The organism is Lederbergia citrea, from assembly GCF_018343525.1.
Classification (GTDB): domain Bacteria; phylum Bacillota; class Bacilli; order Bacillales; family Bacillaceae_C; genus Lederbergia; species Lederbergia citrea.
The window spans coordinates 634385-692055 of record NZ_JAGYPH010000001.1 but is presented as its reverse complement, the minus strand read 5'-3'; the positions used below and the strand labels follow the sequence as shown (position 1 = coordinate 692055).

The window sequence follows — 57671 nt, the reverse complement described above, 5'->3', positions numbered from 1 at the left end:
TTTATCCCAAGTCTCACTATTAATGAATGGCCATGTTTCACTTAAAAATTCGCGATTAAAGCCCGGAGCAATATTTTGACCAATCAACGCTGCTTCAATCGGAATTGTACCGGAGCCGCAAAATGGATCATGCAGTTTGCGCCCAGGCTGCCAGTTCGTCAGTTTAATTAGCGCAGCTGCCAATGTTTCTTTAAGTGGTGCTTCACCTTGGTCAACCCGGTATCCCCGCTTATGTAAGCCAGCTCCGCTTGTATCAATCGTTAATAATGCTTTATCTTTCAGCAAAGACACTTCAATTTTAAATAATGAGCCGCTCTCTTCAAGCCAAGAAGTGCGTTTATAAGCTATTTTCAGTCTTTCAGCTATTGCTTTTTTTACGATTGCCTGGCAATCTGATACGCTAAACAGTTTCGATTTCACCGATTTACCCTGAACAGGGAATTCTGCATCAACGGGTAGAAATTCTTCCCAAGGTAAAGATTTTGTTTTCTCAAAAAGCTCATCAAATGTAAAAGCCGGAAATTCACCGACCACAAGTTTTACTCTGTCAGCTGTTCTTAGCCAAAGATTTGCGCGTGCAATCGCTTGTTCGTCTCCCGTAAATACGACTTTACCGTTTTCAACCTCGCAATCATAGCCAAGTTCTCTAACTTCTTTCGCGGCGATCGCTTCTATTCCCATTGCTGTAGTTGCAATCAGCTTATAAGTTCCCATTTTTCTCACCCTTTTTGAGTTGAGTTTTCCTTAATATTATAGGCATTTTTATGTAAGTTTAAATAATAATAATGCCCTTCTTAAGCAAGAAGGGCATTTCTTTGTAAATCAACCTATAATAACATTCATGTAAGCCATGTTCTGTACTTTTGTACTGCTAACGGTCATAGGCGGACCTCGTACTCCAGCGGTAATCATCTATCTGCAGGCCCATTTTTAAGCCTGCCTCTTTCCTCGTTCATTTTCTCAGAAAGAGTGCCTCTACCAAAATTTGAGTTTCTCGCTCACGGGGTTTACCTCGTTCCACCTTTGTTGTTTCCAACAAAGCTCCGTCACTGTGGCACTTTAAAGGTAGTCACGCCATATCTGCAATAGACTTAGGCGCTTTTCCTGCCGTCAGTCCAGTATGAAACCGGACTGCCCTGGCTTATTGTTTCGCCAGGCGCGATCACTACGGGCATCTCAGCACCGTGCGAGCATGGACTTTCCTCTGCCGCAAACTGCGGCAGCGATTACCCGAATGTTATTTGTCTCATCGACTTATTATTTTATAACTTTTTCCCTTTGTTGGCAAGAGGAAATTGTTGGAAGCACATAATCAATCGTCTAATTTGCTTCCAAAAACGTGTTTTTCCAAATTGGAAAGACGCTTCAAAATATCAAAATTCGTTGTGCCAGCTGGCTGTACAGGTTGACGGCGCGAAGTATCTTCTACCTGTTTTTTTAGACGTAAATTTTCTTGCTGTAACTCATCAATTACTTGATGCATAGCTTCATAATCTTTAATAATTAAGTCCAAAAATTTATCTACATCTTCTTGTTTATATCCTTTTAAGCCTGTTTTAAATTCTTTCTCTAAAATTTCTTTAGCAGTCAATTTTAATTTATCCACCAACATTTGAAACACCACCTCGATATTCACACTACATTTAATTCATTCTTACAAAGTAATATGTTTTTGTCAATTTTACAAGGGGAATTTGGCAAGTTTCGAAAATTTGTTAAAAACTTTCTTCGTCCACTACGGATTGCAAATCATAAAAGTCGATTGTTCTAATTTCATAAGGATGCGACTGCTGATACATTTTTGAAGTTTCATAAAAAAACCTAGGAGATCCTTCTTTTTCTACGTCGTACAATATTAGTGCACAATCTGATTTTTGCACAAAAAATTTATTTTTATTACGAAATTGCCAAGGACCTACATAAGGCTGTTTAGATAATGAATCAACAAAATCTGCTTGCATCAAGACTGATTCATACAATTCCTTGTTCCCTTCCTTCCAGTTTTCCTCTTGGTTTAAAAAAGGAGTTATGACGCCAAGCTTTAATTCAGGGTAAACTGGAATAAGATCAAATACAACTTCTGCAGCCCACAGTTCAACACCTAATTGCCCGGAAATTATCACCCATTCAAGTCCTTCCTCAGCAAGTTGCGATAATGCCTTACTAAGTGCTTTTTTTATGTATTTAATAGCAGGATCGTCATGTTTAAAGATACCAAGTTCAAAGGGCTTGTACCCTGTAACAGTAGCAACTGTAGGCATTTTTTCATCCCCCCATAAATTCCCAAAAAGAAAGACAAGGGTAAAATAATTCTCACCCTTGCTCACATATTTATTAATACGGAAACCCAGGTCCTGGACCAAATCCAGGTCTAGGCCTAGGACCGAATCCTGGTCCAAACCCCGGTCCAACTCCAGGACCAAACCCAGGACCAAACCCCGGTCCAGCCCCAGGACCAAACCCTGGAGCTCCACCAAATCCCGGCCCGGGACCTGGCATTACGACGTTTTGTTCTGTTACTTCATTTACAAATGATTCTGTGTGCGGGAAATAATGTTCGTTTATAATATTTTCGTGATTGACTGTTGTTGTATGCGTTGGATGAATATGCGGCACGATAACATTATTACAAGTATGATTTACACAGCACTTTGTTGGATGAACAACGGCTGGCATAACACAAGTAGGACAACCACAACCATGAGGATGAAACATGCCCATTGCTCCTTTCTAGTCATTAATCTCTTTACACTTACAACCTATGTAAAAAGTCTAATACATGTACTAATGTAAATACCTATATTTGAAAAGAAAGATTAATTAAATGGGTGTGTTATGATTTGCAGAACGCTAATATGCCCTCCAACTTGCAATTCTAAAATTCCGACCTTTTTCTTCGTACAAACTGCAAATGAAGACGGAATTTACTACTTATAGTCGAAATCTGCGCTTCCCCGGGAAATGATATTATTTATTTCCGCTTTAATTTCCCATTTAACCGGTTTAAGCGATGGCTTGCATTTCGAATAAATAAATCATCTTTTCCAGAAGCCGCTTTAGAGGAATTCTGATTTAATGCAAGCGCTTCATTTGTGTGCTGGATTGCTTGTTCAATATCCTTAAATTGGTGTTCCATTAGTTTAGCGAGCTCTATATTCGCTGCTTTTTTCGTTGCCCGGTCTCCCTTTTCAGCAGCTTCTTTCCATAATTGCTTTGCCTCATCATACTTTTTTGCTTTTTTATAATAAAAAGCAAGCTCGTATTTAGCTGAAATATCGTCCTCTTTCGCGGCTACTTCAAATGTGGATGCAGCCACTTCAAATTCGCCAATATAATCAAACCATTTCCCAACAAGCATTTTTTCAGTTGCCGTTTGATGCGGGTCAAGGCATAGTATTTGGAATGTTAAATGCGTATATAAAGTTATTAACGATAATATATCAATTTCATTATGCTTCAGCACTTTTAAAATGGCTTCAGGATTTTTCCGCTCTACAAAATCAAAGTAAATCATCGGAGCCAAATACCCTGGTACATCATCCACTCTTGATACCCCTAATATAGATTCTTCCACTTTAGACAACTTTACCGATTCCAGCCTATTTTTCCACATTCTTCTTGAAGCATGATATAAATCAAAATGGCCAAATGCAGGAAGTTTTGGGACGTGATCACGCACAAGTGTATGCCTAGTCTTAACTTGCGGCCAATCAAAGGCCTTTCCGTTATATGTTACTAGCGTGGTGTAATCTACAGTCTCTAAAAAACTTTTATATAAAGGGACTTCAAAACCGGGCTCCGGCAGGATATGTTGGGTAAGGATGACCTCATCCCCCACAAATCTGGCATGACCGAGTAGAAAAATGGTATTACCTGCCCCACCATATAGACCTGTTGTTTCTGTATCGAAGAAAAATAAATCTGATGCAGTCATACCTTTTGCCGATAAGGGATGACTGCCGGAATAATAGTCCCAAGCGTTCAATGCTGTATAAAAGTCTTTAAACTGATAGCTTCCATGCTGATAATCTAATGGGTAACGCACTTCGCGAATTAAACAATATTCTTCTTCAAGATTGTAGGGAGCGACACCAGCTTCTTTCCAAATTTCTTTAAAAGGCAGTTCAAAATCATCAAATCTCTCAACTGGCTCCTGTTTTTGTAATGTTTCCTGTTCATCACGAATCATATGTGATTTGAAGCGGTTTAGTTTGTTTTTCAGAGACATGTGGATCATCACCTCACTGACTTATTGATGCATCGAACATTTTACGCAGGAGATCTATCGTTATTTCTTTTGCTCTAATTGTAGATGTATCGGTTCCGATGCACGAAGGGCAGCCACTTTCACATGGACAATTTATTATCATTGATTTTGTTTCAGCGATAATTTCTGTCATCATTTCATAAACTTTGTCACTAATACCGATACCACCTGGATACTGATCATATATGAAAATCGTAGGCTTATCATTATGGGCTGCTTTTACTTGAGGAACGGTATGAATATCCCCCGGGTCACACATTGCAAATAATGGAATGATTGCCTTTAAAGCGTGAGCGGCTCCAATCATCCCATACTCAAGGTCTTCCAGCTCATACTCACTCAATTCTTTGTTCATGGACAGCCATGCGGCACTTGTGTGCAGTTCCATTTCAGGCAAATGGATCGGACCTGAGCCGATATTTTCATGTGTTTCGAATTTGATTTTCTTAAAAATAGTTGCCATTGCATTCACAGTTACATCTCCAAATGCAATCTCTGCGGCAAAAGTCTCTTTTCTTTTATCTTCTTCAAGTACGCGAAGCTGAACGGCCAGATTGGCATCAGTAAAGTAATCAACATCCACTTCGGCAACAAATGCCTTCTTCTCATCCCAATCGAGATATTCAACCTGATATTGAATGCCTTGATGTAAGTAAATTGCTTCATCATGTAAAAGCGTTAATGCACTAAAAGTGTCCATCTCCCCAATTACTTTCACATTTGAGCGGTCTGTTTGATCAATAATAACAACATTTTCCTGAGAAGCGGAGCGCAAACTGATGTTATGAGCGGGAAAAGAATCATTCATCCAATACCATTTATCACCATTTTGATGCAGCACTCTTTCTTCGGTTAAAAATTCTAAAATTTCCTGAACATCCATTTCCCCAAATGTTTCATCCGTTCCAAATGGCAACTCATACGCGGCACATTTTATATGATCCACGAGGATAATAAGATTATCGGGATTGATGCGAGCTGTTTCAGGCGACTGGCTAAAGAAATATTGTTGATTTTCAATGACATATTGATCTAGTGGTGCAGAACTTGCCACCATAATGACGAGTGACTCCCCCATCCTTCTTCCGGCACGTCCCGCCTGTTGCCAAGCGCTTGCAATTGTTCCCGGGTAACCTGTCATAATGCAAACTTGCAACTGACCGATGTCTACACCGAGTTCAAGAGCATTTGTACTGACAACCCCGTAAATATCTCCATTTCGAAGTCCTTTTTCAATTTCTCGCCGCTGAGTTGGCAAATAGCCGCCTCTATATCCTCTAATTGATTTTGGCCCAAGTTGACTGCGTACTAATTCACTTAAATACGTCAAAATTATTTCAACTCTAACCCGACTTCTGGCAAATATGATGGTCTGGATTTTATTTTTTAGAAATTCTCCTGCAAGTTTGCGAACTTCCAAAGTAGCGCTTCTCCGAATATTCATTTGCTTATTTACGATCGGCGGATTATAGAAGATAAAATGCTTTTTTCCTCTAGGTGCACCGTTATTATCAATTAACTCCATACGATTTCCTGTAAGCTTTTCTCCCAGTTCTTTTGGGTTGGCGATCGTAGCAGACGTACAGATGAAAACAGGGTCAGAACCATAAAAACGACAAATTCTTTTCAAGCGTCTAATTACATTAGCTACATGGCTTCCAAAAACCCCTCTATAAATATGAAGTTCATCAAGAATAATAAATTTTAAATTTTCAAAGAGCGAAACCCATTTCGTGTGATGAGGCAAAATAGCCGAATGAAGCATATCAGGATTCGTAATAACAATATTGCCCGCTTTTCTTACTTTTTGCCGAATATTAGCAGGAGTATCGCCATCATATGTATAGCTATTAATTGGTAAGCCCGCCGCATCAATGAGTTCGTTCATTTCACTTTTTTGATCCTGTGCTAGAGCTTTTGTCGGAAAAATATATAAAGCACGTGCTGATTGGTCATGGAGAATAGTTTGCAGCACGGGGAGATTATAACATAATGTTTTTCCGGATGCAGTCGGAGTAACTGCTGTGAAGCTCTTTCCGGCCATAGCAGTAGTATAAGCTACTTGCTGATGTGTGTATAATTCCTTAATTCCCCTTGAATTTAAGGAGCTGGATAAATCGGGATGAATATCATCCGGAAAAGGAAGCGTTTTGGCCTTCTGTTCCGAGATGGTGTGCCAGCTGACAATATTATTTTTATATGAAGGGTTAGCTTTTAATTGATTGATCACATCGAGAACATCTTTTTTCCAATTCAAGAAAATCACCTCACTCTCTATTTTAGCGAATAAACGTTCGTTTTCATAGTGTAAAAAGGAAGTGTTTTTTAAGAGTGAACTTTTTAATTTTGACCTACATAAGATACGGTAAGTATGTATAGGAGGTGCTGATAAAATGTCTGATAAACTACCTGAAAGTAATAAGGAAAATTCAGTCCCTGAACCATTCGGCCATTTTTTTAACGCCATGAATCGTTTATTCAGTGAGCAGCGGCCTAATAGAAGTGTTTTGCAAAGCATTGATGATTTTTTCACATCTACTCAACCGTTCGGCGGTTTTTCAGCCGAGCTTAAAGAGAATGAAAAAGAATATATAGTAATTGCAGAGCTCCCTGGGACAAAAAAGGAACATATTGAAATTGAAGTTCTACAACAATACGTTGCTATTTCAGTCAAACAAAGAGAGACCATAACAAAGGAGGACAAAAATAATAAAATATTTCAACAAAAGGATATGTGGAAACAAATGTCCAGAACAGTCCCCCTTTCCAAGCCAATTGAACAAGGAAAAGCAGTGGCTAAATATGAAGACGGTGTTTTGACAATTACCGTGCCTAAGAAAAAAGGAAAAAAAATAAATATTGATTAAGAAAAGCGCAAGCGCCTTGCGATGGAAGAACGGCTAAGGGCGCCACGTCCTGTGGCAACGCCGTTCTGACCCGCATCCTGCGGGCCTCCGACAAGCAAATGTTCTGAGGCAATAAAAGTACGGTTTTGACTTTTAATGCCTCAGAACATTTGACCTCGAGGGGCTTGGCGCTGGAGCTAGACAGTAAAAAAAAGGAATCGACGCATATGCCGATTCCTTTATCCTTTAAATAGCCCGCCGAGACCTTTGAACATTCCTGAAACCTGGTTTACCGCATTGACGAGCTGTCCAGTTGTATTTATCATTTTGTTGAAGTCTAGTGACCCATTTTGTGACTTAAATGAATTTAATACGGAACCAAAATTGTTCCCAACTGTTTTTGGTACATTAGGGGGTTTTGGATATGCATTTGGATACCCCAAGTGATTTCCAAATTTTTCATACATATATCCATCATCTGGCTGTAAAGGATTATGAAATAAATGGCTCCCTTGTTTTTCGCCCCCGTTTTGCATTGGCCCCTGTTCGAGATACGGATGATATTGTTGCATCCCATTAGGGTAAGGAGGCGGGAAATGCGGCATTGGCGGCATAGGATAACTTGGCATTCCTCCGAATTGGTATGGTTGCATCGCATAAGGATAATGGGCCGGAGGCATTTGATGCTGATACTGGGATTGGTATGGCAGCCCAGACGGCAGACGAATATTGCGATATCTGTTTAACATAGTGCCGTCCTCCTAATCCAAATTAGTTAATATACATTATGCCTAGTTTCCTAGGAATGTGAAAAAAATCATGAACATACAAAGGACCCGAATTTATGCTTTATCTTCTAATTCATCTAGAAGATGTCGTAGTACAAAATCGATTGATTGAATATGACTGTTAAATTTCTTCAAGCTTGTTTCAGGAAAAAATGCCCGAACAGAGACCATTTGCATATTTTCCGCGGTATTTTTAATTTGCATCGGATACAAATTTTTCGGTTTATTGGCGATCACCCATGCGGAGGCAGCAGGCTCCCATTCATCGCAGCAATACTTCACATTGTCAGCAAACGGCTTCACTTCGGTATAAAAATCGCCCTTCTCGCCAGTTTCCCGGCATTGTATAAAGCTATTATAAGCCTCTTGATTATAGTTAAGTAGTTTTGACGTCAATTGCCGTAATTCTTCAGTCTCCATTTTTAGCTCCTTTTGAACACGAAAAAGCAGCCTTTTGAAAGCTGCTTGTCAATTTTCCTTCATCTTACTGCCTTCTTCGTTTATTTTCAAGTTCAACACAGACTGATTAAATCTTTTAACGTGCAATCGCCAGAAGTGGTCGCCTAGTTTGTTCTGCTTTTAAAGTTTGCTTTCTCTCCTCTTCTTCATATTTATTTTCCAACCATACTAGCCTTTGCTTCATTTGCTTCTCATTATTTGTCATCGCAGAAAAAATCTTATTCTTTTCCTGATTCGTTTTTTCTTGGAACTTTACTTCTAAATGATCAATTTGAGAGCTAATTGATTCGAGTCTGTTTAACAATTCTGATTTGGTCATGATTTCAGCCTCCATCCTCACCCTTTTGCTATTCTATTCTCTATCTTTCCTTCTCTTCCTTCACGATTGACAAAACTAGAAGTAATTCGCCAAACAAAGTGGTATTATCCGAATTTCCTTTTTTTCTTCGACATGCTTCAAAAGTGAAAATCCATTTCATCTTTTGTATACTAATGATTCCGTTCATCCAGCATTAAGATTGCAGAAACATGATATTTTCCTAAAAAGTGAAACTAAATGCGGCTTAATTTCGTCCAATAATAATAGCAATAACTTTAATCACGGTCTTTTCAGGCATATATTCGATAAACTAAGCTCCTATGGTATAATTTAGCCTGAGGTGGAGATACTATGGAGTTTAATTATCCTAACGGCAGGAAATATAGAGTAGGACCCCCCAAAAAAAACACACATAATGTGAAGAATAGTATTACTTATGGTAAAAGAGGAATGACGCTTGAAGAAGATTTAAATGAAACAAATTTATATTATTTATCACAAGGGATCGCTGTTATCCATAAGAAACCGACTCCTGTCCAAATCGTTCAAGTAGATTATAAATCTAGGAGTACGGCAGTTATTAAGGAAGCTTATTTTCGCCAAGCATCTACGACTGATTATAATGGTGTTTTCAATGGAAAACATATCGACTTTGAAGCAAAGGAAACACAAAACAGCACCTCCTTTCCATTAAAAAACTTTCATGAACACCAAATTAACCATATGAAAAATGTATTAAACCATGGTGGCATTACTTTCGTTATCCTTCGTTTTGCTAAAACAGAAGAAATTTATTTAATGGAAGGCCAAGATTTAATGGTATATTGGGATCGCATGAAAGGCGGAGGAAGAAAATCAATAACAAAAGAAGAAGTTATTGCTTGTGGTCATCGCATAGAATATGGTTTCCACCCACGAATTGATTATTTAAAAACGATTCGCCACTTATATTCTTTATAAAACTTCTTTGACAAGATTTATATTTTGAAAGTGAGGAATACTGCAAATGGCAGAAAACTATAAAACGCGCGAAGAACGGCGCAGAAAACAAGCTCCAGTAAAGAAAAAAACAAAAGGTAAACGAAAGAATATATTTAAAACAATATTATTGACTATATTTTTGCTTGGTATAGCCGGTCTTGCTGTAGGAGCAACCACCTTTGCCATATATGCAAAAGATGCTCCCCCACTAGATGAGGTTTTACTCATCGATCCGATAGCATCTGAAGTATTGGATATGAACGATAATGTATATGCAGTTCTTGGAACTGAAAATCGGGACTATGTTGACTATGATCACATCCCAAAGGAAGTCGAAGATGCTGTCCTTGCAACCGAAGATGTTCGCTTTTATAAGCATGGCGGAATAGACTTAAGAAGGCTAGCCGGCGCAGTCGTCGCAAATGTCTCACGCGGTTTTGGATCAGAGGGTGCTTCAACAATCACCCAGCAAATTGTAAAATTATCGTATTTGTCTACAGAAAAATCATTGAAAAGAAAAGCCCAAGAAGCATGGCTTGCAATCAAACTCGAACAAAACTACACAAAAGAACAAATCTTTGAAATTTATGTTAATAAAATTTATTACGCAAACGGAGTTCATGGCATAGAAACAGCATCAAAATATTATTTCGGAAAAAATCTTGACGAGCTAGCGCTTCAAGAAAGAGCCTTCTTAGCCGGGTTACCACAAAGGCCGGGCAGTTATGATCCATACGTGCATCCAGATAATGCCGACAAACGGAAAAACCTCGTCTTGTCACTGATGTATCAGCATGGAAAAATCAGTAAGGATGAAATGGATAAGGCTAAGGAGACATCGATTTTAGAAACTCTTATTCCTGAAGAAGAAAATAAAGGGACTGCTTATAAATATGATTCTTTCGTCGATGAAGTAATCAGAGAAGTGGAATCACTTGGAAACTATAATGTTTATGCAGACGGCTTAAAAATTCATACGACCCTTGATCCTAATGCTCAAGATTATACAGAAAAAATGCTTTTAACAGATGAAGTCATCGAGTTTCCAGATGCAGAAATGCAGGCTGGAATAGTTCTTTTAGATACAAAAACCGGTGCGGTCCGCGCCATCGGCGGCAACCGTTATAAAGATATTAAACGGGGACGTAATTTCGCAACGAAACTCTCGGATCGTCAACCAGGCTCAACAATTAAGCCAATTCTTGATTACGGCCCTGCAATTGAATATTTAAATTGGTCAACCTATGAGCAAATTGTTGATGAACCATACCAATACTCAACTGGCCAGCCTATTAATAACTATGACAATGCTCATCTTGGTCAAATGTCGATGCGAGAAGCATTATATCGCTCTAGAAATATTCCGGCACTTAAGGCCTTTGAGGCAGTCGGCAATGAAAAAGCACGTGAATTTGCTGCAAATGTTGGACTAGAATATGAAAAGATTGATAATCCATCAGCTTCAATCGGTGGAATAGAAAATATTTCTCCTTTAAAATTAGCTGGTGCCTATGCAGCCTTTGGAAATAACGGTATGTACAATAAACCCCATACCGTTCATAAAATCGTCCTTAAAGACGGTGAAACTGAAATCGTAAATAAAATCAAACCAAAGGTTGCAATGAAAGATTCAACAGCATTTATGGTAACTGATATGCTAAAAGATGTTTTGTCTAATAAATCTGGGGCAACAGGTGGCGGAGCAATTATTCCTGGCCTACCTGCAGCGGGTAAAACTGGTACAACTAATTACTCTGAAGAAGATATGGAGAAATATGGTGTGAAAAAAGGTGATGTTCCCGATGCGTGGTTTGCCGGCTATACGACAAATTACACTGCAGCCGTCTGGACAGGATACGAAAAACGCAGTACCCCTCTTCGTGGTGGCTGGGAATATAATGATCAAAAAATTGCACAGCAGCTATACAAAAATTTAATGGCACATGTATCCGAAGGTATAGAAACCCCTGACTTTACTATGCCAAGCAGCGTGGTAAAAGCAGCAGTAGAGAAAGGTTCAATGCCGGCGAAAAAACCTAGTAGTTATACACCTGATAGTAATATCGTCTATGAGTTATTTGTAGCGGGCACCGAACCTACTCAAGTGTCTGCGGCATTTGATAAGCTTGATTCACCTACTGTTACAGGTGAATATCAAGAAGAAGAAAATAGTGTTACTTTTACCTGGGGACATGCTAAAGAAAAAGACCTTAAATTTGAAGTTACAATAAAAGCTGGTGATAAAAAACAATCGATTGGCAGCTCAAATGGTCAAAGCTATACCATTACAAACGTGCAGCCAGAAACAACTTACTCCATTGAAGTAATAGCTGTTTCAAATAGCCAACGAAGCACCCCAGGCACGGCAAGCGTAACAGTTCCAAAGATTGAAGAAGAGGAAGAGGCCGTTCCACCTGAAGAAGACGAGGCAGAGGAAGATAAAGAGAAAGAGAAAGAGAAAGAAAATAAAAAAGACGAAAAAGATAAAGAGAATAATGGTTCGGACGAAAAAGATGGAAATAAGGATGATGTCTCTGGTGGAGCAGAAGATGGTTCGGACACTGGAGGAAATGATGATCCAGGAAATAATGATGGTTCTGGAGGATCAGGCGGACAAGATGACGGTGCCGGAGATGATGGCGGAGATTCCGGAAGCGATGGAGACTCCAATTCAAATGCCGACCGCGGCAATCGTGGCAGAAATACGGACGAGAACGGCGGTTCGAATGGGAATAATGGTAGAGGTAATTAGTTAATAATATAAGAAAAGGCTTGGGCGGATATAACGCCCAAGCCTTTTCTTTATCTTACCGAAATTATAGACTCTCGAACTTTCGGGGCGTAAACATGCCGAATTTCCAAAATCCTACTGGGAATTAAGCTTTATTGAATACTTGGCATTCGTTTTTTCAATAAAAGACATGCCAAAGAACTCTACATATATATTTTTTAAAACCTGTTTTTGCAAGTATTGTTGCTTTAGCAAGGTATTGCGTGGTTGATTTCCGCTACAGTTGCTCGCTTTCCGCGGGGCGAGCGGTGAGCCTCCTCGGCGTAAACGCCTGTGGGGTCTCACCTGTCCCGCTGATCCCGCAGGAGTCTCGCACTTTCGCTCCAATCAACCCTCATCAGGTTTTTTTTTAAAAGCAATAATCACTCATCACTTAGAACTGAGCCTTTTAAAAAAGATTAAACCATTGAAGAAAATATGACTGTTAAGGAACGATAGTTCAATTTTTTGATGAGCATACCAAGCGTCATGTTGACCCCATGATGGCATATATCCTTATGACCAAATTTTTGTGGACCGATGCCTACCAGATTCCAAGTGATAATCTTCCCTTTTGTTTGAACGTTCTACGTATGTACGGCGATTATAAATGAGCTGCCACTTTTCAGAAGTTCTAGTAGTATTGGTAAACAATCGGTCCCCCTGGAAGCTTCTTTTTCTTGGAGCCATACCGGAAAAAACGATCGATTAACTTTCTTACAAATTCCCGAACTGGATGGAAATGGTTTTTCGCCCTTTCCTGATATTGGGTTTTAATTAATAAGGAAATAAATCCCTTCCCCAGCAATTATTGTGGTGGTTTTAAAAAGTCAAGTGTTTCGACGAAAATAGCAACAAATCTTCTTTGTATAAATAACAAACTTAAGCCTTTCAAAGAATTCTTATAAAAAAGAAGAGATTTGAACACAAGGTATGAACAGTCGCTCTACCCTGAGCAAAGAAAAATCTCAGTTGATTGGAGTGGAAGGCGGCGACTCCTGGGGGATTAGCGTGATAGGTGAGACCCCGCAAGACGCGAAGCGACTGAGGAGGCTCACCGCACGCCCCCCGGAACGCGTCCGCCTGGAACGGAAATCGACGGTGGCAGGCGGACGCATTGCATGTAGATTATTTATCTCATTCAATAAATTCTACCAATAAAAAATGAACTATCCCCTATTAAGAGTAGAAGGAGACATGAAAAAATGGCACAAGAAAATCTTGTACCATCTGACTCGATGAATGCCGAGAGTCTATTAATTACCAAAGGAGGTTACATGCATTTACATATAAAGTACTGGTGGTCCTTGATTTTATTACTACAAAACATCCGGACTTCCCTTACTCTTTTTTAAACGCTTCTTCCCTTCCCTACAAACTTCTAATAGTGGACAAATATGGCACTGTGGATTTTGTGCTTTACAATGGTAACGGCCGAAAAATATCATGCGATGATGTGTGACAGACCATTCCTCTTTAGGAACTTTCCGCATGAGCGTTTTTTCTACTTCGAGAACACTATCTTTCCAGCGGCAAAATGCGAGGCGTTTACTAACTCTTTCCACATGTGTATCGACAGCAATGGCCGGTACTCCAAAAGCTACAGATACAACAACATTCGCGGTTTTTCTGCCAACACCTGGAAGCTTAACTAATTCTTCATATTGATCAGGTACCTTTCCACCATACTCATCAATAAGCATTCTGCATAGCTTTTGAATATTCTTAGCTTTTGTGCGGAATAAACCGATAGATCTAATATCAGTTTCTAGTTCGTTTAAGGGGACAGATAAGTAGTCTTCTGGAGTTTTATACTTTTCAAAAAGATTATTTGTTACTCTATTAACAAGTGCATCTGTACATTGCGCTGAGAGTGCTACAGCAATCACTAATTCAAAAGGATTTGCATGTACGAGCTCACAATGAGCATCCGGAAACATTTTTCCCATTTCATCAAGACAAAATCTAATTTGTTGTTTATTCAGCATATTATCACCTACTTGGATCGGAACAAACTGCATTTAGCTTTATTGTTCGAGCCAGTTATAAAATGGCACCGCATTGGAAGTTGCAGAAGTCTGATTAACAGGCTGCCTTGACTTTTGCCTGAACTTTAAACTATGGACCCGCGCTTGTTCCAATGTTTGAATACCGTTTTTCTTCCATTCAAATAAAATACGATCTATATAGCGAAAGTTTACCTTTCCCGACATGACTGCTTCACGCAGAGCAGCTTTAATAATAACTGGGTCCTGTCCGTCTTGGTCAATCCACATGGCGAGTGATTCACATTCAATTGGAGAAAGAGGCCTTCCGAATTCTTTCTCAAATGTTGAATAAATATCTTGTTCTTCCAAAAAGATATTTTTAATATCCAGTTGTTTTTTTTCTTGGATCATTTCATTTACAAGTTTCATCCACAATGGCGTAAGCGAATATTTTTCAAATCTTATTTCCTCACTAGAACCTTCTTCGATTTTAATCATTTCTAACTGAACAAGCCTTCTTAAAACGGAGGAGCATTCACTGCTTGTAATTGTCATCCGTTCAGAAATTTGTTCTGGAGTTGGAAATTCATTCCCCTTTTCTGCAAATGAAAGTATGTGTAAAAGTAGGACTAGTTCTTTTTCATCTAATCCAATTTCCCGGTATTTTTGTATCAAAAGATAAGGAATTTGAATTATTCCCGCTTCAATCCAAGAAACCATTAGTTCTTTATCCATTTATTTAACACCTCATCCTTGATTATAACATGTAGTTGCAAGCCGCTTCGATGGTAAAGCCACGCACATTCATGTACGTGGCCGGGTTGGTGTATAGGGAATCGAGTTCCAAGTCGCTTAACGGGCGCTTCCGCTTTTCTTATTACGGATATAAGCGATTGAGCAAACGCGGGAATGGGATTGTTTCTCTAACGTGCTCTACTCCTGAAATCCATGCTACTGTTCGTTCTAGGCCAAGCCCAAAACCAGAATGAGGGACAGATCCGTATTTAGAAAGATCTAAATACCAGTTATAAGCTTCCAGTGGCAAGTTATGCTTTTCTATTTGCTTTTTCATTAACTCAAAATCATGAATTCGTTCTGATCCACCAATAATTTCACCATAACCTTCCGGTGCAATCATATCAGCACAAAGAACAACGTCATCACGATCAGGAGCAGGTTGCATATAGAAAGGTTTAATTTTCGTTGGGTAATGGGTAATGAACACAGGCTTGTCGAAATGATCAGCGATGGCCGTCTCATGTGGTGCACCAAAGTCATCTCCCCACTCAATGTCCTCAAATCCTTGTTCATGTAAAAATTTAATTGCATCATCATAGCTAATCCGTGGAAAAGGCACAGTAATCTTCTCTAATTTTGATGTATCTCTTCCGAGTCTTTCTAATTCAAGCGAACAGTTTTTCAAAACTGATTGAACAATATGTGCAACATATTCTTCTTGAACTTTTAAACTATCCTCAAACTCATAAAATGCCATTTCCGGCTCAATCATCCAAAATTCAATTAGATGACGGCGCGTTTTTGATTTTTCAGCCCTAAAAGTAGGACCAAATGAAAAGACTTTGCCAAGGGCCATTGCTGCCGCTTCCATATAAAGCTGACCGCTCTGGGACAAAAAGGCATCTTCTTCAAAATATTTGGTTTTGAATAGTTCAGTCGTTCCTTCAGGTGAACTTCCAGTTAAAATAGGTGGATCTACTTTTACGAAGCCATTTTCATTAAAAAATTCATATGTTGCACGGATGATTTCATTTCTAATTTTCATAACTGCATGCTGGCGGCGGGAACGGAGCCATAAATGGCGGTTATCCATTAAAAATTCAGTTCCATGTTCTTTTGGTGTGATTGGATAGTCCACTGCCTCTTGAATGACTTCAACATTTGTCACGAGCAATTCAAAGCCGAATGGAGAACGGCTGTCTTCTTGAACTTTTCCAGTGACATACATGGATGATTCCTGCGAGAGTGATTTCGCCGTTTGAAATACCCCTTCATCCACATCACTTTTAACTACAACACCTTGGATAAATCCAGTTCCATCACGAAGCTGAAGAAAGGCAATTTTTCCGCTGGAGCGCTTATTTGCTAACCAAGCACCAATTGTCACTTCTTGTCCTACAAATTTATTTACTTGAGATATAGTTGTTTTCATATCAAACATTCCTTTCCAAACAATTCGAACCAAAGTATATGTAATTTAGTATACAGACCTCTTACCACGGAAACAAGATGAAGGAATTTCCCCTCAGCTCATCTTATTTGTCACAAAAGTGCTAATTCGTTTTACCGCTTCTTCTAAAAGGTCAAGGGATGTTGCATAGGATAAGCGGATATTGTCAGGTGTTCCAAAGCCGGAACCAGGAATAACAGCAACTAGTGCTTCTTCCAGCAATCCTTCAACAAATTGATCTACATCATCATATCCTGCATATTGTGCTGCCTTTTTAACATTTGGATATAAATAGAAAGCACCTTGAGGTTTTTTACAAGTAACCCCTGGTATTGAAATCAATTTTTCAAAAATGATATTAAGCCTTTCTTCAAATGCCTGCCTCATCTCCTCCACTGCCTCTTGAGGTCCATCATAAGCCTCAAGAGCACCGAATTGTGATGTTGTTGTTGGATTCGAAGTTGAATGGCTCGCAAGGTCTGTCATAGCTCCAATGATTTCTTTATCACCCGCTGCATATCCGATGCGCCAGCCTGTCATCGAGTGAGATTTTGACACACCATTAATAACAATTGTAATTGCTTTTAATTCAGGCGACAACTGTGCAATAGACACATGTTTATTTTCTGCATACACTAACTTTTCATATATTTCATCAGAAACGATTAGAATATTATTTCTCAAACATACTTCTCCTAATGCAGCAAGCTCCTCTTTCGAATAAAGCATCCCAGTTGGATTGCTCGGAGAATTGATAATGATTGCTTTTGTCTTTTCCGTAATTGTTTCTTCAAGTTGGGCAGGCGTAATTTTAAAGTCCTTGTCTTCCTTCCCCTCAACATAAACTGGCTGTCCCCCTGCAAGCTTAACTTGCTCAGGATAGCTTACCCAATACGGGGTCGGGATGATTACTTCGTCACCCTCATTCAGCAAAACTTGAAAAAGAGTATATAAAACGTGTTTCGCTCCATTACCAATGATAATTTGGGAATTTTCATATGTAAGACCTTGATCTCTCTTTAACTTGTGGATTACTGCTTGTTTTAATTCAGGTAATCCACCGGAAGGCGTATATTTTGTCATTCCGTCCTTCATTGACTTATAAGCGGCCTCAATAATATTAGCGGGCGTATTGAAATCCGGCTCGCCTGCTCCAAGTCCAATAATGTCAAGACCTTGTGATTTAAGTTCTTTTGCTTTGGCTGTAATAGCTAAAGTCGATGAAGGAGTCAGGGCTCCTACTCGATTTGCTAATCTGATTGTCATGAATATTCCTGCTTTCTATTATAAATTTTCAATTTTCCTCCACCATTTACCTGAGTCAAAATGAATATAATAATAATTTAATTTAGAATTTCTATCTAAATATGCTAATTCCCATACTGGCAGGCTTTTTTCCATTCCAAGCCTCGAACCAAGTATCTTTTTTGGACTTTCCTCTTTTAATAACTTTGCTATTGCCTCTCGTTCAGAAACGCCTTCGGACAATTTTTTCGTAACAATTTTCTGTTTTTTATCTTCCGGGATCCATACCACTATTTTTTCTTTGTTTTTTTGTTCACCAACTATTACATAATAACTGGCTGAACCGTTGTACATATAAAATTGATCGGTCGATATCAAATTTGCTTCTGTTTTAGCCCTTTTTTCCGCATATTGTTCGGCACTTTTAAGAGGAGCTCTTGCATTAATATAGACGAATGCAGAGGCACCGACAGACAATATCAGTAATAAAGAGATAATTAAAATCCACTTTTTCATCGAGCACTCCATCCTATGTTTTGTAAATTGTAAAAATAGCCGTTTCTTGTTCATTTTTATCCAAGGCAAGCCCAAACATTAGATCTTGATCTTTTAATGATCTATTCAATGCATCGACTATTTTATACAAATCTTGTTGATAATTTATTCGTACTGTGGAGAGTACTTCTACTTTACTGTCCATAATGCTCCTCCTCGACAAACAAAAATTGTCACAAATAACGTTTAATCTTTTGACAATAATAATCTTAAACAACGCTGTATTTACTCATCATTATATCAGGAATTAACGGGATAAATGATGAAATTTGCGTTTATCAAAAAAATTCTAGCCCACAATCCTAGGGCTGGCTCGCCATCTTCTACCTTGAAATAAGGGAGAAGGTTCGATTCTCAGCCCTCATTTTTTAAAGCCATTTTTCTATTGTTGAAATGATTTCTTTTAAAGGTCCACGTACGACTGGAACGTCTGGAATCGAGCGTAAAAAAGCTCTCCCATATGTTGCCGTGTCAATACGTCTATCGAGTACAATCACAACTCCGCGATCTGTTTCTCCTCTAATTAATCTTCCGAATCCTTGTTTAAATCGAATAACCGCTTCCGGCAAGGAATGGACGGAGAATGGATTTTTACCGCTTTTCTTAATATCTTCATATATAGCTTCCGTAATTGGTTCGTCCGGAGGCGAAAATGGCAACCTTACGATAACAAGGCATGATAAATCTTTTCCAGGAATATCTACACCTTCCCAGAAGCTGCTTGTTCCAAATAGAATGGCTTTGTTGAATTGCTGAAAACTCTTTGTTAGGCGGGAGCGGCTTCCCGCTGTAATTCCTTGGGCAAGCATCACAAAGTCATCTAATGCCCCGGTATCTTTCATTAAATTATATGTTTTGCTTAACATATCGTAAGAAGTAAATAAGACGAGCATTCGACCTTCAGTTGCATCAGCAATCGCAATTAAATGTCCAGCAATGGCTTCAATATATTCATCATGGGATGCGCCACGGATCTCTGGCAGGTCCGACGGAATCATTAATTTCGCGATTTTTCGATAATCAAAAGGAGATGCAATGATTTTTTCTAATAATTGATCTCTTTTTAATCCTAACTCGCTTAGGAAAAAGTTAAAAGAGTTGTTGACCGTAAGTGTGGCTGACGTAAAAACAACACTATTTTTATTCGCGAAAAAACTTTCGGCTAATAAATCGCCGGGACTCTTAGGTTGTGAAAAAATACCAATACTATTGGGAAGAGCTCTGACATCACCTTCTAACCAGATTACTTCTTGGTCTGAAGGTGAAAGAATAAGCTGTTTTATTTTTTCTCCTATTTGCAACCAACCTTTTACAAAACTATTTGCCTCTTCTAAAAAAGCCTGCTCAGACTCTGTTGGCTTTTTTTCATGCTGCTTGATTGAAGTTAGGCGTTCTTCTAAACCTTTGCAAATTTGCCGATGATAATCAAATACACGCTCAGCACACATTGCCAATGGATTCCATTTTGATTCCGATCGAGTATTTTCAGTTATTCGGATTTGTTGTTTTAAGCTTTTCTGCGATTTCTTGCGATGGTTTTTAGACACGATCTTGCTTAACAACATAAATAGATCATCGATCTCCTCATCAAGGTGTATAATTGCCTTGTCCAGCTCAAAAGAATGAATGGAAGGTGAGAGGCCCTTGCTTTCAATCATTTTTTCCAGCCTTGAGAAAAGAAGCTTTTTGTCCAATGTTCCAAGTCTTCCAATCCAAAACTTTAATGAATTATACTCGATTTTTTTTCCAAAACATTTTCTTGCCGCTCTTTCAAAATGATGTGCTTCGTCAATAATCACATATTGATATTCAGGAAGTACATTTACTTCTGTTTCTGTATCAATTAAAAGCATAGAATGATTCGTTATGACAATGTCTGCGTTTGAAGCTAGCTTCCTTGCATGCATGTAAAAGTCTCGTGAATACCATGGGTCTTTTTCTTGCTGAAAGAACCAACCATCATGCTTGATTCTTTGTTTATATAAATGGCCGCCGCTTGAAAAGTTCAATTCATCCATATCACCAGTATCTGTAAACACTAGCCATACGAGCAGCTGCATTTTGGTCAATACACTATCATAATGGCCCTCATTATCATTTAGCGACTGTTCAAATTTCAACATGTTTAAGTAATTGCTACGACCTTTTAAGATAGTAGCTCTAAAAGGAAATGGGACAATTTTAGATAGTCTTTCCATTTCATTATTCAAAAGTTGATCCTGCATTTGAATTGTATATGTACTAATAATTACCGGTTGCTTATGTTCAAAGGCAAAATAGAGTGCAGGTAACAAGTATGCCAATGATTTGCCGATGCCTGTTCCAGCTTCAATTAATGCATGTTTATCTTCATTAAGTGCAGCATAAACAGTGTCCATCATCTCTATTTGGCCTTGTCGTGGTTTGTAGCCATTCATTTTCCTGGTTAATAAACCTATCTTTTCATCAGTGTTTGACGGATAATCCACGTGTAATTCATAGCTTTTCGCCTCAGGGATTATTTTTTTCTTCATTGCGATTCCACGATATACTTCTAGGTCATCTGGAAGATTCTCAATACTCTTACGCTTGTCCGTTAATATAGATTGAAATAGCGACCCGATGTCACTTTTTAATTGAAATGCCATATGTGTTAATTTTTCTAAAGTAACGAGTGGCAATTTCCTTGCTTTTTCTATCAGCATTAACAATAATTCAGCAGTAACAAGCGCATCACTATCCGCCTGATGGGGGTTTTCATGGTCGAAGCCTAACATCTCGGACAACTCAGAGAGCTTGTAGCTAGGAGCTTCTGGAAGCAATATTTTGGAAAGCTCGACTGTATCGACCGACTCAAAGCTAAAATTGTGAAAGCCCGCTTCATTCAGCTCGCCTTGTAAAAAACCAAGATCAAAAGGAACATTATGCGCAACAAAAATAGAGTCAATAAGCAACTCATTTATGTCCACTGCAATGTCTTTAAAAGCAGGAGCAGTAGCAACCATTCCATCATGAATACCGGTTAGTTCTTCAATAAATGGAGGGATTGGCACACCTGGATTCACGAAAGTCGTATATTGGCTAATTATTTTTAAGTTTTCAACGACAACTGCAGAAATTTGGATGATTTTATCTCCTCGATCATGCGTATTGCCGGTTGTTTCTAAATCTACTACTACATATTTACGTGACACGTCATCCACACCTTTATAAGAAAAGCGTAAGGCCAAAGCTAGCCAGCGCCTGAAGCCAGACATTGATAAAAAGCATTGAATCTCGACTCCACTATCAGCAATTGTATCACAATACTAATCACATCAGCCACTCACAGGAAAACCAGCCAAGTGATTTTAACACCGACTGGTTTTTTACATATTTTATCCTAAAATTGTTGCTTCTGGTTCGAAGGATATTATTTCCTTCACTTGGTTATCTGGAGCCATGATAGCAACCCGTGGTCGATGAGATTCGATTTTATCCTCCGAAATGAGGGCATAGGAAATTATGATGATAATGTCACCCGGCTGTACTAATCTAGCTGCTGCACCATTCACACAAATTACACCCGATCCTCTTTCACCTTCAATAATATATGTTTCTAACCTGGCACCATTATTATTATTAACAATTTGAACTTTCTCATTCGGTACCATGCCTACTGCATCTAGTATATTGACATCAATTGTAATGCTGCCAACATATTCCAAATTTGCTTCCGTAACGGTTGCTCTGTGAATTTTCCCGTTCATCATCGTACGAAACATGATGTTATGGCCTCCCCAATATCTGGTCAATTATAATATTATCAATCAATCTTGCTTTAGAAAATTTCACTGCTGCCGCAATTATTATTTTTCCTTGCAGGCGATTTAATGGAGTAAGCTCTGGAAAGCTTAATACTTCTACATAGTCGATAACTCCATCTGTGTTTTTATTAATATACTCTTCCACAAGTTTAACTACTGAAGAAGGATTCTGTTCTCCCTCAACGATGGCTAGCTCACCTGTTTTTATCGCTTTGAAGATAGCTGGAGCTTGCTCCCTTTCTTCCTTAGATAAATAAACATTTCTCGAACTTCTTGCCAGCCCATCCTCTTCCCTATCCGTTTCAACAGGAACAAGCGTAATTGGAAAATCAAAATGACTAATCAAAGAATCCACAACTGCTACTTGCTGGGCATCTTTCATTCCAAAATAAACGCTATCCGGCAGAATAATGTTGAATAATTTTACTAATACTGTCGCGACACCATCAAAATGGCCCGGTCGGCTTCGTCCGCAAAGGATATTCGCCCTCTTTACAACCTTTAAGTCCAAAGATAATTCACTTTGATACATTTCTTCACGGTCTGGCAGAAAAAGAATATCAACACCGTTTTTTTCAGCGAGTCGTTTATCTCTCTCGTGATCACGAGGATAAGTATCAAAATCTTCACCCGCTCCAAACTGAAGGGGGTTGACAAAAATACTCATGACTGTGATTTCATTATCTTGTTTAGCATGATGCACTAGCTTTAAATGGCCGTTATGCAAATATCCCATTGTCGGTACAAATCCAATTGACTTTCCCAATCTTTTTAGCTGAGAACTTCTTTGCTGCATCGCTGATTTTGTTGTGATAATTTCCATGATTATTTTCCTCCATACAGCGATGTAAGCTCTTTTTCGTTCATTGAAAAAGAATGTTTTTCTTCTGGGAACGAGCATGCCTTTACTTCGTCGACATATCGGCGAATACTATCTTCTACGACCTTATTTACATCACCGTATTTTTTTACAAACTTTGGTACCCTATCGACTCCATAAGTTACTAAATCATGATAAACGAGCACCTGACCATCTGTACCACTTCCCGCCCCAATGCCAATTGTCGGGATATTAATACTCGAAGAAACGACAGTCGCCAGCTGTTTTGGAATACATTCCAGCACAATCGCAAAAGCGCCAGCCTCCTGACATTTTATTGCTTCCTCTAGTAACTGGGAAGCTGCTTCAGCTGTTTTCCCTTGTACTTTATAACCACCTAAAACGCCAGCAGTTTGTGGGGTCAATCCCAAATGAGCCATTACGGGAACCCCTGCGGCGGTGAGATCTTTTATCAAAGCAATCACTTCACCCCCGCCTTCAACTTTAACTGCGTGTGCACCTGCTTCTTGCATAAGTGCAGCTGCAGATTTCATCGCTACTTCCTTGCTGATGTGGTAAGTCATAAATGGAAGATCCGTAACAATAAATGTATCTTTCGCACCGCGCTTGACTGCTTTCGTATGGTGAATCATATCATCGAGTGTTACTGGAACTGTCGACTCATAGCCAAGCACTACCATCCCAAGTGAATCACCGACTAGCAGCAGATCGACCCCGGCTTTTTCAGCCAGTTTCGCTTGTGGGAAATCGTATGCGGTAACCATCGCAATTTTTTCACCCAGGGCTTTCATTTGAGTAAAATCAGTTGCTTGCTTCATTATTTTGATCCTCCTTATAAATTCAGAGGAAACGAATACATATGAGTAAAGATCGATTTATTTTAAATAAAAAAGGAGTCCTCCCCAAACAGGCAGAAGGACTCCTTTAGATCTTCACTCTTTTTTCGGTCCTCTGTCCCCGTCCTCATTGGATCAAGGCAGATTAAAATTTTTAATTATTATTGCTTGCATGATGGTGCAGTTCTGAAATAGATACTGCCCATGGAAATTATAACAAACATTCTTACCAATGACTATGAGTTAATTTCAATATCGGCTGAATAGACGTGGTGAATATTTCCACCGTGATCTTGGATCTTTAACACTCCATTATCTGTAATACCAATCGCCTTGCCTGTAATTTCTCCCGTAACGGTTTTTGCAATAATATTTTTACCTATGCTCGCTGCATAGCTTTCCCAGATGATTTTTAGCGGGGCAAAGCCTTTTTCTATGTATAGGTGATAATATCTCTCAAAATTCTTTAAGAAACTTTGAGTAAGTGCCGTCCTGGAAATATTTGTACCCGATTCGATTGCAAGGGAAGTCGCTAAACCTCTTACAAAAGGAGGAAAATCTTCTTCGTTTTGATTAACATTGATCCCAACCCCAATGACAACAAAGTTGATTTTATCTGCCTCTGCCTGTAGTTCTGTTAAAATCCCTGTTAACTTTTTTCCATTAAAAAGAAGATCATTTGGCCACTTTATTTCCGGTTCAAGCCCAGTAACCCCTTCAATTGCCCGTGCCGCAGCAATGGCGGCTATTAACGTAAATTGAGGGGCTTTATCTAGTGTTAATTGCGGTCTAATAATCAAACTCATCCAGATGCCTTTTTGTTTAGAAGAATGCCAGGACCGAGCCATCCTGCCCTTTCCACCTGTTTGCTCTTCTGCTATGATAAGTGTTCCCTCAGGGGCCCCATCAACTGCAGCTTGATGCGCAATAATTTGCGTGGATACTGTCGTTTCAAAATGAAGAATATGGCGTCCCATACTTTCTGTTTCCAATCCTAATAATATTTCATTTTCAGTCAGCTGATCGGGCTTACTAATTATCCGATATCCTTTCTTCCGAACAGCTTCTAATTCAAATCCCGATTTTCGAAGATCTTCAATATGCTTCCATATCGCTGTTCTTGAACAACCTATAACGTCGGCGAGTGATTGTCCTGAAAGAAACTGACCATCAGCTTGTGAAAGAGCATCTATTAACTGTTTTCTGATGGATTTTGACAAGACTCAACCCACCTCCTAATTTCCATTTTATCATTAGAAATTTCTTTGTTTAGAATAGCCTCTTCTATGTTACTAATTAACCCTTTCATCCAAGGTCCTGCCGGTTTTTGAATCCATCCCAATAGATCCTTTCCTGACACGGCTAGGTCGGAGCGAGAAACTATCGGTAGCTCATTAAATCTACGTTCTATTTCTGTATGTATATCATTAATAGGTTCTTTCTGAATGGTTTTGAATACTCTTTCCACTATAATCGCAGTATCAATGCCGGAGCTGTAAAGTTGATAGTCCGACCATTTATTGTTAAGACGCCAGTTTAAGATTGAGAGTGAATGTAAAATTAATTTTATTTTTCTGACCGGCAGTTTCCATCTTTTCAATAGATCAACAGGTTGATTTGTGTTTGAATAATATAAAGACAATACCCACATCTCTAATTCATTTAATTGCCTAATTGGCAATTCGAGGAGCGACTTAATTAATTCTCGCTCGTTAAATAAGGATGGCCAAAAAGAATACAAGTTTGTATTTAACGCCAAAAAAAGTGCTTGTTCATTATGTTTTCCATTAAGCAATTTGCCCATTTCGGCAGAAATTCTTTCAATTGCTATATGCTCGAGCAGATGTGCATGATTAGCTAATTCCGCGTGGGTTTTTTTATCAAGGGAAAAACCAAGCTGGCTAATAAACCTGATCGCCCTCATTAACCTCAAAGCATCTTCTTGAAATCGCTCCTTTGCTTCACCAACCGTTTTAATCAATTTATGATCCAAATCCGCTTTTCCATTAAAAGGATCGATAATATTACCAGCTGCATCCATTGCCATCGCATTGATTGTAAAATCTCGGCGCTTTAAATCCTCTTGGAGCGAGCGAATAAATGTTACAGTATCTGGTCTGCGAAAGTCTTTATAATTTGATTCTGAACGAAAAGTAGTAACCTCAAAACTTTGCCCTTTATAGAGAACTAGAATTGTACCGTGGTCAATGCCAACATCTACAGTAGATGAAAAAATGTCTTTGATTTCAAACGGAGTGGCGGAAGTTGCAATATCGACATCGTGAATTTCTCTTTCAAGTAGAAAATCCCGAACCGCCCCTCCAACAAAATAAGCTTTAAAGCCTGCATCCTCAATTTTTCGGATAACCGGAAGCGCAGCAAGAAAAACTTTGTTCATAGCTTTCATCCTTATCTAATACGTGACATAAGAGATTGATATAAGTTTTCGTATTCACCTACAATCACATCTGATCTAAAGCGATGTTTTGGGGTCAAAGACGCATTGACCGAAAATCTCGTTAACATTTCGTCATCTTGTAAAAGAGCGATTGCCTTTTCGCTAATTCCCTTTAAATCACCTAGTTCACATAGATATCCATTAAATCCATCTTCTATTACTTCCGGAATACCTCCAACCCTTGTTCCAATGCATGGTACTCCACATGACATTGCTTCAAGAGCGACAAGTCCAAAACTCTCTTTTTCCGATAATAACAGCATTAAATCACTAATGGAATATAAATTCTCTAAGTGGTCTTGCCTTCCTAAAAAAAGCACCTGATTCTCTATATTTAACTCTTTTACCAATTTACATAAGCCCGTCTTTTCAGGACCATCTCCAACGAGAAGGAGTTTAGCGGGGACTTGCCTGGATATCTTTGCAAATGCCGCAACAACATCACGCACTCTTTTCACTTTACGGAAATTGGAAACGTGGATGACCACTTTTTCTTCCAATGAAATGCCATATGCAGTCCTCAAATGTGATGCATCCACTCTTTTATACACTCTTTCATCAATAAAGTTATGAATAACGCTAATTTCTTTATCGGCTGAAACGACTTCATTTGTTTCTAATTTTAATGCATTGGAAACAGCTGTAACTACATCAGATTTTTCGATTCCAAATTTTATAGCTTCTGCAAGTGTTGGATCATACCCAAGAACTGTTATATCTGTTCCGTGTAATGTTGTAACAATTTTCACGTCCGTTCCTGCCATTTGTTTTGCCAAAATGGCACAAACTGCATGTGGAATTGCATAGTGAACATGTAGAATATCCAGTTTCTCCCTTTTAATTACTTCAGCCATTTTACTGGCTAGTGCAATATCGTATGGTGGGTATTGAAAAACCGAATATTGATTAACACTAACTTGATGAAAAAAAATATTAGGATGTAAAACATCAAGCCTAAATGGAATATTGGACGTAATAAAGTGGATTTTATGCCCTTTTTCCGCCAATAATTTCCCAAGCTCTGTTGCTATTACACCCGATCCACCTACCGTTGGGTAGCATGTAATTCCGATTTTTAGACTCATAATTTATCTCCAAATAGATCTTTATTCAATAGTATTGGCGTCCGGGATGAAAACCCTTCTGCAAATGAAACTCCAACTTCTTTTCCAAACAGTCTCTCCCTCGCTGTGACACCTTCAATATACCCTTCTGTCAGTGGAGTACTAACACCCTCGTCATCACGGAAAAATTGAGTTTGATAAGCTTGAAGCGCATTGATTTTCTGTTCAATGAATTCAGATATATCCACAACAAAATCCGGATGTGTGTATCCGTTTATATAATAATGATATAAATTTTTCGCTTTATGTGATGGATAGCCTCCATCAACTTTATACTTTCTTATTCCTGCTGAAAAAAAAGCCTCTTCTACAAGTCGAGCACAATTTCCATGATCCGGATGCCGATCTTCTTCGTACGGAGCAAAAATAAGTGTAGGTTTATATTTTCGAATGACATTGGCAATTGTACAAATATTATCTTCCGTAAGGAATAACCCCCGGTCAGGCAAATGAAGATTAATACGTTCTGCTATTCCAAGTATACATGATGCTGCTTCCGCTTCCGCTTTCCTGGTCATCACTGTTCCATTTGAGGATAATTCAGCTTCGGTTAAATCACATATCACAATCTTTTTTCCTGCAGCTGACCATTTGGCCAATGAACCTGCCATGCCAATCTCTACATCATCTGCGTGCGCGCCAAATGCGAGGATATCAATGGTTTGCTGTTCCATGAAAGTCCCCCCTTCTTTTTTTCTGGTTAACTCCGATGTACAGGACCTACTAGTGCCGCCCTTAGCCGTTCTTCCCTTTCCAAGGCGCTTCCGCTTTTCTTAATCCAATATATGTTCTAATCCATATACAAGAGTATTCAATGTCATGACAGTTTCAACAGAAACTTTTACTCCCGACATAAATGATGCCCGGTTGTATGAGTCATGCCGAATAGTTAATGACTGGCCATCTGCCCCGAATAACACTTGTTGATGAGCGACTAATCCTGGTAATCTTACACTATGAATACGCATCCCCTCATAATCTGCTCCCCTCGCACCTGATATTGTTTCTTGTTCATCATGATGCCCTTGCTTCTGACTAGGTCTATTTTCGGAAATCATTTCTGCAGTCTTCACCGCTGTACCTGAAGGTGCATCTAATTTTTGATCATGGTGCATTTCAATGATTTCAACATTATCAAAATACTTTGCAGCCATTTGAGAAAACTTCATCATTAAAATGGCGCCAATCGCAAAATTGGGTGCAATAATACAACCTATCTCTTTTTCCTCAGCTAATTCTTTTAATTCTTCCAATTCTTCCTTTGTAAATCCAGTTGTTCCTACTACAGGACGAACACCATATGATAAAGCCGTTTTTGTATGTATGTAGCCCGTTTCCGGTATAGTTAAATCAATTAATACATCAGCTTCAACATTTTGAAAACACTCTTCAACATCTGAATAAATTCGGACATTCATATTTGAAAAACCATCTAAATCCGAAAGCATCACTCCATTATTTCTTCTGTCAATAACTGCAACAAGTTCAAATTCTGGAGTATTGTTCACAAGCATGACTGCTTCCTTCCCCATTCGTCCGCGCGGACCAGCAACGATAATTTTAATTGGATTAGCCATATTATTCACCTTCTCTTTTCTTTGTCCACCTATGTTTATCACGTGTGTTAAATTTTTCCAGTACTATGTCATGCGCTGTTTGCAAGTCGATTTTTAATGAGTTTGCCAGACAAATCACTACAAATAACAAATCACCAAGTTCCTCTTCAATTGATTTTTCATCCTCAGTGCTTTTTTTTGGTTTTTCACCATAGTGATGATTCACTTCTCTTGCCAGCTCACCAAGCTCTTCAGATAATCTTGCTATCATTGCAAGTGGGCTGAAATATCCTTCTTTAAACTGGCTTATGTACGCATCTACTTCATTTTGCATTTGTTGCATGCTTTTTGGTTCACTCATCGATTATCCATCCTTTTACATTATGTTAGCGAATTCTTTTTTTTTATACAAATATTAATGCTTTATTAAAGTAATGTTGCCTATATTGTCAATTTTTGTTTATAATGAATTAGCTTCCTTCTGGAAAGTTTCATTGATTTAACACATCGGAGGAGAGATGATGGTTTTTGGAATAAAAATTAAAAATACACTTTTCATTTTACTTGGTGCCGCAATTTTTGCATTTGGACTCGTACACTTTAATATGCAAAACAACTTAGCGGAAGGCGGATTTACCGGGATTACGCTACTGCTTTATTTTGTTTTCCATTTTGATCCGTCTATTACTAATCTCGTGTTAAATATACCCCTTTTCGTAATCGGCTGGAAGCTATTAGGTAAAAAATCCTTTACCTATACTTTAATTGGTACAGTAGCCGTTTCATTCTTTTTATTCATTTTCCAAAGGTATCAAATTAGTATTCCGTTAGATGGCGACTTGTTCCTTGCTGCTTTGTTTGCCGGAGTGTTTATTGGCATCGGATTAGGGATTACATTTCGATATGGCGGCACAACAGGTGGCGTAGATATTATTGCTCGCCTTCTTCATAAATATAAAGGAATTAGCATGGGAAGAACAATGTTTATGTTTGATGCAGTTGTCATCACCGTCTCCCTACTTACATACTTAAATCACAGACAGGCGATGTATACACTTGTGGCAGTTTTTGTTGGTGCAAGAGTGATTGACTTTATGCAGGAAGGATCCTATTCAGCAAGAGGTGCGATGATTATTTCTGAAGCATATCATGAGAAGATTGCTGATGAGATTTTAATGCAAATGGGGAGAGGAGTAACTGTATTAAGGGGTTATGGATCATTCACGAAGCAAAACAAAGAAGTTTTATATTGTGTAGTTGCTCGAACAGAAATTGTCCACTTGAAAAAAATCATCAATGCCATTGATCCTCACGCCTTCGTTTCTGTCACTGTTGTTCATGACGTATTAGGTGAAGGGTTTACGTTAGATGAAAACAAAAGACCTTATGATATTTAAAAAGAAAGTGCTGCTCAAATATTATTTTTGAGCAGCACTTTTGGTTTAAAAAACAATCGTTTTGTTGCCATCAACGATTACTCTGTCTTGTATATGCCATTTTATTGCGCGTGCCAATACACTTCTTTCTATGTTTCTGCCTATTCTTTTCATATCCTCTACATTGTCACGGTGATTTACCCGTTCTACACCCTGTTCAATGATTGGCCCTTCGTCAAGATCGTTTGTTACATAGTGTGAGGTGGCTCCAATTAATTTAACACCTCGTTTATAAGCCCTTTCGTACGGCCTTGCACCAATGAATGCAGGGAGGAATGAATGATGGATATTGACAATTTGATTAGGATAATGAGAAACAAAATGGGGAGTAAGTATTTGCATATACCTTGCCAAAATGATTAATTCTATCCCATGCTCATGTAATATGTTCAGCTGTTTCTCCTCTACCTGCTGTCGGATATCTTTATTGGCAGGAATATAGTAAAAAGGAATGCCTAAAGACTCGGCCAGACCTTTTGAGTCTTCATAGTTACTAATAATACATTTGATATCCATCATCAGATCGCCATTTTGCCATTCCCAAAGCAGCTCCATCAAACAATGGGGTTCCTTTGATACAAAAATAGCAGTCTTTTTAATATCATGGACATATCGGAATTCATAAGTCATATCAAATTTTGAGGAGATTTCAACAAAAGATTGCTCTAGCTCTTCTCGCTTTAAATTAAGTCCAGGGCAATGGAATTCCATTCTAATAAAAAAGTTTCCACCTTCGGGATCAGCAGAATATTGGCTTGACTCTATAATATTAGCACCATTTTCAACTAGAAAGCTAGATACCGCCGCAACGATTCCCGGTTGGTCAGGACATTTAATAAGCAATCTCGCTTTATCTGTGTTTTGCTTTCGATACATTTCTATTGTGTCTTGTACGTTTGTCATCAACTTTTACCTCTTAACTTTTTAATAGCTATTTTACCTTTTTTAGAAGATTAATCAAATATTTACTTTTAAAAAATAAAAACCCGGTAAAAAAAACCGGATTTTGGAATTAATCATTTCGAGATATGTTTGAGAAAATTAATATTAGTCTTACTAGCTCAAGTACTGCGACTGCAGCTGCAGCTACATATGTCATTGCTGCCGCATTTAGCACCTTCCTTGCATCGCGTTCTTCCGTATTACTAATAAGTCCGAGGGAAACAATTTGATCCATCGCCCGTGAGGAAGCATTGAACTCTACTGGTAATGTGACAATTTGGAATAATACTCCAGCTGCCATTAAAAAGATACCAATCAGTAAGAAATTAGACATGGAAGTTACGATTATACCGATCATGATAAAAACCCATGCCATTTTCGAACTAATATTTGCCACTGGTACAAGCGCATGGCGGAAACGCAATGCTGCATACCCTTCTTTATCTTGAATGGCATGTCCTACTTCATGTGCAGCAACTGCCGCGCCTGCTACGGAATGATGATGGAAGTTAGTTGAAGAAAGATTTACTGTTTTGGTCATGGGATTATAATGATCGCTTAAAGCCCCTGGTGTTTCTTTTACAGCGACATTACTTAAACCATTTGCATCCAATATCCTTCTCGCAATTTCTGCTCCACTCATACCCGCAGTTGTAGGAATCTTTGAATACTTTGTATAAGTACTTTTTACTTTCATTTGTGCCCATATTGGAATGATAATGATAATTGCCAAATAAATTAAATATCCGCCCATTTCAGACCTCCATATCTAGATGCTTTATTTATATTTTATTGGATTGTGATGAAATGGTCAATCAATTGGATCCCTTGTCTTTTTTTGCAGCTTTTGACCTTTGTATTTTCTCCAGCTTACATAAGATAATGTTGTAACAATAATGCTTCCTGTCATGATGATCACCCACCAAATAGAAGGATCCAAATCATCTTTGTTTATTTCTGCAAATAAACTTTTTAAATCTGCTTCAAAACTTTCTAATTCTTTCATCCAGTTCTGTTCAGAGACTCTTGAGCGGTATCGATCCAAATATGTTATTTTCGAATCAAGTTTTTGTACTTTATCTACAGGGATATCAATTTTAATGCTCGGTTGGATAACGGAATAAGTAGCAAGAAACTCATTTAGTTGTAAATTGTATAAATCGGCGTCCCCTTCTAATGCGGCGTTTTTAACTTGTTGAAAAGCATTCATTACTGGTTTTTCCATATCGGACCATAAAGGCTGGTACTTAGAAGTAACTGCGTCAGTGGCAAGCCTAAAAGCAGTTACACGCCTTATTCTATCTTCTTGGTTAAGGCTCACGTTTGTGATTGCTTTTAATGCATCATGATGAGCAGCTGTTACGATTCTCAGTTCATCCATTGTCAATGGTTGGTCGGCTATTCTTGTTTTTGAAAACAGTACGCCAAAGCGCTCTAGAAGTCCTTTAGCATCTTCGTAGCGGCCGGCTCTTGTGAATTGCAATGCTTCATCAGCAAGCTGATCAAGCTCTCCCATTGCCGACTGCGATTTAGCATAGACTGAAGAACTAATAAACAATATGCATAGCCACAGAAGGATGATAGGTTTATACTTCATACTTGTCCCTCCCTATACTACTGTTAAACTGTATGAGAGAGTGGACAAGATTAGACCTGGGAATATTTTTTCATGGTCAAGAAAAGGAGCGTATTTTTCCTTGTTTAAAGCGGTTAACAAAATATAAAGCGATTCCTGATCCTATGATACTTAACCAAAAAGTGAAGTATCCTATTTCTTTTACAAACGTTTCCAAACCCGGATATTTAGGATATTGCATGAAAACGTAATCAATTACATCATTATGTAGTGTCCAAACAGCGGCAAGCAGTACATGCCATAATTTCATTTTGAAAAAAGGTGCATAGAGGATACCTTGTATGGCCATCGCTCCGTGAGAAGCAATCAGCATATATCCTTGCCAAGGCAGATCTCCCGTGACGATAAGTGTTAATATGTTCATTACTACAGCCCAAACGCCATATTTAAATAAGGTGATAATTGCTAATGCTTCAAAGATAGGCCAATTTTTCCGAAGTAAAAAGGCCAATAGAACAAATACAAAAAATAAACTTGCCGTTGGGCTGTCAGGTACAAAAGGTAGGAAGATGGATGGGGTTATGGCCAATTGGCTTTCGTACCAATAATATCCGTAAATAGTACCTAACGTATTGATAATTAATAATAACCACAAAAAGCGGCGATCTGCTAATATTGCGTATATTAAATTCATATGAGACGTAAAATCCTCTCAATTTTTTTAAAAAAGAGCCGGCAAAAGCCGACTCTTTTAATTTAACTATTTAATTATTTACTTTTCAACTCAGCGATAAACTGTGCAAGCTTATCTAAATCTTCTTCAGATCCATCATATTGTCCAGCTGGCATTTTTTTATAGCCGTTATGGGCAATATCTTTAACTTCTTCTGGAGTATGACCAGTGTCTACTAAACCAGGCCCTGCAGCTCCACCTTCTAGGTTTTCACCATGACAGTTGATACAGCTTTGGCTTGCATATACTTTATATCCTTCGGCCTCTTTATCAACATCGACTTGCTGTGTAATTTTCCCTTGCTGTTCTGCCGCAGCCCAGTCATGCATATCTACAGCTTCCCAAGTCAAGTAGAAGATGCCAGCAAATGCAAGAAGCATAAAGCCTGTTGCAAATGGACGCTTAGAAGCGCGGCGTTCTCTTCCGCGGTCAATAAATGGTGCAAGCAACAAGCCACCAAAGGCAAGACCTGGAATAACTACTGTTCCAAGGATATTATATGGACCGGATGCATATGTGTACTTTAATAATTGATATAGAAATAAGAAATACCAGTCTGGTAGCGGGATATACCCTGTATCCGTTGGATCCGCAATACGCTCGAGCGGGGCAGGATGCGCCACTGTTAAACATAAAAATCCAATGAGGAAAACAGCTCCCACCAGCCATTCCCTAAGTAGGAAGTCCGGCCAGAATGCTTCTGTTTTACCAGGGTATTCGGAATAGTCTTTAGGAATATTCGGTTTTCGTTCCGCAGAAACACGGGAATCGCCGACAAACTTCATTCCTTTTCCTCGTTGCATTACGTCCCCTCCTTTTTACTAAGATCGTTCATTATTTAAGATTAGATCCTATAGTGGACCGGAAATACCTTGTCTACGAATCATGACAAAGTGAGCACCCATCAGTCCAAGCAATGCTGCAGGTAAGAAGAACACATGAATCGCAAAGAAACGTGTTAACGTTTGTGCACCTACGATTGTTGGGTCACCCGCAATCAATGTCTTCATATACATTCCTACAAGCGGAACCGATTCAACGATATCTAATGTAACTTTTGTTGCAAATAAAGCTTTCATATCCCATGGCAATAAATAGCCTGTAAGTCCAAGGGCCAACATAACAAAAAAGATAAGTACCCCAACCACCCAGTTTAACTCACGAGGCTTCTTATAGGCCCCCTGGAAGAACACACGCAGCGTATGTAAAAACATCATAACGATGACAAGGCTGGCCCCCCAGTGGTGCATTCCACGGACAATTTGTCCAAATGCCACTTCATTTTGAAGGTAATATACGGATTCCCAAGCGTTTTTAATATCAGGCACATAATACATAGTTAAAAACATACCTGAAAGGATTTGGATAACTGTCACAAAGAAAGTCAAACCGCCAAAACAGTATACAAACGCAGAAAAGTGGTGTGCCGGGTTAACATGCTCAGGCACTTCATGATCTGCGATGTCTCTCCAAATCGGCGTAATATCCATCCGCTCGTCAATCCAGTCGTACATTTTGTTCAGCAATGATTACGCCTCCTTTACTTTCTTACGAATGGATTTTCTACTGGAGATCCCAGCATTAAAAAGCCGTCTTTTTCTTGCGTTGGATAAGCATCCAATGGTCCCCGCGGCGGAGTTCCCGGAACATTTTTGCCGTCTTTTGTGTATAATCCCATATGGCATGGACAAAAGAACATGTGAGGATGCTTTTCGCTTCCTTCCCAGCTAACTGTACAGCCAAGATGCTTACAAATTGGTGAAAGCGCTACGATTTCGCCCGCTTCATTTTTGTAAACCCAAGCTGTTTGTGTTACATCTGCCGTGTGCCATGCATCCTTTTGTTCATATTTAAAGTCAACACGTACCGGTTCTGCCGTAATATCGGCAATCTTTTTATCAGTCATTTTGAAATCGCCGGCAGCATGCGGTTGCAATACAGGGTCCACCGCAAAGCGAAGCATCGGCATCAACATTCCAGCCGCCATAAAACCGCCCACTCCGGTGAGCGTGTAGCTTAGAAATTGACGTCTTGTTACAGGATTCTTGCTCATCCTTTTCCCCCCTCTGTCAGTAAGGTAAGTCCATCGGACAATTTTATGCACGTAATTACAAACTAGGACATAATTATGATATATCAATAAGCGTGAGAGGTCAATAATATACAAAGCCAAACATTGTCAACAATGTGGCGAAACTGGCAATCATTCATTCTGTTGCCACCCACGTATGATATCGGACATTAAATTTTTAAGCTGATCTTCCATAACGGATTGTTTATATTGCTCATCCATATGTTCGAGCGGTATGGAAGGGACATAAAATATAGTTCCTTTCCTTTCCTCACTGACCGTTTTCCAACGTTTATCTGAAGTGAGAAAAAAAACATGTGAGAAGCCACTCTCTTTCGCTTTAGCTTCCCATTTATCCAATTCAATATTCGCGGGCTCTTCCATATATGTATATGGTGGTAACACAAGCATTCTGCCCTTAAACTGTCTTTCAAGGTGGAGAGATAATAATTGAGTAAACTCTCCCTGTTCAGCTGCGCGTTTCATACTATCATCAAAAGCAACAGGTAATAAAGGAATGACAATTGTATCAATATATTCTCTTTCCTCTAAATATACTTGGACATCTTTTGCATTCCAATTCACATAATACACCTCATCTGCTAATATGTTCTAATTGCTATATTATCATTCATTATCCCAATTATCATGTAATATGAACGAAAAAATTCCTCCCGATTATTTTGGGAGGAATTATGTTTTTCTTAATTCATTTAGTTGGTTTGAAAGCTTCGTAAATGAAATTTTATCTTGGTTATCGAGAGCTTCATCGATTGCACGTAATAATTTTTCCTCTTGGAAGGATCTTAAGCTTTGGGCAAGAAATTGCTCCGCGTAATCCTTATCTTTTTCATTGAGATGAATATTTTTTTGAACATAAGGATTTTCCTCAAGTACTGCAGCATATTGATGCGATAAATTGGCAGACCGGAAATTTATTTGAATATAAATATCTTCCTCTCTGTTAAGCCTAATATCATGAAATGATTTTTCCGCATCGGTAGTCATAATATTTTCCTTATAAAACCGGAAAGGCACATCTCTCGTACAATGGGTAGACATGATTAATCCCCTTGGACAACATTGCGCATCTTCAACAAAATGCACTTTTTCCATCAATTGATCATGACTCATTAAATAATTGAGAATCCAGACTGATTCTCTTCTTTTTAATTGATATCGATTTAAAAACCAGCGAATAAATTCTTTTTTCTCGTTGACAGATACAGGGGTTGCCATTATTTTCCCTCCTCTGCAAAGATCATCTTAGTTTTCCTCAAGTCTATCTAAAATTGCAATCCACTCTTCATTAGTTGGCTCATCATCGGCTAATCTTTTGAAAATTCGGGTTGCGTCTTTTCTTCTTCCTTCTTCCATTAAAAAATATCCGAAATCAACTAAAAAATCACGGTTATGTTTATATTCATTATATGCAAGTTCGTATTCGTTTAATGCCAAAGTATATTGTTCCAATTGCTGGTGGCTAACAGCTGCATCCCAATGAAGCTGGGGATCGCCACCACCTTCTTGTATAAACATTGCGCAAATTTCTAGCACGTCCTCGTATCTTTCCAAATGAATCAATAGCCTGTTTAAGGTGAAGGCAGCTTCAATAAATTCCGGATCTAGTGCGAGGGCTTCCCGCAAATACTGCTCAGCCATCTTCTCATTACCTAATTTTAGAGAAAGCTTGCCTGCATAAAAATATAAATCTTTATTAAATTCGTCCAATGCAATACCGGCCTGTACAGCCTTAAGTGCATCTTCCAGTTCTTCTTCGTGTTCATGGCTTTGAGCCAAATATAAATAAAGCGAATGGTAGTCTGGATCCATTTCTCTTAACTGATTAAATGCTTTGATTGCCTTTTTGTAGCTCCCCGCCTGAAAAGCTGTCAGACCAAAACCAAACAAAAGATTGATTTCTTGTTTGTTTAAAAGTCCCTTTTCATAATATGTGAGTGCTTCTTCAAAGGCACCACCAGCGCTTAGTGCTTCAGCCATCCTGCCATTTATATCGATGCCTGCAATTATTTGTTCATCGGCTGTAAGCAAAAGCTTAAAAGATCTCGATGCTTCAAGAAATCGGCCTTGTGTCATATATAATTCACCAAGTGCATAATCTATAATTGGTTCATTTGGCAAAATTTCTTTGGCCTGAAGTAATTTTTTCTCACTTACTTCATAAAGGCCTTGCATCTCATATAAATCTGCTTCGATTAAGAGCGCTGCTGGATAATTAGGGTCATCATGACCAATGGACTCCAAATAATCGTATGCCTTATCTTCTTCATCCATTTCAATCATTAACTCAGCAATCCGCAATTTTAGCTCCCCTTCATCGGGATGAAAGCGAAGCAATATTTCGTATAATTCAATCGCCTCTTTTACATAACCATAGTGTGATAATTCCTGTGCAAGCATAAATTTTTCGTCGTCTGTACTGGAAGTTTTCACCTTATTGAATTGCTTTTCTGCTTCAGGTAAATTTTGCTCTTCTATAAATTTTAACATCAATTCTGCATTGTTCATAAGCATGGTCCTTTCTTATCACATCCCTAGACAAATAGAGCTGTTTTATTGATGATCACTTCCTCCCCAGAACCGGGACGGAAGAGCGCCTTTCGATTAATAGAGGTGATTTTTCCTTTTTTTACGGCAATCTCTGGTAGTGTAGTTTCATAGCTGGGCGCTAAGTAATCATCAAGTTTGCTGCTTTTTAAAAATAGATTATAACTTACTTCGCCGCCCACAGTAAAAATCCCTTTTTTAGGATACAAACCAAGTTTTTTAATAATTTCTGCATTCAAAGGCTTGTTTACTGGCAATGGCTGTGAAATATGGCTTATCTTTTCCTTTAGGAGTATAAGGTCCCATTTTCGAGATGTTTTCAATTGACGAGAAAGCTTAATCCTTGGAGGAAAGGTGGGAATAAAAACAGGATTATACGGAAAAGATGCCTCTTTTATCCAACCCCAAGGTATAGTGGCCAAATCCTTGATTTTCGTGAACTCAATGAAGATAGCAGGTATTTTAGCTGTTTTGCACTTCCTAACTAAGGAAGCGGTTATTTTTTCTGCAGGAACCTTTAAACCTATTATATAGTCAACGGGGCTATTCAACATTGAGGTTCTCTTTTCGAGTAACTTCTTATCAAATTCGAATTCATACTTAATATCAAAGGTGGTTAGAATTGTTGAGCATCCCTTTAAAATAAACTGATCTGAAAAATATGTTTTGAATTGATCAAATGTTAAATGTGGTATATCAGGAGCAAAAATGACAAAAGAAGGAGTGATAAAGAAAGAACGTGCATCCATTTTTATAACCGGCAGATTTGGAACATGCTCTCCGAAATAACGGATTTCATTATCTTTTATGAGCATTGAAACTGCGTGTTCTTGCCCTTCTGATATATACATTGCATGATCGATGATATATTGCATGGACTCCCTCCTTTTAGAACTTTAACTCTTATAAACAAGCTATGAATTAAAGGAGAGAATCATGCAAATTAGTTTATCTATTATTCAGTTGGCACCTTGATAAAAAGGATAAAAATACGTTTCTTAGCACGTCTTCTTCTATTTCTTTGACAATCGGTGTACCGATTTTCTCCAACAAGACAAATCGCGGTTTATTACCGAGCGATTTTTTGTCTCTTTTCATTCCACTTAAGGCATTGTCAAAATCAAGAGTGCTTGGGATTTCCAATCTATAACCTAGACTATTAATCCATGATTCCAACTGAGAAATTGGGAAAGAAAAACCAAGTTCTTCTTTACTTAAGTAAAGAGCGTAAACAATTCCGGTCATTACAGCTTCCCCGTGAGTAATTTTTCCATATCCCGCAGAAGCTTCAATCACATGGCCTAGTGTATGTCCTAAATTTAAAACAGCTCGCATCCCTGATTCTTTTTCATCTTTACTTACGACTTCAGCTTTAATTTCGATGCCTCTCTTGAGGATATAGATAAGATGATCTTGATCGATATTTTTTAAGTCTGAAATATTTTTCATTAAAAAATTTAAAAGTTCTGGATCAGCAATTAATGCATGCTTAACAGCTTCAGCAAAGCCAGATCTAACTTCTGATTCAGGCAGCGTTTGTAAAAAATCAGTATGATATACGACTGCTTCAGGTTGATGAAAAGCGCCGACCATATTTTTTCCTAATGGATGATTGATGCCTGTCTTTCCTCCAACTGCACTATCATGAGCCAAAATAGTCGTAGGGACTTGAATAAAAGGAATTCCTCGCATATACGTTGCTGCAACAAACCCTGACAGATCTCCAACAGCACCTCCGCCAAAAGCAATAATACAAGAATTGCGATCTAACCCTTGTTCCAGTGCATATGTAAGACAAGCTTCGTATACAGAAAACTGTTTTGCCTTTTCTCCCGATGGAACTTGGTAAGAAATACTTTCAATTGAAGGTGGAAGAGCTTGTTTTAGTACATCCAAATGAAGATTCGCGACGATTTCATCTGTGATAACTAGTATTTTTGTATAATTTCTTTTTTGTAGATACTTTGTCAAATGTTTCATTGCCTCTGGCCCTAAATAGACGGGGTATGTTTTGGAAGGTGTCTGAATATTAATTTGCATACCCTTATCCTCCTTTTTATTTTATATACTCTCTGCATTCACCGAGTCAGATGGTACAAGGTTTCTTGTACTACATACAACATGAGAGCTAGCCACTGTTGATTTCCGTTCCAGGCGGACGCTTCCGGGGGGCGTGCGGTGAGCCTCCTCGGTCGCTTTGCGCCCTGCGGGGTCTCACCTGTCACGCTAATCCCCCTGGAGTCGCCGCCTTCCACTCCAATCAACTTAGATATTTTTTTGCTCATGGTAAGGCCACGATCATACCCTTTTTTTAAATATCTCTTACTTTTCATACGATTTCCGTGAAATGCTTAAGTTCGTTATTTATACAATGAAACTTTGTTGCCACTTTTGTCGAAAACACTTGACTTTTCAAAAATATAATAATTGACTTTTTACTAGGACTCCTAGAACTTCTGAAAAGTGGAAGCTCATTTATAAAAGAAGAACATAGGTAGGACGTTCAAACAAACGAGAAAAAGTCGATTATCACTTGGAATCTGGTCGGCATCGGTCTACAAAAATGTGGTACATCCGCACTTATGCCATCATGATGTGTCAACCAGTGACGCTTGGTACGCTGATCAAAAAGATGAACTGTTGTTCCTTAACGGCCATATTTTCTCTTCACTAGCTTCATCTTTTTAAAGCATCTTTTCAAAGGGTTTGTTGCTTTTAAAACAAAATCTGTTAAAGGTTGATTGTAGCGAAAGTGCGAGACTCCTGCGGGATCAGCGGGACAGGTGAGACCCCACAGGCGTTTACGCCGAGGAGGCTCACCGCCCGCCCCGCGGAAAGCGAGCAACTGTAGCGGAAATCAACCAAGCACTATCTTGGTAAGCAACAATGTTTACAAAAACAACCTTTTTGGAAATTCAGCAAATTTACGCCTCGAAATTCCGAGAGTCTATTTTTTCCTTACGGTAAAAAAATGTATCTTCCACTTCAAAGTCGTATTGGCTTGGATTAAATATTTGTTCAGTGCTTCCGACAAAGAGAACCCCTCTATGAGACAATGCAGTTGAGAACTTTTTATACAAACTGTCTTTCGCTTCCTCCGTAAAATAGATAAGTACATTACGGCAAATGATTAAATCAAAACCCGAGTCGAATTGATCGGCCAACAAATTTAACTTTCGGAATTTTACCGTTTGTTTTATATCTTCGCTAATTTTATAAAAAGAACCTTCATGTCGAAAGTATTTTTTCTTCATTGTTTCAGGCATTTCCACAAGTGATCGCTCAGAATAAATACCGGTTTTTGCCATTGCGAGTGCCTGTTCATCAATATCTGTTGCCAAGATTGAAATTTGAGATAAGGGTAAATAACGCGATAATATCATAGAGATAGTATATGGCTCCTCTCCTGTAGATGAAGCCGCACTCCAGATTTTTAATTTAGTCTTTTCTTTAAGCAAACGAGGCAAGATTTTGTTTTCCAACACGTCCCATCTGCTTCGATTACGATAAAACTCTGTGACATTGATTGTCATTTTATCAAGAAATTCATCCATAAGCTGAGAATCACCCTCGATTCCCACAAAGAATTCTTTAAATGATGCAAAACCATTTTTTCGATAAAGTGATGTTAATCTTCTTTTCATTTGTGCTTCTTTATATAAAGATAAATCAATACCAATTTTTTGTTTAATTTGTTTCATAAATTGTATGTAATCTAGATCCATTCACATATAACCCCTATCAAGCTCTCTGTAATGTATGTGATTATAACTCAATATTGAATTAAAAAACCACCTGTATATTCAAGACAGGTGGCATTTTTGTTTTTAATAAATCCAGTTATTGATTAACTTGGAGTACTCGACAAGTTCTCCTTCTTTGAAAAACAGGGAAATTTCTCTTTCAGCACTCTCCGGTGAATCAGATCCGTGGATGATATTTTTTCCAACCGTTAGTCCATAATCGCCACGAATCGTGGCAGGAGCAGCATCTTTGGGGTTTGTGGAGCCCATCATTTGACGCGCAGTGCTAATGACATTCTCGCCTTGCCAGACCATTGCGAAAACAGGTCCTGATGTGATGAAATCAACTAGACTACCAAAAAAAGGGCGTTCCTTATGTTCTCCATAATGTTCTTCAGCAAGTTCGTTTGAAATCGTCATCAATTTTGCTCCAACAAGCTGAAATCCCTTTTTTTCAAAACGTGTCAAAATTTCCCCTATCAATTCTCTTTGAACTCCATCCGGTTTTACCATTAAAAACGTTTTCTCCACCCATAATCACTCCTACTCTTATATCGAATAAAAATAAGCTAAATACCAACGAAAATAATATCATTGTTTTTATGCAATGGCAAATTTATGTAAAAACGCTTACTAGTACTTTCTTTTCCCGATATAATGCGCGATTTCCCGCAACGTTTTTTTAGCTTTTACGGATGGCAATTCGTCTAATACTTCCAGCGCTTTCTGTAAATATCTTTTACTCAGCAGATGAGATTGTTCAATTGCGCCTGATTTTTTTATCTGAGAAATAATATCGAACATTTCTTTTTTACCTGTTTGATCATTAATTTTGATTATTTCAGATTTAAGCTTCTCGTCATTCATGGCATATAAAACGGGTAAGGTGATATTGCCCTGTCGCAAATCTTCACCCGCGGGTTTTCCGAGTTCTTGTTCTGATCCTGTAAAGTCGAGAATATCATCTGTAATTTGATATGACATACCAATAAAATAACCAAATTTGTATAACTGTTTATAGATTGCTTCGTCAGTACCTGCCGACACTGCACCAAGCTCACAGCTTACTGCAATCAACAAGGCAGTTTTTCTCTTAATTCTTCTAAGATAATCTCTTAAAGTTTGGTTAAAACGATATTTATCTCTTATTTGTTCAATTTCACCATTACAAACGTCAATGATGGCTTTAGACAAAATTTGATGTGCAATTGGGTTTCTAATATTTGTCATATAATCGAGTGACCTAGCTAAAATATAATCCCCAGTATACATGGCAATCCGGTCATCCCATGTATAATTGATCGTAGGCTGCCCCCTTCTTATATCCGCATCATCAATCACATCATCATGGACAAGTGAAGCCATGTGAATTAATTCCAAGGCAACTGCTGTGTTTTTAATCATATGTATGTTATAAGAGCCGAACTTAGCAGCAAGCAAAACAAAGACAGGACGAATTCTTTTCCCGCCCGCTTTTAAAAGCTGGACGGATGCCCTTTGAAGCAATTCTATCTCTGATTGGATTGCTTTTTCCAGCTCTTTTTCAATTATATCAAAGTCCGCTTTAAAGGTTGAATTAAGTAATGTTAGTTTCATTTTATTTCCACCCAGGGTTTATTTCTGTTTTAATCCAATGTGAGCCGCCGCAACACCACCACTGAAAGGTTTGTATATAACGTCAACAAAACCTGCTCTCCAGAACATTTGGGCAAGTTCTTCCATTCCCGGAAAATCACGGGCTGATTCTTGGAGCCATGAATATTCATTAAAGCTCCTTGCAAAAAACTTACCAAATAAGGGCATTATAAAGCGGAAATAAGCATAGTACAATTGGCGGAAACCAGGCATGGTCGGTTGAGATGTTTCTAAGCAAACCGCCATTCCTCCAGGTTTTAATACGCGGAACATTTCTTCAAGCACTTGCATATAATCAGGAACATTTCGCAAACCGAATCCAATCGTTACATAATCAAAGGTATTGTCTTCAAATGGCAATTCCATTGCATTGCCATGTATCAAATTCACTTGATCCAATTGGTTGTCGGATTTTTTTTCTTCCGCAATTTTTAGCATGTTTTTACTAAAATCCAATCCGATCACTTTACCTTCACTTCCGACTTTGGAAGCAAGAGCCATAGTCCAGTCTCCTGTTCCACAACAAATATCAAGAGCTTGATTTCCCGGTTGCACATTCATTTTCTTCATCGTTTCTTCACGCCATTTTTTGTGCTGCTGGAAGCTAATGATCGAGTTCATTTTATCATAATTATTATATATATTTTCAAAAACAGTATGTACACGCTCTTCTTTTGATTGCATGATTGTCACCTTTCTCCACCTATAAGCAAGACTTTTGATAACGTGATGCCAAATCATCGATACGTACATGCAGTATCGATGGCAGATCAGGCAATACTCTTATCATATTTTCCATTTTTTTTTGTGATTCTTTAATAAATCGATGGCATTCAGTTATGATTTTTTCTTTTTCATCATCGGATAAGTTGTTCAAATCAGTCGTACCCGGTTGGTAGTATTGTATTAATCCACTTATAAAAATTGATGAAGACCCTTTTTTAAATTGTTCTAGTTCTGAAACCATTTTTTTAAAGAATAAAAACTCGATTGCAAAGCTGAGATATTGTGCCGAATTATGAAAATGCATGCAAAATTGTTCAATAAGAGCAGACTCTACTCTTTTAATGCTATTAATAAAGGTTTCAATACTCTCCCCTTTATAGCGATACAATAATATTTTTTGCTCATTCGTTATTTTAATCGCTGTAGCAAGTGATTTAATAAGATCTATATTGTGTAACTCCGCTAATAGGTTGTAATACATTCCGCTATAATAATCACCAGCTAATACAGCAAGCTGCCTTTGCTTTTTGGATACAGTGGGGCTAGCTACATTATCATGAGTATCCAATGCAAGCTGTGCAAACATTGATGCTGTAATATATGCTTCACGCTCTTCTTTAGGCAAGTTAGACATTTGAAGAGAACAAGTGAGAAGAAGGATTCGATCTTCATCGAGCTCAGGTTGTCCAATATGATTGCTAAAATAGTGGTGATAGCTTTTTTTCTTTAGTTTTTTCTTAATTAAATCTACTTGCTGCTCATGATCACAAACCGGCATGATTGAAGCCTCATTTCCATAACAAGTAATAACGCCGTTCTTATGTATATAAATATAATTATAGCATAATGAAGTATTACATGGCGACCAGAGAAAATACCTACTTTTATTGACAGTGAAAGCATTTATTTCGAACCTTCACTGTCAACTTCACCAAACGATGTAATAATGTTTGCCTGGCCTCTAATTTTAATTGCAGAGGTATGTTCAGTAAACTGGGCAATCATGACTTCCCCTTCGTCTAGCTTCTCTGCATGGTGAAATCTAGTATCTGAACCTCTTGTTAATCCAATTACGTTAACCCCATCTTTTAAAGCTTTAATTATGATGAAATCTGATTGTCCATTTCCACTTTTCATTCTTTCACCTCAAATATTGACTTTATCTATTCTTTCAACAAGGAAAGTACTTCAGAACGCGCTTGGCTGTCAGTGGCAAATATGCCCCTTACTGCTGAGGTCACGGTTTTAGCACCAGGCTTTTTAATGCCTCTCATTGTCATGCACATATGTTCAGCTTCCAATATTACCATTACTCCATGCGGTTCAAGTTTTTTCATCATTACATTTGCTACAGTGGAGGTAATTCTTTCTTGAAGCTGGGGCCTAGCTGCTACTGTTTCAACTGCTCTAGCAAGTTTGCTTAAGCCTGCTACTTTTCCATTTTGCGGTATATAGGCAACATGCGCTTTTCCGAAAAAAGGCACAAGATGATGTTCGCACATAGAGAAAAAAGGAATATCTTTTACGAGTACTAATTCTTCATGTTCTTCGCCGAAAATAGTTGCAAAGTATTCTTCAGGGTTTTTCCCAAGCCCGGAAAATACTTCTTCATACATTTTGGCTACCCGCTTTGGAGTATCCAATAATCCCTCTCTAGAAGGATCTTCCCCGATCGCTTCCAAAATCATCCGAACGGCTTCTTCAATTTGAGGGCGGTTTACTTCTTTCATGCTTTATCCTCCTGGTTGTTAAATAATCGTAGTTCAATATTAGCATATGTCAGATTTAAAATAAAAAAGGAACCGCCGATTGGCGGTCCTTTTTTTGTCTAGCTCCAGCGCCCAGCGACTAGCGGACTTCAGAACTCCTCCTACGATAAGTCAACATCGGTTCGTCCTACGGACTCACCGTGTTTCCTTTATCTCGTCAGAGTCCCTCCAGTCCGTACGTCGCTAAACGGGCGCTTATGCTTTTCTTCATACGCTCAAAAGAATGTATGTAATTATTTCACAGCATCTTTAAGAGCTTTTCCTGGTTTGAACGCAGGAACTTTGCTTGCTGCGATTTCGATTTCTTCTCCAGTTTGTGGATTGCGACCTTTACGGGCAGCACGCTCACGCACTTCAAAGTTTCCAAAACCGATAAGAGCTACTTTATCGCCATTAGCGAGTGCATCTTGAATTGATTGGAAAACAGCATCAACAGCCTTAGTTGCATCTTTCTTAGATAGTTCAGTTGATTCTGCAACAGAATTGATTAGTTCAGTTTTGTTCATACCATTCACCTCCTCCCAAGATAGAGAGATCTTGTTCCGCAACTGCTACTACATTTGTGAACAATTATTAGGATTTCTAAACATAGAAAATGAAAGAAATCGTTAGAATGACCGGTAAATAAAGGATTTAACAGCAATTCTTTTAAAAGATTATCATATTAAAATTGTGTTAGCAAGAATAAAAGGCGTAATATATGGAAAAGATGCCGAATATCGTCATATTCGGCATCTTTTCCATTAAATTCCCTTATAAAATTATCGCAATTAAGCCACCGGAGCCTTCATTGATAATCCGTTCTAATGTTTCTTTTAGCTTATATCTAGCATTCTCAGGCATCATGGCTATTTTAGCTTGAATGCCTTCTCTAACTAGAGAACTTAAGCTTCTTCCAAAAATATCGGAATTCCATATTGATAATGGATCATCTTCAAAATCCTGCATTAAATATCGGACAAGCTCTTCGCTTTGTTTCTCAGTTCCAATAATCGGGGCGAATTCAGATTCAACATCGACTTTTATCATATGAATGGATGGCGCTACAGCCTTTAACCTGACACCGAAACGCGCGCCTTGTCTAATAATTTCCGGTTCATCAAGGCTCATATCTGCTAAGGATGGTGCTGCAATTCCATATCCTGTTTGCTTAACCATTACTAACGCATCCGAGACTTGATCATACTCACGTTTAGCTTCAGCAAATTCCTGCATTAATTCCAGCAAATGATCTTTACCTCTTACTTCAACTCCGACGATTTCTTTTAGAACATGATCGTATAAGTCGTCTGGAGCATATAAATCTATTTCAGCTATGCCTTGCCCCATATCCATCCCTGCTAAACCAGCATTTTCAATAAATTCAAACTCATTAAATTGTTGCACAACTCTGTCTACATCGCGTAGTCGTTTAATGTCTTTTACCGTTTCTTTAACGGCATTTTGGTAATTTGTCCGAAGCCAATGATTATCCTTTAACACCATCACCCAGCTCGGTAAATTTACATTGACCTCTAGAACTGGGAATTCATAAAGTGCTTCACGGAGTACATTCATAACGTCTGACTCTCTCATAGCCTCTACAGACATCGCAAGCACAGGAATATCATATTTCTCTTCCAGTTTGTTCCGTAGCGCCTCTGTTTCATTATGGTGTGGCTTAGATGAATTGACAACCATGATAAACGGTTTTCCGACTTCTTTTAATTCTTCTATCACCCGTTCCTCGGCTTCTACATAATCAGAGCGCGGGATTTCTCCGATTGTACCATCAGTTGTAACAACTACTCCAAGTACTGAATGTTCCTGTATTACCTTCCTCGTTCCGATTTCTGCAGCTTCATGAAAAGATATCGGTTCTTCGTACCATGGAGTATTAATCATTCGAGGTCCGTTTTCATCTTCATAACCTTTCGCACCTGGCACTGTATAGCCTACACAATCAACAAGCCGGACATTGACTTCAAGCCCATCGTCAACCTGTACCGAGACCGCCTGATTAGGTACAAATTTAGGCTCTGTCGTCATGATTGTCCTACCTGCAGCACTTTGGGGAAGTTCATCTTGCGCCCTTGCCCTATCTGCCTCACTTCTAATGTTTGGCAATACAGCAAGTTCCATAAATTTTTTTATAAATGTGGATTTTCCTGTACGAACAGCTCCCACTACTCCCAAATAAATGTCTCCGCCGGTTCTTTCAGCAATATCTTTAAAAATATCCACCTTTTCCAAGAGATTCCCTCCTATCATTGAGTTCAAGGGACAAATCATTTAATTAATGATTGGACAATATATGTTTATGATGTTGTCCGATTCTGTTATACCAATAATAAAATTTAAAATAAAAAATCCTTCTTCCACATTATATTGAGTGAAAGAAGGATTATTCCTATTTAGGCATGTAAATCGGTTCATTATGTTTATTTACCGTATAAGGCAAAGCATAGGCGGGAACGACTGGTGATTGTTCTGCAAGAATATGTAATATATCCTCACCCTCTTCATATTTTTGTCCATTTTCTTGCAAAGCGAGAAATAAATCACTTATATAATCAACATATAATTCCCCTTGTCCAGAAATGATTAAAGGCAAATTATTATTCGTATATGGTGAAATAATATATTGTTCACCCTTATATCCCAACTTCTCATAGTCAAGAGTGTATACATTGTCTGATATTGCATCTTTAAAAGGAGGATAACCTTGGGCTTGAATCCTCATTTTCAATTCCCTAATTTTTTCAGCAATGCGTAAATCGAACACCTTTACCGTTGGGTTTTCTTCAACATTTATTAACACATATTGAAAAACCCCACCACTCTCATAAGCATTCCCCGGGGGCCCAGATAAAAATTGAGGGGCAAGTTTTGAAAATTCAATAGGGTATTTTAAATAGATCGGCGTTTCCATATCACGTGTTTTGATTGGCAATAATCCATTCGTTGCTTCTTGATAATGATCAACTGCATTTTGAACAGACTGGATTTGATCCTCATAAGGAATTCGATTTTCTGCTAATCTGTCTTTAGGATACATACACCCCGACAAAAAAAAAGCTGCTATAAAAACCACAGATACATTCATTATTGTTTTCACTTTCATGCACAACCTTTCTGCCTTCTTGCTTATGTTATCATTACTAGACCGATAGCCCGTTTAGCTTGTCGGCCCGGTTAAAACAACAAAAAGCATTAGCAGTCCACCAATAAGCATGAATAACCAGGCAGTTATTGCGGTAACTACTTTCAAAAAACCTTTATTCAATTTATAGCGGCTTATGTATATAGTAAACATCGCCAAAGCCAATAATATCATGGCAATAATCGAAATCCACATTTTTTGCATAGATGGTGACATATATTTTTCCTCCGTTGCTTTTTCAACAATTAAACGATAGTTGTTATTATATCATTTCATATTAGCCTTAAGACTTTAAAAAAATGACAGTTTGGCGGACAAAAAGCATGAAGCAAAGGGTACCCCCTTGCTTCATGTATGACAAGTGATCCCCATCCACCTGTTTAAGCAATATACTTCAAAGCATTATATGCATTTTCGATTAGAACGCATCATCGTTTGCCTAGTCCACTACAGCTGTTCCATCTGTTCGCTTAAAATATCGACAAGATCTTCCATTTCATTTGTTTTTAAACGAGCCATTAATTTTTCTACACCCACTTTTGCATTGACACCATTAAAAAGAATGGAATATAAAATTTCAGTAATCGGCATTTTACATTCATATTTTTGTGCAAGTTGTTTTGCAGCTTTAGTCGTTCTGACACCTTCTACAACCATTCCCATATTTTCAAGGACTTCCTCTAGTTTTTGACCTTTCCCAAGCATATTTCCAGCTCTCCAGTTACGAGAATGAACACTTGTGCAAGTGACTATTAAATCCCCGATTCCGGCTAAACCTGAAAATGTTAATGGATTGGCGCCCATTTTTGTTCCAAGGCGGGAAATTTCTGCTAGGCCCCGTGTTATTAAGGCTGCTTTTGCATTGTCACCATAGCCTAAGCCATCGGATATGCCCGCAGCAAGCGCAATGATATTTTTTAGTGCACCACCAATTTCAACACCGACAATATCGGCGTTCGTATAAACGCGGAAATGTTGATTCATGAATAAGTCTTGAATTTTTTCAGCAGCTGACATATTTTTTGATGAAACAGTGACAGTTGTTGGATGTCTTAAACTGACTTCTTCAGCATGACTAGGCCCTGAAAGAACAACGATGTCTTTAAGTATATCTTTAGACGCCTCTTGCTCAATCATTTCAGAAATTCGGAGCAATGTGTCTGGCTCAATCCCTTTGCTGACGTGGACAAAAGTCATTGGATTCGTTTGTAAATTTGATATTTCCTTGACGATATCCCTAATTGCTTTGGTAGGAACAGCAATAATAACTGTTTCTACACCATCTATTGCATCATGCAGCGAATGATGAGCAATGATAGATTCCGGCAGGATTATATCAGGTAAATATTTGTGATTCGTATGTTTTTCGTTTATTTCTTTTTTTTGTTCTTCATTTCTACACCAAATGTTGACGTGGTGACCGTTATCAGCCAAGACAATCGCAAGTGCTGTACCCCAGCTTCCAGCACCAATAACCGCCAGTTTTTCATTACCTTGTTCCAATATATTCACCGTCTTTCCTTCCTATTTTCTCTGTCTTGTAATAATTCGAATTGGCGTCCCTTCAAACCCAAAAGCATCCCTGATCCTATTTTGCAAAAATCTTTCATATGAAAAATGCATGATTTCCGGATCGTTCACAAAAACAACAAAAGTTGGTGGTTTAATTGCCACTTGAGTCACATAATAGATTTTCAATCTGCGCCCTTTATCGGAAGGCGTAGGATTCATTGCAACAGCGTCGACAATCACTTCATTTAGGATACTTGACTGAACTCTCAAGGAATGATTTTCACTAACCTTTTGAATCGCAGGCAGTAAGTTTGTCAATCTTTTACGTGTTTTTGCGGACACAAAGACAATTGGCGCATAATCAAGAAACAGAAAATGCTCCCTTATTTGCTCTTCAAATTTATTCATTGTCTTTTCATCTTTTTCAACAGCATCCCATTTATTTACGACAATGATTACTGCTCTTCCCGCTTCATGAGCATAACCAGCAATTTTTTTGTCTTGCTCCTGAATTCCTTCTTCTCCATTAAGCACGACAAGCACGACATCAGAACGATCAATCGCTTTTAAAGCTCTTAACACACTATATTTCTCAGTAGATTCATAAACCTTTCCTTTTTTCCGCATCCCGGCAGTATCAATAATGACATACTCTTGCCCATCAAATTCATAGGGCGTATCCACAGCATCCCTTGTAGTTCCAGCAATATCGCTTACAATAACTCGATCTTCACCAAGAAGTGCATTTACAATTGAGGATTTACCTACATTCGGCCTACCAATCAAACTAAATTTAATGATATCCTCATCTATTTCCTCTTCTTCGATACGAGGAAAGTTCTTGACTACTTCGTCAAGAAGGTCTCCAAGACCAAGTCCGTGTGAACCGGAAATTGGAAATGGCTCGTCAAAACCAAGGGCGTAAAAATCGTATATTTCTGCTCGCATTTCTGGGTTATCTACTTTGTTTACTGCTAAAACAACCGGTTTTTTGGAACGATATAATATTTTCGCTACTTCTTCATCTGCGGAAGTAACTCCCTCGCGGCTATTCACGATAAAGATAATCACATCCGCTTCCTCAATTGCAATTTCTGCTTGTTGACGAATTTCCTCTAAAAATGGAGCATCTCCTATTTCGATTCCTCCAGTATCAATAAGATGAAATTCATGCGTAAGCCAATCTCCAACTCCGTAAATTCGATCTCTTGTTACACCAGGTGTGTCTTCTACAATGGAGACACGTTCTCCCACGATTCTATTAAAAATTGTTGATTTCCCTACATTTGGGCGTCCTACAATCGCCACTGTTGGTTTAGCCATATTCAATCACTCACTCGCTTTATTTTTAATTAACGAAATCAATTACCTTGTGGAAAAGAAGAACTAAAATCCTTCATTTTTCTATCAAATCGTATCATATTGCTTTTATAAAAGGCAATTTATGAGAAATCCAAACGATTCCCCCAGTTTAATGGGAAATTTTTTTCTCTCTATTCAGTTTAGGCAGTGTATATAATTTGTAAATATAGTTGCCAATAATCAAGGATATAGTTGTTGTAGCCAAAATATCAAGATATTCTTTTGAACCAATTAAGTATGGCATATCTAATCGATTCAAACTTGCAGCAAATAGAAGTTCACCTTGGAGCGTACCCAATACAACAACAATGACCCTTGTACTTAAGGATGATGAAGATATAAGATAGGATATTAAAAACAGTAAAAACGAAACCATTATTCTCCTGTCAATAATCATCCAAACCGGGTCATACATTTCAAATAAAAGGAAACCAGCATAGCCCACCATTAAGGCTAAAACGGTAAAAAACACGTAGACCTGTTTCGACATTTTCAACTTTGATACTGAATAATAGCAAATAAGAATTAGTAAAAGAGCAGGTCCACTTATAGTCATTGAAAAAATTGTAATTGCAGTCGGTTGTAAAATGATGAGAATAAGGGCTATTGCTGCAATCGTCCATCTATAAGGCAGATTTTTTTCCATAATAAAAGTGCAAATAATCCATATGCTCCATACGATAAATAAATATAGCATTCCAGGCAATTTAAGCCACCTCCCACTAATCATTATGGGGAAGGAGCTTAATATTTAATCATTATTAAAGACAAAAGCGAAAGCCCTTGATGAGCCCAGAGCGAATGTTCTGATCAAAAAAGTCCTCTGAATGTGAGGATCTATTAATACTGTTGATTTCCGCTCCAGGCAGACGCTTTCCGCGGTCGGTCGGTAAGCCTCCTCGTCGCTTCGCTCCTGCGGGGTCTCACCTAGACGCGCTTTTCCCGCAGGAGTCGCTGCCTTCCGCTCCAATCAACGGAAACTGCTAAAAATCAATATTCAATCTTTATAGAGCCAAAATTAAAAAGGGAGGCACTTCTGTATGAAAACCGAAACTTAAAAACCACCGATAAGCCATATTGGTTTCAATTCCATTAATCGTTTGACGCATAAAGCGAATTCCAAATATAGACTGAATACACGTAGTCTTAATTAAGACAACGGAATCAATACTAGGACGTCCCAGTTAGGATTAAAGGTTTTTGAAAAATGGATAAATGAAGTTAAAATCAATTCCAGCGTCCAATTTACAAGCTAATGGCCTTGTGGAACAAATTGTTCAATTGTAAGGATACCTAATTGGTTGTCATTATTTCCCATCACCTAAAGGTAGTCTTAATTTCATATTAATAAATGAATGAGTAAATAGAAAAGTAAAATGTAGTACTTTATTGGTTTGGAGAAGCGTCCGCTCGACTCCTGCGGGAGATGCGAGACAGCCGAGACCCTGCAGGAGCGTAGCGACGAAGCGGCTCGGCGCTCGCCCCGCGGAAAGCGAGCGGTAAGCTTCGGAAAACCTGCTCTATCCTATATAAAAAAGACTGTAGACAACTCATTTTTTGAGTTTGTCTACAGTCTGATACTCCCGACTTTACGGGAGGTTTTATTTACTTCCTGAAATCCTTTAATTTGTCACCAATCATGTCACTTAATTGGAAACCTTTAGATTCCTCAGGAAGGTCATAGTCTTTATGTTGATATTCCTGATCTTCAAGTTCTTTCATGCTAAGAGATAGGCGTTGATCAGTTTCATTTGCGTCAAGCACCTTTACTTTAACGGTTTGACCCTCTTGAAGCACTTCGTGAGGTGTCCCAATATGCTTATGCGAAATTTGTGAGATATGGACTAAACCTTCCACTCCCGGTAAAACTTCAACGAATGCACCGAAAGACACAAGACGTTTTACTGTCCCTTCAAGGATTGACCCTCTTGGTGCTTTCTCACCAATACTTTCCCAAGGTCCAGGAAGGGTTTCTTTAATTGACAAAGAGATTCTTTCATTATCTCGATCTACCGAAAGGACTTTCACTTTTACTTGATCGCCTTCTTTCACTACATCTGAAGGTTTTTCGATATGTTCATGCGAAAGTTGGGATATATGAACGAGTCCGTCCACGCCCCCTATATCAACAAATGCACCGAAGTCCGTCAATCTTTGGACAGTCCCATCAAGTATTTCGCCTTGTTTTAGTCTTTCTAAAATTTCCTTTTTCTCAAGTGCCTTTCCTTCCTCTACTACTATACGGTGGGAAAGGATAAGCCGGTTTTTCTCTTTATCCAATTCAACAATTTTAAAAGCTAAGGTTTTGCCTTGGTAGTCTGAGAAATCTTCAACATAGTGGTCTTCAATCATCGAAGCAGGAACAAAGCCTCTTACCCCCAAATCAACGACAAGACCGCCTTTAACTATTTCGTTTACTTCGGCATCAAATATTTCATTATTTTGGAATCGCTGTTCAAGTGTTTCCCAAGCTGTTTCGGCATCTACTTTTCGTTTTGAAAGAACGAGTAGTTCTTCTTCCACTTTTGTTACAATTAGATCAAGCTCTTCTCCCTCTTGAACTGCATCGGAGGCCTTTTCAATATGAAGGCTTGAAAGCTCGCTAATTGGAATGATGCCATCGAGCTTGCTACCCTCAATATCGACGAGCACTTGCTTTTCTTCAATCTTTGTAACTGTACCACTAACACGATCTCCTTCGGAGAAATTATTCACTTCAATATTATTCATATCCTCTGTCATATGTACTCCTCCTATCATGCTTTTAAAAACTTCAAGGATGATATACTATTCTCTCAGCATTGTTCATCCAAATCCTCACATTATTCAAAAAAATGATCTTAATAATAACTTCTTATAAATGCAATATTTTGTCAAGTAAAACCATTTACACTCGCTCTTTAATAAGGGATAAATATTTAGCGCAGATTTTGATCTTTTAATTTTTTTATTTCCGACATAATCGCTTCTGTTGCTACTTCGGCAGAAACTTTATTGTTACGCATTTCTGTGAAGTCGATGGGCGGGCCAAAAACAACTTTTAATTTTCTAAATGGCTTATATGGACCAATGATTGCACACGGTACAATATGGGCATTGGATCTAAGAGCAAAAAATCCAGCCCCAGCCAGTCCCTTTCCAATTTCTCCTGATTTGCTTCTTGTTCCTTCCGGAAAAAGACCAACAACTTCACCATCTTTTAAATACTTTAATCCTGTCCTTAATGCTTCTCTATCGCTCATGCCTCTTTTGACAGGGAATGCCTGAATATTGATCATCAGCTTTCTCATCAAAGGATTTTTGAAAAGCTCTGCCTTAGCCATGAAGTAAACTGGCCTAGGTGCAGTGAAACCGACTACAGGCGGGTCTAAATTGTCAATATGATTGGCACAGAGGAGAACACCGCCTTCTTTTGGGAAGTGTTCTAGTCCAATTGTTTCGATACGATAAAGAGGCTTGATTACACTTTTAACGATGGCTCTAGCAAACGTATAAAAACTCACTTATCTTCCATCCTTTCTTGTGCCAGGGCGTAAATTTCTGCCGCAACTTCTTCAATCGATAAGAAGGAAGTATCAATTTCCACTGCATCTTCCGCTTTTCTTAAAGGCGAAATCTCCCGCTCAGAATCAAGCTTATCGCGAAGTTCAATCTCTTCCTTTAATTTTTCTAAATTAGAGGAATAACCTTTTCGAGTGTTTTCAAGGTGGCGACGTTCAGCTCTAACATCAACACTTGCAAGCATAAATATTTTCAATTCTGCATGTGGCAATACTTTTGTGCCAATATCCCTGCCATCCATAACGACTCCGCCATCTTTCCCTAATTGTTGTTGGCGATATACCATTTCTTCACGTACCGGTCCGGACGCTGCAATAGTAGATACGAGATTCGTTACTTGTTCTTCACGAATCTTTTCCGTAACATCTTCGCCGTCTAAAAAAACGAGCTGGCCACTGTTTGATGGCTTAAGTTGTATTGATGTTTCCAAGAGTAATTGTTCAATCTCTTTTTCATTTTGAATATCTATCTGACTTTTTAGTGCCTTATAAGTTATTGCCCGGTACATGGCGCCCGTATCAACATATATATAGGATAGTTTTTCTGCAGTAATTTTCGCTATCGTGCTTTTACCTGCTGCTGCCGGTCCATCAATCGCAATACTAATTTTTTTATTATTCAATGTATTCACCTGCTTGTATTTTTTAAAGTCATAACTGTTTTTTCTAATCTATCTTAACATATTTTCAAGAAATCCTGACCATCAAAAAATGAAGACAGTTTTTGTCTTCATTTATCGAATTTGCACATTTTTATTTTTAGTAGGAAAATTCAATTTGGCATTTCTCTTTTCCGATATTCAAGCTGCTTTTCGAAGCAAAAACGAATGAGTTGACGCTCTTGATGATGATTAAGATTCGTAAACTTCAAGGATGCGCCATGAATATTGTTTTTCTCAAATATTCGGACAACTTCACATTTTGTATGTAAATAAATATTTTCTCCAGTATGGGACGGTAATACAATATGGATATTTGCCGTTTCACCTTGTTTTACCTTCACTTTGTTAGGGATAATAATTGCACAACCGCCTGCGCTAAAGTCTTCAGTAATCGCTGTAAATTGGACGTCTGAATCCGACATTTGCAAAGCTACGTCAATAGAAGTCTCTATTCGAACAAATTGACGACGTTGTACCTTAATTAAATGAGCATCCCCAGGGAAAGACAGTACAATAAGCGGAATTCGATTTTTAATTCTATCGATTACTTTTGTTTTAAATGAAAAAGCATTTGATTCTTGGTCAACAAAGCTCGCGATCATTTGTATACCCGTTTTCATAAACGCTGTTTTGTTCGTCTTAAGATTAATTGGATAAGAAATATAGATTTCATTTCCATTAAAGTCTTCGATTTTCGCTTTATATTTCTCTATTTCATCACGATGATCCGCCTCAAGTATTAGCTCGGTTCCTACCTTCAACATGTAAGCCACACCCCATTATGTAGTAAGAATTACCTATTCCCATTATCGCATGAAATGTATTTTCCTTCCAGAGTCTAAACAAAAAAAGGCAGAGTTTTTCTGCCTTTTTAAAGAACATCTTCATAAATCGGTTCTGCATTTTGGAGCTTTTCAACCTTTTCTTCCGTTCCATCTTGGGCATTAAGATAAATTCGGTATGAATCATGATCCATTGTTCCGATAAATTCATAGCATAACACTTCGTCTCCAAGATCATTGTTTATAATGGCCATCCGGTTTTCCATTACTTTCAGATTCGAATTCAAATAACCTTTAGCATCGGCAAGTGATATTCCCGGTTTGTTAATATTTCTATCTCGATGCCCTTTTAAGTAGTCCGTCGCAGCAAATCCGATAATCTGACCATTATCAAGTGCTACTTTAAGCTTGATTGATTCAGGATAAATTGTTACTCCATCTTGATT

The 57671-nt window shown here is 38.3% G+C and carries 60 protein-coding genes, 1 other RNA gene and 1 pseudogene (2 of these 62 running past the window's edge); 4 read left to right on the top strand and 58 right to left on the bottom strand.

The features are described from left to right. From KHA88_RS03605 to KHA88_RS03575, 7 genes are all read right to left on the bottom strand, one after another. A protein-coding gene (locus KHA88_RS03605; RefSeq protein ID WP_213106934.1) for a THUMP domain-containing class I SAM-dependent RNA methyltransferase crosses the window boundary here: on the bottom strand, positions 1-714 show its 5' portion. The gene continues 435 nt to the left of window position 1, outside the view; the window shows 714 of its 1149 coding nt (coding positions 1-714); the start codon lies at positions 712-714; the stop codon falls past the left edge of the window. 125 nt (positions 715-839) lie between these two features. Continuing rightward, positions 840-1238, bottom strand: an RNA gene (rnpB, locus tag KHA88_RS03600) — RNase P RNA component class B. Between the two features lie 74 nt (positions 1239-1312). After that, on the bottom strand, positions 1313-1612 hold the full coding sequence (gene gpsB / locus KHA88_RS03595; protein ID WP_213097125.1) for a cell division regulator GpsB: 300 nt from the start codon (positions 1610-1612) through the stop codon (positions 1313-1315). 103 nt (positions 1613-1715) lie between these two features. After that, positions 1716-2261: an SLOG family protein gene (locus tag KHA88_RS03590; protein WP_213121404.1), complete on the bottom strand. Its 546-nt coding sequence runs from the start codon at positions 2259-2261 to the stop codon at positions 1716-1718. A 73-nt stretch (positions 2262-2334) separates the two neighbouring features. Further along, positions 2335-2715 (bottom strand): CotD family spore coat protein, encoded by a 381-nt coding sequence (locus tag KHA88_RS03585; RefSeq protein WP_213097127.1) that lies wholly within the window; start codon positions 2713-2715, stop codon positions 2335-2337. Between the two features lie 256 nt (positions 2716-2971). Continuing rightward, positions 2972-4228, bottom strand: coding sequence for a ribonuclease H-like domain-containing protein (locus tag KHA88_RS03580; RefSeq protein ID WP_213121403.1), 1257 nt, complete (start codon positions 4226-4228; stop codon positions 2972-2974). A 13-nt stretch (positions 4229-4241) separates the two neighbouring features. Then, positions 4242-6524, bottom strand: a complete 2283-nt coding sequence (locus KHA88_RS03575) for a DEAD/DEAH box helicase (RefSeq protein ID WP_249312881.1) — start codon at positions 6522-6524, stop codon at positions 4242-4244. A gap of 136 nt (positions 6525-6660) precedes the next feature. Here KHA88_RS03575 and KHA88_RS03570 point away from each other — a divergent pair, with 136 nt between their 5' ends. Next, positions 6661-7134 carry an Hsp20/alpha crystallin family protein gene (locus tag KHA88_RS03570; RefSeq protein WP_249305796.1) on the top strand — a complete coding sequence of 158 codons (474 nt, stop codon included), beginning with the start codon at positions 6661-6663 and terminating at the stop codon, positions 7132-7134. A 218-nt stretch (positions 7135-7352) separates the two neighbouring features. On the opposite strand, the gene KHA88_RS03565 is transcribed toward KHA88_RS03570, so the two are convergent. The 3 genes from KHA88_RS03565 to KHA88_RS03555 form a co-directional block, all read right to left on the bottom strand. Continuing rightward, on the bottom strand, positions 7353-7862 hold the full coding sequence (locus KHA88_RS03565; protein ID WP_213097131.1) for a YppG family protein: 510 nt from the start codon (positions 7860-7862) through the stop codon (positions 7353-7355). Positions 7863-7955: 93 nt separating this feature from the next. Further along, positions 7956-8321 carry a YppE family protein gene (locus tag KHA88_RS03560; protein WP_213097132.1) on the bottom strand — a complete coding sequence of 122 codons (366 nt, stop codon included), beginning with the start codon at positions 8319-8321 and terminating at the stop codon, positions 7956-7958. Positions 8322-8436: 115 nt separating this feature from the next. Then, positions 8437-8679: a hypothetical protein gene (locus KHA88_RS03555; RefSeq protein WP_213097133.1), complete on the bottom strand. Its 243-nt coding sequence runs from the start codon at positions 8677-8679 to the stop codon at positions 8437-8439. 351 nt (positions 8680-9030) lie between these two features. Between KHA88_RS03555 and recU the strand changes: the two genes are divergently transcribed. Together recU and KHA88_RS03545 are read left to right on the top strand one after the other, a co-directional pair. Next, entirely contained in the window at positions 9031-9639 is a 609-nt protein-coding gene (gene recU / locus KHA88_RS03550; RefSeq protein WP_213121401.1) for a Holliday junction resolvase RecU, read from the top strand. A gap of 46 nt (positions 9640-9685) precedes the next feature. After that, entirely contained in the window at positions 9686-12412 is a 2727-nt protein-coding gene (locus tag KHA88_RS03545; protein ID WP_213121400.1) for a penicillin-binding protein 1A, read from the top strand. A gap of 1337 nt (positions 12413-13749) precedes the next feature. On the opposite strand, the gene nth is transcribed toward KHA88_RS03545, so the two are convergent. The 16 genes from nth to KHA88_RS03465 all read right to left on the bottom strand — a co-directional run bounded on the left by nth (position 13750) and on the right by KHA88_RS03465 (position 29367). Then, positions 13750-14418, bottom strand: coding sequence for an endonuclease III (nth, locus tag KHA88_RS03540; RefSeq protein WP_213121731.1), 669 nt, complete (start codon positions 14416-14418; stop codon positions 13750-13752). 39 nt (positions 14419-14457) lie between these two features. Continuing rightward, positions 14458-15153 carry a DnaD domain-containing protein gene (locus KHA88_RS03535; RefSeq protein WP_213097136.1) on the bottom strand — a complete coding sequence of 232 codons (696 nt, stop codon included), beginning with the start codon at positions 15151-15153 and terminating at the stop codon, positions 14458-14460. A 142-nt stretch (positions 15154-15295) separates the two neighbouring features. Then, positions 15296-16588, bottom strand: a complete 1293-nt coding sequence (gene asnS / locus KHA88_RS03530) for an asparagine--tRNA ligase (RefSeq protein WP_213097137.1) — start codon at positions 16586-16588, stop codon at positions 15296-15298. Positions 16589-16681: 93 nt separating this feature from the next. Continuing rightward, positions 16682-17872, bottom strand: a complete 1191-nt coding sequence (locus KHA88_RS03525) for a pyridoxal phosphate-dependent aminotransferase (RefSeq protein WP_249312879.1) — start codon at positions 17870-17872, stop codon at positions 16682-16684. Between the two features lie 18 nt (positions 17873-17890). Further along, positions 17891-18367, bottom strand: a complete 477-nt coding sequence (locus tag KHA88_RS03520; protein ID WP_213097138.1) for a cell wall elongation regulator TseB-like domain-containing protein — start codon at positions 18365-18367, stop codon at positions 17891-17893. 13 nt (positions 18368-18380) lie between these two features. Then, entirely contained in the window at positions 18381-18551 is a 171-nt protein-coding gene (locus KHA88_RS03515; RefSeq protein ID WP_213097139.1) for a YpmA family protein, read from the bottom strand. A gap of 223 nt (positions 18552-18774) precedes the next feature. After that, positions 18775-21642, bottom strand: coding sequence for an ATP-dependent DNA helicase DinG (dinG, locus tag KHA88_RS03510; RefSeq protein WP_213106927.1), 2868 nt, complete (start codon positions 21640-21642; stop codon positions 18775-18777). 120 nt (positions 21643-21762) lie between these two features. After that, the gene (panD, locus tag KHA88_RS03505) at positions 21763-22149 is read right to left on the bottom strand and encodes an aspartate 1-decarboxylase (RefSeq protein WP_213097141.1); all 387 of its coding nucleotides are present in this window, start codon (positions 22147-22149) and stop codon (positions 21763-21765) included. Between the two features lie 4 nt (positions 22150-22153). Then, entirely contained in the window at positions 22154-23014 is an 861-nt protein-coding gene (panC, locus tag KHA88_RS03500) for a pantoate--beta-alanine ligase (protein ID WP_213121399.1), read from the bottom strand. Between the two features lie 2 nt (positions 23015-23016). Beyond that, entirely contained in the window at positions 23017-23850 is an 834-nt protein-coding gene (gene panB / locus KHA88_RS03495; protein WP_213097143.1) for a 3-methyl-2-oxobutanoate hydroxymethyltransferase, read from the bottom strand. Positions 23851-24104: 254 nt separating this feature from the next. Continuing rightward, the gene (locus KHA88_RS03490) at positions 24105-25088 is read right to left on the bottom strand and encodes a biotin--[acetyl-CoA-carboxylase] ligase (protein ID WP_213121398.1); all 984 of its coding nucleotides are present in this window, start codon (positions 25086-25088) and stop codon (positions 24105-24107) included. Then, positions 25061-26266, bottom strand: coding sequence for a CCA tRNA nucleotidyltransferase (locus tag KHA88_RS03485; protein ID WP_213121397.1), 1206 nt, complete (start codon positions 26264-26266; stop codon positions 25061-25063). The genes KHA88_RS03490 and KHA88_RS03485 overlap by 28 nt, the downstream gene beginning before the upstream one ends. Positions 26267-26277: 11 nt before the next feature. Then, complete coding sequence (gene bshA / locus KHA88_RS03480; RefSeq protein ID WP_213097146.1) at positions 26278-27411, bottom strand: N-acetyl-alpha-D-glucosaminyl L-malate synthase BshA; 1134 nt, start codon at positions 27409-27411, stop codon at positions 26278-26280. After that, positions 27408-28124 (bottom strand): bacillithiol biosynthesis deacetylase BshB1, encoded by a 717-nt coding sequence (gene bshB1 / locus KHA88_RS03475; RefSeq protein WP_213121396.1) that lies wholly within the window; start codon positions 28122-28124, stop codon positions 27408-27410. The genes bshA and bshB1 overlap by 4 nt, the downstream gene beginning before the upstream one ends. Positions 28125-28223: 99 nt before the next feature. Beyond that, the gene (gene dapB, locus KHA88_RS03470) at positions 28224-29027 is read right to left on the bottom strand and encodes a 4-hydroxy-tetrahydrodipicolinate reductase (protein ID WP_213121395.1); all 804 of its coding nucleotides are present in this window, start codon (positions 29025-29027) and stop codon (positions 28224-28226) included. Position 29028: 1 nt separating this feature from the next. Further along, complete coding sequence (locus tag KHA88_RS03465) at positions 29029-29367, bottom strand: nucleotide pyrophosphohydrolase (protein WP_213097149.1); 339 nt, start codon at positions 29365-29367, stop codon at positions 29029-29031. A gap of 160 nt (positions 29368-29527) precedes the next feature. Between KHA88_RS03465 and KHA88_RS03460 the strand changes: the two genes are divergently transcribed. After that, positions 29528-30403 carry a YitT family protein gene (locus KHA88_RS03460; protein ID WP_213097150.1) on the top strand — a complete coding sequence of 292 codons (876 nt, stop codon included), beginning with the start codon at positions 29528-29530 and terminating at the stop codon, positions 30401-30403. A 45-nt stretch (positions 30404-30448) separates the two neighbouring features. Here KHA88_RS03460 and purU read toward each other — a convergent pair whose 3' ends face one another. From purU to ypeB, 32 genes and pseudogenes are all read right to left on the bottom strand, one after another. Further along, positions 30449-31348: a formyltetrahydrofolate deformylase gene (gene purU / locus KHA88_RS03455; protein WP_430413690.1), complete on the bottom strand. Its 900-nt coding sequence runs from the start codon at positions 31346-31348 to the stop codon at positions 30449-30451. Between the two features lie 106 nt (positions 31349-31454). Beyond that, a complete protein-coding gene (locus KHA88_RS03450; protein ID WP_213097152.1) occupies positions 31455-32138 on the bottom strand; it encodes a zinc metallopeptidase in 684 nt (227 codons plus the stop codon). A gap of 57 nt (positions 32139-32195) precedes the next feature. Continuing rightward, positions 32196-32981, bottom strand: a complete 786-nt coding sequence (ypjB, locus tag KHA88_RS03445) for a sporulation protein YpjB (protein ID WP_213097153.1) — start codon at positions 32979-32981, stop codon at positions 32196-32198. A 76-nt stretch (positions 32982-33057) separates the two neighbouring features. Beyond that, on the bottom strand, positions 33058-33654 hold the full coding sequence (gene lhaT, locus KHA88_RS03440) for a lipoprotein heptaprenylglyceryl N-acetyltransferase LhaT (protein WP_213097154.1): 597 nt from the start codon (positions 33652-33654) through the stop codon (positions 33058-33060). Between the two features lie 74 nt (positions 33655-33728). After that, positions 33729-34496: a menaquinol-cytochrome c reductase cytochrome b/c subunit gene (locus KHA88_RS03435; protein ID WP_213097155.1), complete on the bottom strand. Its 768-nt coding sequence runs from the start codon at positions 34494-34496 to the stop codon at positions 33729-33731. Positions 34497-34544: 48 nt separating this feature from the next. Further along, on the bottom strand, positions 34545-35219 hold the full coding sequence (gene qcrB, locus KHA88_RS03430; RefSeq protein WP_213097156.1) for a menaquinol-cytochrome c reductase cytochrome b subunit: 675 nt from the start codon (positions 35217-35219) through the stop codon (positions 34545-34547). Positions 35220-35233: 14 nt separating this feature from the next. After that, a complete protein-coding gene (locus tag KHA88_RS03425; protein WP_213097157.1) occupies positions 35234-35746 on the bottom strand; it encodes a Rieske (2Fe-2S) protein in 513 nt (170 codons plus the stop codon). Positions 35747-35896: 150 nt separating this feature from the next. After that, positions 35897-36349, bottom strand: coding sequence for a YpiF family protein (locus tag KHA88_RS03420; protein WP_213097158.1), 453 nt, complete (start codon positions 36347-36349; stop codon positions 35897-35899). A gap of 108 nt (positions 36350-36457) precedes the next feature. Beyond that, the gene (locus KHA88_RS03415; protein WP_213121394.1) at positions 36458-37003 is read right to left on the bottom strand and encodes a ReoY family proteolytic degradation factor; all 546 of its coding nucleotides are present in this window, start codon (positions 37001-37003) and stop codon (positions 36458-36460) included. A gap of 27 nt (positions 37004-37030) precedes the next feature. After that, entirely contained in the window at positions 37031-38293 is a 1263-nt protein-coding gene (locus KHA88_RS03410) for a tetratricopeptide repeat protein (RefSeq protein ID WP_213121393.1), read from the bottom strand. A gap of 26 nt (positions 38294-38319) precedes the next feature. Further along, entirely contained in the window at positions 38320-39207 is an 888-nt protein-coding gene (locus KHA88_RS03405) for a hypothetical protein (RefSeq protein WP_213121392.1), read from the bottom strand. A gap of 73 nt (positions 39208-39280) precedes the next feature. Next, positions 39281-40372 (bottom strand): 3-dehydroquinate synthase, encoded by a 1092-nt coding sequence (gene aroB / locus KHA88_RS03400; protein WP_213097162.1) that lies wholly within the window; start codon positions 40370-40372, stop codon positions 39281-39283. 884 nt (positions 40373-41256) lie between these two features. Next, positions 41257-42057 carry a CheR family methyltransferase gene (locus KHA88_RS03395; protein WP_213106919.1) on the bottom strand — a complete coding sequence of 267 codons (801 nt, stop codon included), beginning with the start codon at positions 42055-42057 and terminating at the stop codon, positions 41257-41259. A 102-nt stretch (positions 42058-42159) separates the two neighbouring features. Further along, the gene (gene ndk / locus KHA88_RS03390) at positions 42160-42606 is read right to left on the bottom strand and encodes a nucleoside-diphosphate kinase (RefSeq protein ID WP_213097164.1); all 447 of its coding nucleotides are present in this window, start codon (positions 42604-42606) and stop codon (positions 42160-42162) included. Positions 42607-42708: 102 nt separating this feature from the next. Beyond that, a complete protein-coding gene (gene hepT / locus KHA88_RS03385) occupies positions 42709-43671 on the bottom strand; it encodes a heptaprenyl diphosphate synthase component II (protein ID WP_213097165.1) in 963 nt (320 codons plus the stop codon). A gap of 18 nt (positions 43672-43689) precedes the next feature. Further along, on the bottom strand, positions 43690-44397 hold the full coding sequence (locus KHA88_RS03380) for a demethylmenaquinone methyltransferase (RefSeq protein WP_213097862.1): 708 nt from the start codon (positions 44395-44397) through the stop codon (positions 43690-43692). Between the two features lie 16 nt (positions 44398-44413). After that, on the bottom strand, positions 44414-45214 hold the full coding sequence (locus KHA88_RS03375) for a heptaprenyl diphosphate synthase component 1 (protein ID WP_213097166.1): 801 nt from the start codon (positions 45212-45214) through the stop codon (positions 44414-44416). Positions 45215-45339: 125 nt separating this feature from the next. After that, the gene (mtrB, locus tag KHA88_RS03370) at positions 45340-45573 is read right to left on the bottom strand and encodes a trp RNA-binding attenuation protein MtrB (RefSeq protein WP_213097167.1); all 234 of its coding nucleotides are present in this window, start codon (positions 45571-45573) and stop codon (positions 45340-45342) included. Positions 45574-45599: 26 nt separating this feature from the next. Then, a complete protein-coding gene (folE, locus tag KHA88_RS03365; RefSeq protein ID WP_213097168.1) occupies positions 45600-46166 on the bottom strand; it encodes a GTP cyclohydrolase I FolE in 567 nt (188 codons plus the stop codon). A 272-nt stretch (positions 46167-46438) separates the two neighbouring features. Next, positions 46439-46711: an HU family DNA-binding protein gene (locus KHA88_RS03360; RefSeq protein WP_144919759.1), complete on the bottom strand. Its 273-nt coding sequence runs from the start codon at positions 46709-46711 to the stop codon at positions 46439-46441. 247 nt (positions 46712-46958) lie between these two features. Beyond that, positions 46959-48437, bottom strand: a complete 1479-nt coding sequence (gene spoIVA / locus KHA88_RS03355; protein ID WP_213097169.1) for a stage IV sporulation protein A — start codon at positions 48435-48437, stop codon at positions 46959-46961. A 157-nt stretch (positions 48438-48594) separates the two neighbouring features. Further along, the gene (locus KHA88_RS03350) at positions 48595-49302 is read right to left on the bottom strand and encodes a hypothetical protein (RefSeq protein ID WP_430413689.1); all 708 of its coding nucleotides are present in this window, start codon (positions 49300-49302) and stop codon (positions 48595-48597) included. 60 nt (positions 49303-49362) lie between these two features. Next, complete coding sequence (locus KHA88_RS03345) at positions 49363-49563, bottom strand: DUF2768 domain-containing protein (protein WP_213097171.1); 201 nt, start codon at positions 49561-49563, stop codon at positions 49363-49365. A 231-nt stretch (positions 49564-49794) separates the two neighbouring features. Further along, the gene (locus KHA88_RS03340) at positions 49795-50850 is read right to left on the bottom strand and encodes an NAD(P)H-dependent glycerol-3-phosphate dehydrogenase (protein WP_213121728.1); all 1056 of its coding nucleotides are present in this window, start codon (positions 50848-50850) and stop codon (positions 49795-49797) included. Between the two features lie 21 nt (positions 50851-50871). Beyond that, the gene (gene der / locus KHA88_RS03335; RefSeq protein WP_213097172.1) at positions 50872-52182 is read right to left on the bottom strand and encodes a ribosome biogenesis GTPase Der; all 1311 of its coding nucleotides are present in this window, start codon (positions 52180-52182) and stop codon (positions 50872-50874) included. Positions 52183-52330: 148 nt separating this feature from the next. After that, the gene (locus tag KHA88_RS03330) at positions 52331-52918 is read right to left on the bottom strand and encodes a YphA family membrane protein (RefSeq protein ID WP_430413634.1); all 588 of its coding nucleotides are present in this window, start codon (positions 52916-52918) and stop codon (positions 52331-52333) included. A gap of 325 nt (positions 52919-53243) precedes the next feature. Then, positions 53244-53539 (bottom strand): annotated as a pseudogene (locus KHA88_RS20820) (transposase); the annotation flags it as partial. Positions 53540-53826: 287 nt separating this feature from the next. Next, positions 53827-54963 carry a 30S ribosomal protein S1 gene (gene rpsA, locus KHA88_RS03320; RefSeq protein ID WP_213121391.1) on the bottom strand — a complete coding sequence of 379 codons (1137 nt, stop codon included), beginning with the start codon at positions 54961-54963 and terminating at the stop codon, positions 53827-53829. Positions 54964-55139: 176 nt separating this feature from the next. Then, entirely contained in the window at positions 55140-55724 is a 585-nt protein-coding gene (locus KHA88_RS03315; protein WP_213097175.1) for a lysophospholipid acyltransferase family protein, read from the bottom strand. Next, positions 55721-56404 carry a (d)CMP kinase gene (cmk, locus tag KHA88_RS03310; RefSeq protein ID WP_213121390.1) on the bottom strand — a complete coding sequence of 228 codons (684 nt, stop codon included), beginning with the start codon at positions 56402-56404 and terminating at the stop codon, positions 55721-55723. Before cmk ends, KHA88_RS03315 begins: the two co-directional genes overlap by 4 nt. Positions 56405-56553: 149 nt before the next feature. Further along, complete coding sequence (locus KHA88_RS03305) at positions 56554-57207, bottom strand: flagellar brake protein (RefSeq protein WP_213106914.1); 654 nt, start codon at positions 57205-57207, stop codon at positions 56554-56556. A 107-nt stretch (positions 57208-57314) separates the two neighbouring features. Beyond that, positions 57315-57671: the final stretch of a germination protein YpeB gene (ypeB, locus tag KHA88_RS03300; protein WP_213121389.1), read on the bottom strand. It continues 993 nt past the right edge of the window; only the last 357 of its 1350 coding nucleotides appear in the window; the start codon falls outside the window, past its right edge; the stop codon is at positions 57315-57317.

What these genes read in the sequence shown, in the direction of transcription:
- asnS (WP_213097137.1), bottom strand. Translation starts at nt 16,588, where the DNA reads ATGAAAACAACTATATCTCAAGTAAATAAATTTGTAGGACAAGAAGTG.
- lhaT (WP_213097154.1), bottom strand. Translation starts at nt 33,654, where the DNA reads ATGAATTTAATATACGCAATATTAGCAGATCGCCGCTTTTTGTGGTTA.
- bshA (WP_213097146.1), bottom strand. Translation starts at nt 27,411, where the DNA reads ATGAGTCTAAAAATCGGAATTACATGCTACCCAACGGTAGGTGGATCG.
- KHA88_RS03580 (WP_213121403.1), bottom strand. Translation starts at nt 4,228, where the DNA reads ATGTCTCTGAAAAACAAACTAAACCGCTTCAAATCACATATGATTCGT.
- dapB (WP_213121395.1), bottom strand. Translation starts at nt 29,027, where the DNA reads ATGGCTAATCCAATTAAAATTATCGTTGCTGGTCCGCGCGGACGAATG.
- panB (WP_213097143.1), bottom strand. Translation starts at nt 23,850, where the DNA reads ATGAAGCAAGCAACTGATTTTACTCAAATGAAAGCCCTGGGTGAAAAA.
- KHA88_RS03515 (WP_213097139.1), bottom strand. Translation starts at nt 18,551, where the DNA reads ATGGACAGTAAAGTAGAAGTACTCTCCACAGTACGAATAAATTATCAA.
- KHA88_RS03410 (WP_213121393.1), bottom strand. Translation starts at nt 38,293, where the DNA reads ATGAACAATGCAGAATTGATGTTAAAATTTATAGAAGAGCAAAATTTA.
- panC (WP_213121399.1), bottom strand. Translation starts at nt 23,014, where the DNA reads ATGGAAATTATCACAACAAAATCAGCGATGCAGCAAAGAAGTTCTCAG.
- ypjB (WP_213097153.1), bottom strand. Translation starts at nt 32,981, where the DNA reads ATGAAGTATAAACCTATCATCCTTCTGTGGCTATGCATATTGTTTATT.
- KHA88_RS03425 (WP_213097157.1), bottom strand. Translation starts at nt 35,746, where the DNA reads ATGAGCAAGAATCCTGTAACAAGACGTCAATTTCTAAGCTACACGCTC.
- folE (WP_213097168.1), bottom strand. Translation starts at nt 46,166, where the DNA reads ATGAAAGAAGTAAACCGCCCTCAAATTGAAGAAGCCGTTCGGATGATT.
- gpsB (WP_213097125.1), bottom strand. Translation starts at nt 1,612, where the DNA reads ATGTTGGTGGATAAATTAAAATTGACTGCTAAAGAAATTTTAGAGAAA.
- KHA88_RS03305 (WP_213106914.1), bottom strand. Translation starts at nt 57,207, where the DNA reads ATGTTGAAGGTAGGAACCGAGCTAATACTTGAGGCGGATCATCGTGAT.
- recU (WP_213121401.1), top strand. Translation starts at nt 9,031, where the DNA reads ATGGAGTTTAATTATCCTAACGGCAGGAAATATAGAGTAGGACCCCCC.
- nth (WP_213121731.1), bottom strand. Translation starts at nt 14,418, where the DNA reads ATGCTGAATAAACAACAAATTAGATTTTGTCTTGATGAAATGGGAAAA.
- KHA88_RS03360 (WP_144919759.1), bottom strand. Translation starts at nt 46,711, where the DNA reads ATGAACAAAACTGAACTAATCAATTCTGTTGCAGAATCAACTGAACTA.
- KHA88_RS03375 (WP_213097166.1), bottom strand. Translation starts at nt 45,214, where the DNA reads ATGCCGGTTTGTGATCATGAGCAGCAAGTAGATTTAATTAAGAAAAAA.
- KHA88_RS03520 (WP_213097138.1), bottom strand. Translation starts at nt 18,367, where the DNA reads ATGAAAAAGTGGATTTTAATTATCTCTTTATTACTGATATTGTCTGTC.
- KHA88_RS03435 (WP_213097155.1), bottom strand. Translation starts at nt 34,496, where the DNA reads ATGCAACGAGGAAAAGGAATGAAGTTTGTCGGCGATTCCCGTGTTTCT.
- rpsA (WP_213121391.1), bottom strand. Translation starts at nt 54,963, where the DNA reads ATGACAGAGGATATGAATAATATTGAAGTGAATAATTTCTCCGAAGGA.
- mtrB (WP_213097167.1), bottom strand. Translation starts at nt 45,573, where the DNA reads ATGAAAAGTGGAAATGGACAATCAGATTTCATCATAATTAAAGCTTTA.
- KHA88_RS03345 (WP_213097171.1), bottom strand. Translation starts at nt 49,563, where the DNA reads ATGTCACCATCTATGCAAAAAATGTGGATTTCGATTATTGCCATGATA.
- KHA88_RS03330 (WP_430413634.1), bottom strand. Translation starts at nt 52,918, where the DNA reads ATGCTATATTTATTTATCGTATGGAGCATATGGATTATTTGCACTTTT.
- KHA88_RS03585 (WP_213097127.1), bottom strand. Translation starts at nt 2,715, where the DNA reads ATGTTTCATCCTCATGGTTGTGGTTGTCCTACTTGTGTTATGCCAGCC.
- aroB (WP_213097162.1), bottom strand. Translation starts at nt 40,372, where the DNA reads ATGCAAATTAATATTCAGACACCTTCCAAAACATACCCCGTCTATTTA.
- KHA88_RS03395 (WP_213106919.1), bottom strand. Translation starts at nt 42,057, where the DNA reads ATGGATCTAGATTACATACAATTTATGAAACAAATTAAACAAAAAATT.
- KHA88_RS03565 (WP_213097131.1), bottom strand. Translation starts at nt 7,862, where the DNA reads ATGTTAAACAGATATCGCAATATTCGTCTGCCGTCTGGGCTGCCATAC.
- KHA88_RS03405 (WP_213121392.1), bottom strand. Translation starts at nt 39,207, where the DNA reads ATGCAATATATCATCGATCATGCAATGTATATATCAGAAGGGCAAGAA.
- panD (WP_213097141.1), bottom strand. Translation starts at nt 22,149, where the DNA reads ATGTTTCGTACGATGATGAACGGGAAAATTCACAGAGCAACCGTTACG.
- KHA88_RS03415 (WP_213121394.1), bottom strand. Translation starts at nt 37,003, where the DNA reads ATGGCAACCCCTGTATCTGTCAACGAGAAAAAAGAATTTATTCGCTGG.
- dinG (WP_213106927.1), bottom strand. Translation starts at nt 21,642, where the DNA reads ATGTCTGGCTTCAGGCGCTGGCTAGCTTTGGCCTTACGCTTTTCTTAT.
- KHA88_RS03560 (WP_213097132.1), bottom strand. Translation starts at nt 8,321, where the DNA reads ATGGAGACTGAAGAATTACGGCAATTGACGTCAAAACTACTTAACTAT.
- KHA88_RS03465 (WP_213097149.1), bottom strand. Translation starts at nt 29,367, where the DNA reads ATGAGTGAACCAAAAAGCATGCAACAAATGCAAAATGAAGTAGATGCG.
- KHA88_RS03525 (WP_249312879.1), bottom strand. Translation starts at nt 17,872, where the DNA reads ATGACAATCAGATTAGCAAATCGAGTAGGAGCCCTGACTCCTTCATCG.
- KHA88_RS03570 (WP_249305796.1), top strand. Translation starts at nt 6,661, where the DNA reads ATGTCTGATAAACTACCTGAAAGTAATAAGGAAAATTCAGTCCCTGAA.
- KHA88_RS03535 (WP_213097136.1), bottom strand. Translation starts at nt 15,153, where the DNA reads ATGGATAAAGAACTAATGGTTTCTTGGATTGAAGCGGGAATAATTCAA.
- KHA88_RS03485 (WP_213121397.1), bottom strand. Translation starts at nt 26,266, where the DNA reads ATGAACAAAGTTTTTCTTGCTGCGCTTCCGGTTATCCGAAAAATTGAG.
- KHA88_RS03545 (WP_213121400.1), top strand. Translation starts at nt 9,686, where the DNA reads ATGGCAGAAAACTATAAAACGCGCGAAGAACGGCGCAGAAAACAAGCT.
- KHA88_RS03460 (WP_213097150.1), top strand. Translation starts at nt 29,528, where the DNA reads ATGGTTTTTGGAATAAAAATTAAAAATACACTTTTCATTTTACTTGGT.
- bshB1 (WP_213121396.1), bottom strand. Translation starts at nt 28,124, where the DNA reads ATGGAACAGCAAACCATTGATATCCTCGCATTTGGCGCGCACGCAGAT.
- der (WP_213097172.1), bottom strand. Translation starts at nt 52,182, where the DNA reads ATGGCTAAACCAACAGTGGCGATTGTAGGACGCCCAAATGTAGGGAAA.
- hepT (WP_213097165.1), bottom strand. Translation starts at nt 43,671, where the DNA reads ATGAAACTAACATTACTTAATTCAACCTTTAAAGCGGACTTTGATATA.
- KHA88_RS03555 (WP_213097133.1), bottom strand. Translation starts at nt 8,679, where the DNA reads ATGACCAAATCAGAATTGTTAAACAGACTCGAATCAATTAGCTCTCAA.
- KHA88_RS03590 (WP_213121404.1), bottom strand. Translation starts at nt 2,261, where the DNA reads ATGCCTACAGTTGCTACTGTTACAGGGTACAAGCCCTTTGAACTTGGT.
- KHA88_RS03450 (WP_213097152.1), bottom strand. Translation starts at nt 32,138, where the DNA reads ATGGGCGGATATTTAATTTATTTGGCAATTATCATTATCATTCCAATA.